Source organism: Muricoccus roseus, assembly GCF_900141905.1.
In the GTDB taxonomy this organism is placed as follows: Bacteria; Pseudomonadota; Alphaproteobacteria; order Acetobacterales; family Acetobacteraceae; genus Roseomonas; species Roseomonas rosea.
The window spans coordinates 113,219-155,607 of record NZ_FQZF01000012.1 but is presented as its reverse complement, the minus strand read 5'-3'; the positions used below and the strand labels follow the sequence as shown (position 1 = coordinate 155,607).

At 71.1% G+C, this 42,389-nt stretch carries 41 protein-coding genes (1 of these 41 cut by a window edge); 25 read left to right on the top strand and 16 right to left on the bottom strand.

From position 1 onward, the window contains the following. The first annotated feature begins 332 nt into the window (after window positions 1–332). The 3 genes from pdxY (at window position 333) to BUB97_RS12080 (ending at window position 4,173) form a co-directional block, all read left to right on the top strand. A complete protein-coding gene (gene pdxY, locus BUB97_RS12090) occupies window positions 333–1,181 on the top strand; it encodes a pyridoxal kinase PdxY (protein ID WP_073135008.1) in 849 nt (282 codons plus the stop codon). A 114-nt stretch (window positions 1,182–1,295) separates the two neighbouring features. Further along, entirely contained in the window at window positions 1,296–2,279 is a 984-nt protein-coding gene (locus BUB97_RS12085; RefSeq protein WP_073135006.1) for a TAXI family TRAP transporter solute-binding subunit, read from the top strand. A 10-nt stretch (window positions 2,280–2,289) separates the two neighbouring features. Beyond that, window positions 2,290–4,173, top strand: coding sequence for a TRAP transporter permease (locus tag BUB97_RS12080; RefSeq protein WP_086062140.1), 1,884 nt, complete (start codon window positions 2,290–2,292; stop codon window positions 4,171–4,173). Window positions 4,174–4,208: 35 nt separating this feature from the next. Here BUB97_RS12080 and BUB97_RS12075 read toward each other — a convergent pair whose 3' ends face one another. Genes BUB97_RS12075 through BUB97_RS12060 form a run of 4 tightly spaced genes read right to left on the bottom strand, consistent with a single transcriptional unit; the run spans window position 4,209 to window position 6,670 of the window. Next, window positions 4,209–4,610: a DUF3574 domain-containing protein gene (locus BUB97_RS12075; RefSeq protein ID WP_073135002.1), complete on the bottom strand. Its 402-nt coding sequence runs from the start codon at window positions 4,608–4,610 to the stop codon at window positions 4,209–4,211. Further along, on the bottom strand, window positions 4,607–4,942 hold the full coding sequence (locus BUB97_RS12070; protein ID WP_073135000.1) for a DMT family transporter: 336 nt from the start codon (window positions 4,940–4,942) through the stop codon (window positions 4,607–4,609). Before BUB97_RS12070 ends, BUB97_RS12075 begins: the two co-directional genes overlap by 4 nt. Further along, window positions 4,939–5,931 (bottom strand): glycosyltransferase family 2 protein, encoded by a 993-nt coding sequence (locus BUB97_RS12065; RefSeq protein ID WP_073134998.1) that lies wholly within the window; start codon window positions 5,929–5,931, stop codon window positions 4,939–4,941. The genes BUB97_RS12070 and BUB97_RS12065 overlap by 4 nt, the downstream gene beginning before the upstream one ends. Window positions 5,932–5,944: 13 nt before the next feature. Further along, entirely contained in the window at window positions 5,945–6,670 is a 726-nt protein-coding gene (locus tag BUB97_RS12060) for a class I SAM-dependent methyltransferase (RefSeq protein WP_073134996.1), read from the bottom strand. Between the two features lie 292 nt (window positions 6,671–6,962). Here BUB97_RS12060 and BUB97_RS12055 point away from each other — a divergent pair, with 292 nt between their 5' ends. The 7 genes from BUB97_RS12055 to BUB97_RS12025 all read left to right on the top strand — a co-directional run bounded on the left by BUB97_RS12055 (window position 6,963) and on the right by BUB97_RS12025 (window position 14,441). Further along, a complete protein-coding gene (locus BUB97_RS12055; RefSeq protein ID WP_073134994.1) occupies window positions 6,963–8,609 on the top strand; it encodes a hypothetical protein in 1,647 nt (548 codons plus the stop codon). Between the two features lie 124 nt (window positions 8,610–8,733). Further along, window positions 8,734–9,579 carry an HTD2 family dehydratase gene (locus tag BUB97_RS12050; protein WP_073134992.1) on the top strand — a complete coding sequence of 282 codons (846 nt, stop codon included), beginning with the start codon at window positions 8,734–8,736 and terminating at the stop codon, window positions 9,577–9,579. Next, complete coding sequence (locus BUB97_RS12045; RefSeq protein WP_245818281.1) at window positions 9,572–10,534, top strand: DMT family transporter; 963 nt, start codon at window positions 9,572–9,574, stop codon at window positions 10,532–10,534. The genes BUB97_RS12050 and BUB97_RS12045 overlap by 8 nt, the downstream gene beginning before the upstream one ends. Next, complete coding sequence (locus tag BUB97_RS12040) at window positions 10,534–11,418, top strand: DMT family transporter (protein ID WP_086062139.1); 885 nt, start codon at window positions 10,534–10,536, stop codon at window positions 11,416–11,418. Before BUB97_RS12045 ends, BUB97_RS12040 begins: the two co-directional genes overlap by 1 nt. Continuing rightward, window positions 11,415–12,308, top strand: coding sequence for an MBL fold metallo-hydrolase (locus BUB97_RS27260; RefSeq protein ID WP_073134990.1), 894 nt, complete (start codon window positions 11,415–11,417; stop codon window positions 12,306–12,308). Before BUB97_RS12040 ends, BUB97_RS27260 begins: the two co-directional genes overlap by 4 nt. A gap of 115 nt (window positions 12,309–12,423) precedes the next feature. After that, window positions 12,424–13,476 (top strand): DUF305 domain-containing protein, encoded by a 1,053-nt coding sequence (locus BUB97_RS12030; RefSeq protein WP_073134988.1) that lies wholly within the window; start codon window positions 12,424–12,426, stop codon window positions 13,474–13,476. Window positions 13,477–13,577: 101 nt separating this feature from the next. Further along, window positions 13,578–14,441 carry an oxygenase MpaB family protein gene (locus BUB97_RS12025; RefSeq protein ID WP_073135055.1) on the top strand — a complete coding sequence of 288 codons (864 nt, stop codon included), beginning with the start codon at window positions 13,578–13,580 and terminating at the stop codon, window positions 14,439–14,441. Between the two features lie 11 nt (window positions 14,442–14,452). On the opposite strand, the gene BUB97_RS12020 is transcribed toward BUB97_RS12025, so the two are convergent. Next, a complete protein-coding gene (locus tag BUB97_RS12020; protein ID WP_245818280.1) occupies window positions 14,453–15,130 on the bottom strand; it encodes an NUDIX hydrolase in 678 nt (225 codons plus the stop codon). A 253-nt stretch (window positions 15,131–15,383) separates the two neighbouring features. Between BUB97_RS12020 and BUB97_RS12015 the strand changes: the two genes are divergently transcribed. The 8 genes from BUB97_RS12015 to BUB97_RS11980 are packed head-to-tail and all read left to right on the top strand — an operon-like array spanning window position 15,384 to window position 21,900. Then, window positions 15,384–15,866: an SUF system Fe-S cluster assembly regulator gene (locus BUB97_RS12015; protein ID WP_086062138.1), complete on the top strand. Its 483-nt coding sequence runs from the start codon at window positions 15,384–15,386 to the stop codon at window positions 15,864–15,866. A gap of 10 nt (window positions 15,867–15,876) precedes the next feature. Further along, a complete protein-coding gene (sufB, locus tag BUB97_RS12010) occupies window positions 15,877–17,376 on the top strand; it encodes a Fe-S cluster assembly protein SufB (RefSeq protein ID WP_073134986.1) in 1,500 nt (499 codons plus the stop codon). A gap of 1 nt (window position 17,377) precedes the next feature. Further along, window positions 17,378–18,127, top strand: coding sequence for a Fe-S cluster assembly ATPase SufC (gene sufC, locus BUB97_RS12005; protein WP_073134984.1), 750 nt, complete (start codon window positions 17,378–17,380; stop codon window positions 18,125–18,127). A gap of 10 nt (window positions 18,128–18,137) precedes the next feature. After that, window positions 18,138–19,427 carry a Fe-S cluster assembly protein SufD gene (gene sufD / locus BUB97_RS12000; RefSeq protein ID WP_073135049.1) on the top strand — a complete coding sequence of 430 codons (1,290 nt, stop codon included), beginning with the start codon at window positions 18,138–18,140 and terminating at the stop codon, window positions 19,425–19,427. After that, window positions 19,427–20,668: an aminotransferase class V-fold PLP-dependent enzyme gene (locus tag BUB97_RS11995; RefSeq protein WP_073134982.1), complete on the top strand. Its 1,242-nt coding sequence runs from the start codon at window positions 19,427–19,429 to the stop codon at window positions 20,666–20,668. Before sufD ends, BUB97_RS11995 begins: the two co-directional genes overlap by 1 nt. Continuing rightward, a complete protein-coding gene (gene sufU / locus BUB97_RS11990; protein WP_073134980.1) occupies window positions 20,668–21,129 on the top strand; it encodes a Fe-S cluster assembly sulfur transfer protein SufU in 462 nt (153 codons plus the stop codon). The genes BUB97_RS11995 and sufU overlap by 1 nt, the downstream gene beginning before the upstream one ends. 4 nt (window positions 21,130–21,133) lie before the next feature. Then, window positions 21,134–21,520: an SUF system Fe-S cluster assembly protein gene (locus BUB97_RS11985; RefSeq protein WP_073134979.1), complete on the top strand. Its 387-nt coding sequence runs from the start codon at window positions 21,134–21,136 to the stop codon at window positions 21,518–21,520. Between the two features lie 11 nt (window positions 21,521–21,531). Continuing rightward, complete coding sequence (locus BUB97_RS11980; protein ID WP_073134977.1) at window positions 21,532–21,900, top strand: HesB/IscA family protein; 369 nt, start codon at window positions 21,532–21,534, stop codon at window positions 21,898–21,900. 43 nt (window positions 21,901–21,943) lie between these two features. Here the strand turns inward: BUB97_RS11980 and BUB97_RS11975 are convergent, their stop codons facing one another. The 4 genes from BUB97_RS11975 to BUB97_RS11960 form a co-directional block, all read right to left on the bottom strand. Beyond that, window positions 21,944–22,930, bottom strand: a complete 987-nt coding sequence (locus tag BUB97_RS11975; protein WP_073134975.1) for an MBL fold metallo-hydrolase — start codon at window positions 22,928–22,930, stop codon at window positions 21,944–21,946. A 52-nt stretch (window positions 22,931–22,982) separates the two neighbouring features. Beyond that, complete coding sequence (locus BUB97_RS11970; RefSeq protein WP_073134973.1) at window positions 22,983–24,260, bottom strand: class I SAM-dependent RNA methyltransferase; 1,278 nt, start codon at window positions 24,258–24,260, stop codon at window positions 22,983–22,985. A 64-nt stretch (window positions 24,261–24,324) separates the two neighbouring features. After that, window positions 24,325–25,533, bottom strand: coding sequence for an acyl-CoA dehydrogenase (locus BUB97_RS11965; protein ID WP_086062137.1), 1,209 nt, complete (start codon window positions 25,531–25,533; stop codon window positions 24,325–24,327). A 185-nt stretch (window positions 25,534–25,718) separates the two neighbouring features. Continuing rightward, entirely contained in the window at window positions 25,719–27,392 is a 1,674-nt protein-coding gene (locus BUB97_RS11960; protein WP_408906133.1) for a DEAD/DEAH box helicase, read from the bottom strand. Between the two features lie 719 nt (window positions 27,393–28,111). Here BUB97_RS11960 and BUB97_RS11955 point away from each other — a divergent pair. The 3 genes from BUB97_RS11955 to BUB97_RS11945 all read left to right on the top strand — a co-directional run bounded on the left by BUB97_RS11955 (window position 28,112) and on the right by BUB97_RS11945 (window position 30,449). Beyond that, window positions 28,112–28,816 carry an alpha/beta fold hydrolase gene (locus BUB97_RS11955; RefSeq protein WP_073134971.1) on the top strand — a complete coding sequence of 235 codons (705 nt, stop codon included), beginning with the start codon at window positions 28,112–28,114 and terminating at the stop codon, window positions 28,814–28,816. A 39-nt stretch (window positions 28,817–28,855) separates the two neighbouring features. Continuing rightward, window positions 28,856–29,212 (top strand): hypothetical protein, encoded by a 357-nt coding sequence (locus tag BUB97_RS11950; protein WP_073134969.1) that lies wholly within the window; start codon window positions 28,856–28,858, stop codon window positions 29,210–29,212. Between the two features lie 67 nt (window positions 29,213–29,279). After that, on the top strand, window positions 29,280–30,449 hold the full coding sequence (locus tag BUB97_RS11945) for a DNA topoisomerase IB (RefSeq protein ID WP_073134967.1): 1,170 nt from the start codon (window positions 29,280–29,282) through the stop codon (window positions 30,447–30,449). Between the two features lie 16 nt (window positions 30,450–30,465). On the opposite strand, the gene BUB97_RS11940 is transcribed toward BUB97_RS11945, so the two are convergent. Further along, the gene (locus BUB97_RS11940; RefSeq protein ID WP_073134965.1) at window positions 30,466–32,832 is read right to left on the bottom strand and encodes a M10 family metallopeptidase C-terminal domain-containing protein; all 2,367 of its coding nucleotides are present in this window, start codon (window positions 32,830–32,832) and stop codon (window positions 30,466–30,468) included. 263 nt (window positions 32,833–33,095) lie between these two features. After that, window positions 33,096–34,097, bottom strand: a complete 1,002-nt coding sequence (locus BUB97_RS11935; protein WP_073134963.1) for an aldo/keto reductase — start codon at window positions 34,095–34,097, stop codon at window positions 33,096–33,098. Window positions 34,098–34,194: 97 nt separating this feature from the next. On the opposite strand from BUB97_RS11935, the gene BUB97_RS11930 reads away from it, so the two are divergent. Both BUB97_RS11930 and BUB97_RS11925 read left to right on the top strand, forming a co-directional pair. Then, window positions 34,195–35,097: a LysR family transcriptional regulator gene (locus BUB97_RS11930; protein ID WP_073134962.1), complete on the top strand. Its 903-nt coding sequence runs from the start codon at window positions 34,195–34,197 to the stop codon at window positions 35,095–35,097. Between the two features lie 343 nt (window positions 35,098–35,440). Then, entirely contained in the window at window positions 35,441–36,505 is a 1,065-nt protein-coding gene (locus BUB97_RS11925) for a threonine aldolase family protein (RefSeq protein WP_073134960.1), read from the top strand. Here the strand turns inward: BUB97_RS11925 and BUB97_RS11920 are convergent. The 5 genes from BUB97_RS11920 to BUB97_RS11900 all read right to left on the bottom strand — a co-directional run bounded on the left by BUB97_RS11920 (window position 36,480) and on the right by BUB97_RS11900 (window position 40,988). After that, window positions 36,480–37,004, bottom strand: a complete 525-nt coding sequence (locus tag BUB97_RS11920) for a GNAT family N-acetyltransferase (protein ID WP_073134958.1) — start codon at window positions 37,002–37,004, stop codon at window positions 36,480–36,482. The two genes, BUB97_RS11925 and BUB97_RS11920, sit on opposite strands and share 26 nt — an antisense overlap. A 213-nt stretch (window positions 37,005–37,217) precedes the next feature. Next, window positions 37,218–37,718 (bottom strand): CinA family protein, encoded by a 501-nt coding sequence (locus tag BUB97_RS11915; protein WP_073134956.1) that lies wholly within the window; start codon window positions 37,716–37,718, stop codon window positions 37,218–37,220. Next, window positions 37,718–38,158, bottom strand: coding sequence for a phosphatidylglycerophosphatase A family protein (locus BUB97_RS11910; protein ID WP_073134954.1), 441 nt, complete (start codon window positions 38,156–38,158; stop codon window positions 37,718–37,720). The genes BUB97_RS11915 and BUB97_RS11910 overlap by 1 nt, the downstream gene beginning before the upstream one ends. Continuing rightward, window positions 38,158–39,003, bottom strand: coding sequence for an alpha/beta fold hydrolase (locus tag BUB97_RS11905; protein WP_073134952.1), 846 nt, complete (start codon window positions 39,001–39,003; stop codon window positions 38,158–38,160). The genes BUB97_RS11910 and BUB97_RS11905 overlap by 1 nt, the downstream gene beginning before the upstream one ends. Beyond that, the gene (locus tag BUB97_RS11900) at window positions 39,000–40,988 is read right to left on the bottom strand and encodes a lytic transglycosylase domain-containing protein (RefSeq protein ID WP_086062134.1); all 1,989 of its coding nucleotides are present in this window, start codon (window positions 40,986–40,988) and stop codon (window positions 39,000–39,002) included. Before BUB97_RS11900 ends, BUB97_RS11905 begins: the two co-directional genes overlap by 4 nt. Window positions 40,989–41,169: 181 nt before the next feature. Between BUB97_RS11900 and dapA the strand changes: the two genes are divergently transcribed. Together dapA and smpB are read left to right on the top strand one after the other, a co-directional pair. Then, a complete protein-coding gene (gene dapA / locus BUB97_RS11895; RefSeq protein WP_073134950.1) occupies window positions 41,170–42,048 on the top strand; it encodes a 4-hydroxy-tetrahydrodipicolinate synthase in 879 nt (292 codons plus the stop codon). A 7-nt stretch (window positions 42,049–42,055) separates the two neighbouring features. Next, a protein-coding gene (smpB, locus tag BUB97_RS11890) for an SsrA-binding protein SmpB (protein ID WP_073134948.1) crosses the window boundary here: on the top strand, window positions 42,056–42,389 show its 5' portion. 152 nt of this gene lie beyond the right edge of the window; 334 of the gene's 486 nt are visible here — the first part of the coding sequence; its start codon is at window positions 42,056–42,058; the stop codon falls past the right edge of the window.

Below are 42,389 nucleotides of genomic sequence, written 5' to 3'. Positions count from 1 at the left end.
TCTGACTGCCGTGGATACCCTGATCGAAGGGATCTCTGGTTGTGAGGGTGCCCGTCCTGCCTTTGCAGCCGCCTGAGGTCTTAGACCTCAGGCGCACCGTCAGCCGAGTGATTCCAAACTTCTAAAAGAAGATGATGGTGAGGGGTCCGGGGAGAGGAAGAATTCTTTCTTCCTCTCCCCGGGACAGACCGACACCCCAGAATCGAAGCCCGCCGGTATCGCTCCGAGGCCACGGCGTGACAGCCCCCGGCCCCGGGGTCTAGGGAAGGTCGCCCCTCGTCGCCCCGCGGGCGGGCGGGCGAGTCGTGATCCCGCGCGGGGTGGGTGGTGCGATGAACATCCTCTCGATCCAGTCCTGGGTGGCCTATGGCCATGTGGGCAATGCCAGCGCCGTCTTTCCGCTGCAGCGGCTGGGGGCGGAGGTCTGGGCGGTCAACACCGTGCAGTTTTCCAACCACACGGGCTACGGCGCCTGGCGCGGGCAGGTCTTCGGGGCGGAGCTGATCGGCGACCTGGTGCAGGGGATCGAGGAGCGCGGCGCGCTGCCGCGCTGCGATGCCGTGCTCTCCGGCTATATGGGCGATGCCGCGATCGGCGAGGCGATCCTCGGCGCGGTGGCCAGGGTGCGCGCCGCCAATCCCGCGGCGATCTGGTGCTGTGACCCGGTGATCGGGGATGTGGGGCGCGGGATCTTCGTGCGGCCGGGCATCCCGGAGTTCATGCGGGACCGGGCCGTGCCGCTGGCCGCGATCGTGACGCCGAACCAGTTCGAGCTGGAATGGCTGACGGGACGGCAGGTGGTCTCACTGGAGGATGCCAAGGCGGCCGTGGCGGCGTTGCAGGCGAAGGGGCCGCGCACCGTGCTGGTGACGAGCCTTCAGGTGGAGGACACGCCGGAGGATTCCGTCGATCTCCTCGCCGGAGAAGAGGGGCGGTTCTGGCGGGTGCGGACGCCGAAGCTGCCGATCTCGGTGAACGGGGCGGGCGACGCGATGGCGGCGCTGTTCCTGTTCCACCGGCTGCGCTGGGATGATTCCCGGCTGGCGCTCTCGGCGGCCACTTCCTCCATTTACGGGCTGCTGCGGCGCACGGCGGAGGAGAAGTCCCGCGAGATCCTGACCGTCGCGGCGCAGGAGGAGTTCGTCACGCCCTCCCGCGTGTTCATGGCCCAGTCCTGCTGAGCGGGGCCTGCTGAGGGGGCCTCCAGGGCGCCGGGAGCGGCACGGGCATTGCAGGCCCGGCACGGGAACGCTCAAGATGCGCGCCCGCTACACGCTGCCCCTGGAGGCTTCCCGATGCTCCCGATCCTTCCCCGCCGCCTCCTGCTCGGCGGCGCCCTGGCGATGCCCTTCATCCGCATGGCGAGCGCGCAGCAGACCTTTGAGTTCGTCGCCGGCTCCCTCGGCGGCGGCTGGTACACGATGGGGGCGGGCGTCGCCGCCTTGGCGAAGGACGAGGCGGACCTGCAGATCCGCGTGGTGCCCGGCGGCGGGCTGGCGAACCCGACGCGCATCAACAATGGCCAGTCCCAGATGGGCTGGGGAATCGACGCCTTCACCGCCGCGGCGGTGCGGGGCGAGGAGCCGTATCGCGCCAAGCACGACAAGATCCGCACCCTCGGCACCGGCTATTCGCCGACCGAGCACAACTTCCTCCGCGCCGCCGACAAGCCGCTGGAGGACATGCGCGCCATCCTGACGCAGCGCGGGCTGCGGATCGGCACGCCGCAGCGTTCCTCGACGGATGAGATGACGCTGCAGCGCATCATGAAGTTCATCGGCACCTCGCCGGAGAAGATCCGGGCGGAGGGCGGCACCTATCTCAACGGCTCCTACAACGACATCGCCGCCGCCTTCGCGGATGGGCAGGTGGACTACATGTACTGCGCCCTCGCCAAGCCCGCCGCGATCCTGACCGAGATCGGGCAGGGCCGGCGCACGGCGCGGCTGGTGGCCTTCCCGGACGACATCCGCAAGCACCTGATCAATGCCTATGCCTACAACCAGGGCATCCTGCCGGCCGCGACCTATCCGGCGCTGCAGACCGCCGACCTGCCCGTGACCACGATGGACAGCGTGATCGTGGTGCATGAGAGCGTGCCGGAGGAGGTGGCCTACAAGCTGACCAAGGTGCTGATCGCGGCCAAGGGCGCGCGGCTGACGCAGATCCATGCCTCCATGGCGGCCTATGACCCGGCGGTGGCCTGGAAGTATGAGGGCGCGCCGCTGCATGCCGGCGCGGCCAAGGCCTATCGTGAAGCCGGCGTGATGCCGGGCTGAGCCGCATCCCTTGCGCGCATTGAAGGGGCCGCTCGGCCCGGTTCTGTCGGGGTGGCTGGCGCTTGCGGCGGCCGCCCATTTGTATTTCGGCGGCTTCGGCTTTCCCGAGCCGATCGCCATGCGGGCCTTCCACCTGCTGGCCTTCGTGCCGCCGATCTTCCTGCTCTGGCCGGCACGGGCCGAAAGCCCGAAGGACCGGCCGAGCCCCCTGGACTGGGCCTGGTTCCTCGCCGCCGCCGCGCCGCATCTCTGGGTCTGGGTGAATGCCGGCGCGGTGTCGGACCGCATGGAGTATGTGGACGACTTCACCCCAGTGATGTCGGCCATGGCCGTGCTGGCCATCGTCACGCTGCTGGAGGCCACGCGGCGCGCAGTGGAGCCGGGTTTGGCCTGGATGGTGATCATCAGCATCGCCTACATGGCCTTCGGCCACTTCCTGCCGGGGGTGCTGAACACGCGGCCCTTCTCCGTGGCCGAGATCCTCGAGGCCTCCTGGCTCGTGCCCACGGCGGGCGGCGTCTACGGGCCGCTGACCGGGATCGTGGCGACGACCATCGCGGTGTTCATCATCTTCGGCGCCTTCATGGCAGGCAGCGGCACGGGCCGGCTGTTCAGCAATCTCGGCGCGGCGGCGGCGGGGCGGTTCACGGGTGGGCCGGCGAAGGTGGCGGTCATCACCTCCGGCCTGTTCGGCACGATGAGCGGCTCCTCCGTCTCCAACGTCATCACGACAGGGGCAATGACGATCCCGCTGATGAAGCGCATCGGCTACCGGCCCGCCGTCGCGGGCGGGATCGAGAGCGCGGCGAGCGTGGGCGGCGCCATCATGCCGCCCGTGATGGGCGCGGCGGCCTTCGTCATGGCCGAGATCACCAACATCGCCTATGGCGAGATCGTCGTCGCGGCCGCGATGGGTGCCGTGCTGTACTATTTCGCCATCCTCTCCGCCGTGCATTTCGAGGCGAAGCGCGCGGGCATGGCGCCCATGCCGCGCGCCGAGATCCCGCCCTGGCGGGAGGTGCTGGCGGATGCGCATCTCGTCATCCCCATGGGCGTGCTCGTCTACCTGATGATGCAGCGCTGGTCCGGGAACTACGCGGCCTTCTGCGCGACCCTCGCGATGATCGTGGTCGCGATGCTGCGGCGGCGGACGCGGATGACGCCGCGCGCGATCTTCGAAAGCCTGCTGAATGCGGGGCTGACCATGGCGCCGCTGGCGGTGGCGATCGCCGGGGCAGGGATCGTGGTATCGGCGCTCACCGCCACGGGCATGGTCGTGGCCTTCGGCGGCATCATCAAGGACCTGGCCGGCGGGTCGCTGCCGCTGCTGATGATCCTGCTGGCGATCACGGTGCTGGTGCTGGGGATGGGGCTGCCGACCACGCCCTCCTACATCATCGCCGCGGCCATCGGCGTGCCGCAGCTGGTCGCCATGGGCGTGGACCTGCTGCCGGCCCATCTGTTCCTGTTCTACTTCGCGGTCCTGGCCGACGTGTCGCCCCCGGTGGCGGCGGCCGCCTTCGCGGCGGCTTCCATCGCGGGGGCCAAGCCGACCATCACCAGCCTGCACGCCACGCGCTTCGGCATCGCAGGCTTCACCGTGGGCTTCGCCTTCATCTACGACCCCGGGATCATGATGCGGGGCAGCTTGCTGGAGATCCTGCTCGCGGCCGGCATCCAAGTGGCGGCGCTGGTCGCGATCACGGCCTCCTATGCTGGGTATTTCCTCGCGCCGATCGGTCCGGTTGCCCGGGTGCTGCTCGGCGGGGCCGGGCTGGCGGCGGCCTTCGTGCCCGTGATCCCGGCGCCGGGCCGGCTGGCCCTGGCGCTGGCCGCGATGGCGCTGGCCTGGGTGCTCGGGCGGCTGGCGGCGCCGGCGAGGCGGGTGGCTTAGCCGCCCGTCCCCCGCTCGTCCCCCACCCGGCCGGTTCAGAAGCCGGCACAGCCGGAACGGAGGCTTCGGAGCACGCTCTCCTGGCCGAAGCGCGCCTTGTACGCGGCCGCCAGCGGCTCGGTGCGGCGGGATGCCTCCTCCAGCGTCGCGCCGGGCAGGACCAGCCAGAGGAGCTTCGCGGGCTCCCGGGCGATCCGCCCGTCCGGGGCGCGCCACTGGCCCTGGGCATCGAGGGAGGAGAGGCCGTCCGGGAAGCGCGGCGTGGCCTCCTCCGCAAGGAAGGCGGACCAGTCGGCCTCGCCCACGCGCAGCACGCCATCCGCGTTGCGGCCGAAGGCCAGCTCCGCGACCACGGCCGGGGCCGTGCCGGCGGGGCAGGACGGAGGGGCCGTGCAGGCGGCGAGGAGGAGCGGCAGCAGGGCCGCCGCGGCCCTCATGCGCCGGCGAGCACCACCACGCCGAGGCTGATCAGCGCGATGGCGACGATCTTCTGCGTGCCCAGCCCCTCGCCGAAGAAGAAATGGCCGATGAGGACGGCGACCACGTAGGAGACGGCGGTGAAGGGAAGGGCGACCGACATCGGGATCTTCCGCAGCGCCACGATGTAGAGCAGCGCCGCCCCGCCATAGAGGCCGAGGCCGATGATGGTGTGCGGACGGAAGAGCTGGGCGAGGAAGCCGCCTTCGCCCGTCGCGCCGGACTTCAGGAGGATCTGGCCGACCATCGAGGTGATGATGGCGGCCGTCAGGGTGAGCCAGTAGGCGGTCATGCCGCATCCTCGATACGCGTCTCGGCCACGGGGCGGGCCTGGATGATCTCGCGCACCACGCCCTGGGGCGTGCCGTTGGCTGAGAGGAAGGCGCGGCCGACATATTCGCCGAGCACGCCGAGGATGAGGAACTGCACGCCGGAGATGAGGAGCGTGACGGTCATGGTGGAGGCCCAGCCGGAGGGGGTCTCGCCGGTCATTGCCTCGATGATGACGAAGAGGGCGGCGAAGACGCCGAGCACGCCCATGGCCACGCCGGCGAAGACGGCCAGGCGCACGGGCAGGAGCGAGAAGTTGGTGGCGAGGTTCAGCCAGAGGCGGACCAGGCGGCGCAGCGTGTAGTTGCTGCGGCCCTCCACCCGCTTGAGGTGGAGCACCTCGATGGAGTCGATGCGCTGCGTGACCTGCATGATCAGGCCGTCGATATAGGGATAGGGCCCGGCGTAGCGGGTGATCTCGCGCACCACGAGGGCCGACATGCAGCGGAAGGAGGAGAGGTAGAGCCCGCGCGGCTTGTCGATCAGCAGGTCCGCCACCCCGTTGGCGAAGCGGCTGCCCAGGTTGCGCCAGCCCTCATGCTCCTTCACGGCGTAGCGCGTGTAGACGACGTCGAACCCGCCGAGCCGCGCATGGTCGTAGAGCTTCAGCACCTCTTCCGGCGGGTTCTGCAGGTCGTCATCCATGGTGATGACGTAGCTGCCGCGGGCGACGCGGAGGCCGGACATGACCGCGTTGTGCTCGCCGAAGTTGCGGGCGTGCTCGACATAGGTCAGCGGCACCGTGGCCTCGGCGGCCAGCCGGCGGCAGACTTCCCCGGAATTGTCGGGGGAGCCGTCGTTCACCAGCACGATCTCGATGCCGCCGGCGGGCTTGAGCGCCGAGAGGGCGGCGACGAGCGTGCCGACGGTGGCCGCGCCGCGATAGACGGGCACGACGATGGAGAGGCCGACGGTTTCCGTCGCGGGCGCCGGGGCGGTCTCGGGGCGCATAGGGCGGGGTCCTCTAGGGTCTGGTCGCGACCAGCAGCACGGAGCCGCCGGCGGGAAGGGGAAGGCGGGCCCGGCGCTCGATCTCGGTGACGCCGTGCAGGAGGTTGTCGAGCCAGGGCGGGAAGTCCCCCACATCGCTCGCATGGTCCTCGCGCCGGGCCAGGACCTTGCGCTGGAGGATCATGAGGGGAAGGAGGAATCCGTTCCAGTACCGGGCCGAGATATCGGCGAAGCCGGCGGCGCGGAGGAGGGAGGTGGCGCCGGCGGCCGTGTAGCGGCGGGCGTTGTGCACCCGCACGTCATGGGCCGAGAACATCCAGGCGAAGGCCGGCAGGTTCAGGACGAGGGTGCCGCCGGGGGCGATCACGCGCCGCAGCTCGGCCAGGGCGGCATCCTGGTCCACGGCCGCATGGCAGAGGACATCCACGGAGACCGCGGCGCCGAAGGCGGCATCGGGGAAGGGCAGGGCGTTGATGGTGCCGGCGGTGGTGGGCTGGCCGGACTTGGCGGCGGCCCGGGCGGCGGCGCGGGGGTTGTAGTCCAGCCCCAGGGCCGGGCGGGGCGAGGAATGGGCCAGGCGCGCGAGGAAGCCGCCCGTGCCGCAGCCGGCATCGAGCAGCGGCAGGGCCGGGAGGCCGGGCCGGGCTTCGATCGCGGCGAGGAGCCGGGCATGGATGGCGCGGTACCACCACATGCCTTCCTCGGCGGCGTCCATCAGGCTGTATTCGGCGTCTTCCAAGGCGGGCTCTGGGCGGAGTCGGTGGCGGGCCCGGGCCGTTCCGCCGGGTCCGGGGCCGGGACTAGCACGGGGCGGGTCGGCTTGTCGGCGCCTCGCTTCTGGCAGGGGGCTGCGGCAGGGACAAGGCAGCTCCGCCAAGGGGACGCCTCAATCGGGGGCTAGAATGGTGTTCAAGCCAGGGCCGGGCCTCGGCTGGGGGCCTCGGCTGTGGCCCCCGGTTGAGCCCCTGGCCGGGCCAAGGATTGCGCGGACGGGCCGCGCCACCCAGGATGCGACCGCAGAAACGCCACGCATGAACGCTTCCCTTCCTCCCTCTCCCGCGGCCGAGCCGGCGGGGCTGTCCGCCGCTGGGCGGGCGCCGCTGGGCACGCTGCTCAGGCCGGGATGGCGCGCGCGCTTCTGGCGGGCGGCGGCGTTGCTGCCGGCAGCCCTGTTCCTGCTGACCGTGCTCTCTCCCCCGCTGAACCACGACGTGGCGGCGGTGCTGAACTTCACGGAGCGCTGGATCGCGGGGGAACGGCTGTATTCGCAGCTGATCGACGTCAACCCGCCGCTGATCTTCGTCCTCAACCTCATCCCCGGCTATCTGGCGGAATTCACCCCGCTGGACGGGGTGAACGCGCTGCTGTTCTGCCTGGTGGCCCTTGCGGGGCTGTGCTGGTGGCTTTCCCTGCGCCTGCGGGACGGCATGGCCGAGGGGCCGGTCGAGACGGCGGCGCTGGCGGCGCTGGTGCCGCTGGTCCTGGTTCTGCCGGGCTATGATTTCGGCCAGCGCGAGGTGCTGATGGCGACGGTGGCCATCCCCTATGCCGTGCTGGCCGCGCGGCGGATGCTCGAGCTGCCCACCTCGCGCGGGATGACCTTCGGGGTCACGCTGCTGGCCGCGCTCGGCTTCGCGCTGAAGCCGCATTTCCTCGGCGTGCCGCTGCTGGTGGAGGCCGCGGTGCTGCTGCGGCCTCTGGCCCTGGGCGGCTTCGCGCGTGGCGCCTGGCGGCGCGCGGCGGCGGGGCTGAAGGACCCCGTGCCCTGGACCATGGCGGCGATCTGGCTGCTCTATCTAGCCTCCATTCCCCTCTTCTTCCCGGATTTCTTCGGCCATGTCGTGCCGCTGGTCTGGGATTATTACGTCGATCTTGGCGGGCTTTCGGCCTTCAGCACCTTGCTGACGGACCAGATGGGCCCGGCGACGCTGCTGCTGGCGATGGTCTCCTCGCTTTGCCTGATGCTGCGCTTCGGACCGCTGGTCCTCGCGCTCTGGGCGGCGATGGCGGGGGCGTTCCTCTCGGCCTGGGTGCAGCACAAGGGCTGGACCTACCATGTGGCGCCGGTCTTCATGCTGGGCGGGCTGACGGCGGGGGTGATGGCGGCGCGGTGGCTGGATGGTGCCCTGCCGGCCGGCCGCGCGCGGGCCGCGGCGCCCGCGATCGCGGCGGCGATGAGCGCGGCGCTGTTCCTGGTGATGGTGCGGGGCGGCGAGGCCCCGCTGCGCGAGATCAACTTCGAGGACGCCAAGGGCGGGCGGCTGACCGCCTGGCTGCGCGAGCATGCATGGAACGAGCGGCTGCTCGTCCTCACGCCCGATATCTGGCCGATCTACCCCGCGCTGAACTACGCCCACAGCCAGTCCACGCTGCGCTTCATGAACCTGTGGCTGCTGCAGGGCGTGAACCGCGTCTGCCCCGAGAACGGGGAGCGGTATCGCCAGCCCTGGGAGATGTCGCGGGCCGAGTTCTTCGTCTATCGCACGGTGGCCGAGGATTTCGCGGCGGCGCCGCCCTCGGCGGTGCTGGTGACGCGGCATGTGGGCATTCCCTGGTGCGGCAAGGAATTTGACTTCATCGAGTATTTCAGCCGCCATCCGCTCTTCGCGGAGGCCTTCCGCAACTACCGCCAGCAGGGCGAGATCGAGGGCTACAAGCTCTATATCCGCGAGGATTGAGGCGGGCCGCGAACACGATGGCCGGACCGCATGGCTGAATCCGGCCCGGCGCCCTGTCGCGGGCGCGGGTTGGGGCTAAGCTGCCCCCGCAGGACGTGCAGGCGGCCGCGCGAGGGGGGAAGAGATGGCATTCGAGGCATATGTCGGTCGCGATGAGGTGCGGGAGGACCGTGCCGATGCGCGCCTGGCGGAGGGGATGGCCGCCACGCTCGGGCGCTCCCTGGAGGGCGAGGCCTGGCCGGAGCTTTGGCACTGGATGCTGTTCCAGGACTGGCGCATGCCCGACGGGCTGGGGCCGGACGGGCATCCGCGCCGCGGCGGCTTCCTTCCGCCGGTGCACGACCTGCCGCGCCGGATGTGGGCGGGCGGGCGCGTGACCTTCCACGCCCCGGTGCGGACCGGGGATGCGCTGCGCCGCGTCAGCACCATCCTCTCGGTGAAGGAGAAGGCGGGCGGCTCCGGGCGGCTGGTTTTCGTCACGGTCGGGCATGTGCTGCACGGGCCGGGCGGCGTGCTGCTCGAGGAGGAGCAGGACATCGTCTATCGCGGCACCGAGGGCGCGGCGGTGAAAGATGCCCCGGCTGCGCCGGCCTGGGATGGCGCGCTGGAGGCATCGCTGGTGCCGGACCCCGTGATGCTGTTCCGCTATTCCGCGCTGACCGGCAACGGGCACCGCATCCATTACGACCACCCCTATGTGACGCGCGAGGAGGGCTATCCGGGCCTGGTCGTGCATGGACCGCTGCAGGCGACGCTGCTGGCGCGCCATGCGCTCGACCTCGCCGGGGGCGCAGGCCGGGGCATGCCGGGCGCGCGGCTGGCGCGCTTCGCCTATCGCGGCCGGCGGCCCTGCTTCGATGGGCGGCGGCTGGCGCTGCTGGGGCGGCGGGACGAGGCTGGCGTGATCCGGCTGGAGACGCGCGACGAGGCGGGCGCGACCTGCCAGGAGGCCGAGGCTTTTCTTGTCTGACCACCAAACCAGGGGGTCCGCGGCGAAGCCGCTGGCCCCGGATTCCTCCGCCGAGCGGCCCGACGAGGCGCTGCGCGGCATCGGACTGATCGCCCTCGGCTTCGGCATCGTCACGGTCTCGGACGCGGCGGTGAAATGGGTGCTGCCCGAGATCGGCGTCGCCATGGCGATGATCCTGCGGGGCTCGCTCGGGGCGCTGACCGTCCTGGTGCTCTCGGGCGGCTTCCGCGTGCGGGCCGTCAACCGGCGGCTGGTGGTGTCGCGCAGCCTGCTGCACTGCGCCGTGACGGTCACCTTCTACTTTGCCTGGTTCCGCGGCATGCCGTTGGCCGACAGCTATGCCGTGGCCGCCGTGGCGCCGCTGGCGATGACCGTGCTGGCCATCCCGCTGCTGGGCGAGACGGTGGGCTGGCGCCGCTGGCTTTCCACCGTGGCGGGGTTCCTCGGCGTATTGGTGATGGTGCGGCCGGGCGGCGACCTCTGGCGCTGGGAGGCTGCGGTGCTGCTGGGCGGCGTCGGCTTCATGGCGGTCACGCGGATCTGGACGCGGGTGCTGGCGCGGACTGACCGGCCGGCGACGGTCGCCTTCTGGCTGATGGTCGCCCATGTGCCCTTCGGCATCGCCATGCTGCCCTTCTTCCCCCCGGTCGGCTGGCCCTCCTGGGGTGGGGTGGTGGCGATCATCCTGCTCGGCCTCGGCAATGGCGCGGCGCATCTCCTCTTCGCCCGTGCCTTCGCGCTCGCGCCCGTGGGGCTGCTGGCGCCATTCGAATACTCGACGCTGGTGACGGGAACGCTGGTGGGCGTGCTCGTCTGGGGCGACGTGCCGGCCTGGACCACGCTGCTCGGCGCCTCGATCGTGGTCGCGGCGGGGCTCTACAACCTCTACCGAGCGCAGAAGCGGGCGAGGGAGGCCCAGGCCCTTCGGCAGGCCGCCGCAAGGGAGGCCCGCTGATGCCCCTGCGCCACGACATGCGCCGCGGGGCGCTGCTGATGGTGGGGGCCACGGCGGCCTTTGCGCTGATGGGCGTTTTCGTGAAGACGCTGAGCGCCCGCTACAACTTCCTCGAGCTGATGTTCTTCCGGAACGCCTTCTCCCTGCCCATCGTGCTGGCGGCGGGGCTGCGCGCGGGCGCGCTGCTGCGCACGCGGCGCTTCGGCGGGCATGTGGTGCGCGCCACCTCCGGGCTGCTGGGCATGGGCTGCGCCTTCTTTGCGCTGACGCTCCTTCCGCTGGCCGAGCAGACGGCGCTGAACTACACGCAGCCGCTCTTCATCATCCTGCTGGCCATCCCCTGGCTGGGGGAGCGGCCCGGCCCGGCGCGCTGGGCGGCGGTGATGGTCGGCTTCGCCGGCGTGGTGGTGATCGCGGCGGGGCAGGGTGCGGGCGGCGCGGGGTTGAGCAGCGCCGTCATCCTGGGTTGCGCGGTGGGTGCGCTGGGCGGCTTCTTCGGGGCGCTGTCCACCATGCTGGTGCGCCAGCTCTCGGCCACCGAGGCGAGCACGACCATCGTGTTGTGGCAGGCGTTGCTGATGGCGGCGATGACCGGGCTGTTCCTGCCCTTCGTCTGGGTGACGCCGAGCTGGGGCGACCTGGGCCTGCTGGTGGTGATGGGGCTGATCGGCGGCGTGGGGCAGGTGCTGAACACCGAGGCCTTCGCCAGCGCGCAGGTCTCCTCCCTCGGGCCCTACACCTACACTGGCTTGCTCTGGGCCGGGCTGCTCGGCTGGATCGTCTGGGACGAGGCGCCAGGCTTTGCGATGCTGCTGGGCAGCGCGCTGATCATCGGTGCGGGCATCCTCGTCCTGCGCAGCGAGTTCCGGGGGAGGACGAAATGAGCCCAGAGTTCCGGCGGGACGACCCCCTGGCGCCAGGAGCCGTGGAATGGATCGCGCCGGGGATCCGGCGCATCCTCTGCGGCAATCCCGGTCCTTTCACCTGGCGAGGGACGAACACCTACCTCATCGGTCGCGGGGAGGTCGCCGTGCTCGATCCCGGGCCGGTGGATGACGCGCATCGCGCCGCCATCCTCGCGGCCCTGGCCGGGGAGCGGGTGACGCGCATCCTCGTCTCCCACACGCATCGGGACCATTCGCCCGGCGCGGCCCCGCTCGCGGCGGCCACGGGGGCGGAGACGCTCGGCTTCGGGCCGCATCTCACCCCGGCGGCGGAGGGCGAGGGTGGGGACCACACCTTCTCCCCCGATACGCGGTTGCGGGATGGCGAGACGGTGGAAGGCGACGGGTGGCGGCTGACGGCCCTTCACACGCCCGGTCATTGCGCCAATCACCTGTGCTTCGCCCTGGAGGCGGAGCGGGAGCTGGCGCCGGAGGGCGTGCTGTTCAGCGCCGACCATGTGATGGCCTGGTCCACCAGCGTGGTGTCCCCGCCGGATGGGGACATGGCGGACTACATGCGTTCGCTGGAACGGGTGGCGGCGCGCGGCGACCGCCTTCTGCTGCCCGGGCATGGGCCGGCGCATGATGCCCCCGGCCCTTTCATCGCCGCGCTGATCGGGCATCGGCGGGAGAGGGAGGCGCGGGTGCTGGAGGTGCTGCGCGCGGCCGGCGGGCCGGCTTCGGCCCTGGCGCTGGTGCCTGCCGTCTATGGGCCGGTGCTGGAGGAGCGTTTGGTGCCGGCGGCGGCGCGGAGCCTGCTGGCGCATCTGGTGAAGCTGGAAGGCGAGGGGCTGGCCAGGCGGGAGGGCGAGCGCTTTCTCGCCGCTTGACCTTGCCATAGGGGGAAGCCCCAGCTTCGGGAGGCGAGGTGGGGCGGGGCGCCGTCGAGAGAGGCCATCGAGGGCCTGCCCTGGCCCGGCGGAAGCACCGACAGGACCACAGCCCATGATCTTCATCCCTCCCGCCACGGGAACCTCCGTGGCCAAGACCCGGTCGCGCCGTCCCCTCCTTCTCCTGGCCGTCGCGGCTTCCGCGCTGCTGGCCGCCCGGCCTGCCCTGGCTGTGCTGGGAGAGGGGGACGGGGAGGGCGCCGCGCCGGTCGTCACCCGCTCCTACACCGTGGTCTCGCCGGAGCGGCTGGCGGCGGTGCGGAAGGCGGACCGGGATTATGTGACCGGGATGCGCGCGCATCATGCGGGGGCGCTGACCATGTCCCAGGAGTATCTGAAGGATCCGCAGGCGAGCAGCCCGATCCTGAAGGAGCTGGCGCATGCAATCATGCAGAACCAGCGCTACGAGATCGCGGTGCTTGACGAGGTGGCCCGGCAGCTCGACCAGGCACCGCGGATGGTGGATCTCGGCTTCCTGCGCTTCGCGGTGCAGCCGGCCGCCTCCGAGGGGCTGGCGCAGCAATACCGCTACGCCCGCTATCCCGTGCCCAGCCTTCTCACGCCGGTGTTCCGTGCCGATGCGCCGGTGACCATGCGGGACGTGCAGTTCGCCAAGGCCATGACCATTCATCACCAGGGCGCGCTGGACATGGCCCGCGCCTACCAGGCTGACCCGAATGCGCGGAACAGCTTTCTCGGCCTGATGAACGTGGACATCGTGACGGACCAGTCGCAGGAGATCGCGCTCATGCGGCGCGTGGTCGCGGCCTATGCGGGAGATGCCGAGGCGGTGCCGGTGCCCGCCTCGATGATCCATGGGATGGACGGCATGTCCCATGGCGGACATGGCGGCGCCTCCCCACCCGCCGATCGGCACGCGGGGCATGGGACGGGTGCGGCGGCGGAGCAGGGGGGCGGACATGCCGGGCGTGAGGCGGTGATGCCGCCGGCGCCGGCCCGTCCGCGCCGGGCCGCGACACCGCCCGCGCAGCGGCGCCCGCCGGCCTCGCGGGGTTCGGGGCAGGGCGGGGGCTCGGGGCATGGTGGCAGCGAGGGCGCGGCGCCGAGGGCCGGGGCCGGTGCGCCGGCCGGGCACCACCATCATTGAACGGGGGCAGGGAGCCGGAGGCGGGCGGAAACGCCGCGCTGGCGGCGCCGTTGTAGGGGGATGAACCCCTTTCCGGAGGCCGCCCCGGCCGGGTGCCGCTGATGCCGGCGCCCCGGGGCGGGCTGCGGCTGGCCCAGCCCATCAAGCAGGCCATCACCTCCCAGGTGGTGGCGTTGTTCAACGATCGCGAGCGCGGCGAGCGGCCGGTGACGCGGCGGCCGGATGGCCTGTTCGGGCCGGATTCCGTCGCTTGGCGCGTGCATGGCGACGTGACCTCGATGATGGTCGGCGGCGTCGCGGGGCTGCTGTTGCAAATGCTGCATCCCGCCGTGCTCGCGGGGGTGTGGGACCATTCGAACTTCCGCGCGGACATGCATGGGCGGCTGCGGCGCACCGCGCGCTTCATCGCGCTGACCACCTATGGCGGGCGGGAGGAAGCGGAGGCCGTGATCGCGCGCGTCAGGGGGATCCACGGGCGGGTGCGCGGCGCCTTGCCGGACGGGAGGCCCTATGCCGCCGACGATCCGGCGCTTCTGGCCTGGGTGCATGTGACGGAGGCGGAGAGCTTCCTGGAGGCCTGGATCCGCTATGCCGAGCCGCGGATGCGCGCCGCGGAGCAGGACCGCTACTTCGCCGAGATGGCGCAGGTCGGGCAGGCGCTGGGCGCCGACCCCGTGCCGCGCAGCCGGGCCGAGGCCCGGGCGCTGATCGCGCGGATGCGGCCGGCGCTGCGCTCGGATTCGCGCACGCGCGAGGTGGCGCGGCTGGTGCTGGGGCAGCGGGCCACCCACCCCATGGCGGAGCCGGTCCAGGCGCTGACGCTGCAGGCCGGGGTGGAGCTCTTGCCGGACTGGGCGCGGCGGATGCACGGCTTTCCCGCCCCGGTCTTCAGCCGCCCGCTGGTGCGGGCCGGCATGCTGGGCATCGCGCGCACGCTGCGCTGGGCGTTTTCGGCCGGGCGCTGACGGGGGCACCCCTATCGCATCCGTTCCAGCCGGCGCGTGTCCCGCCCCTGGTACCAGATCAGCGGCCGCGTCTCCCGCTCGGCTTCCGGCAGTTCCATGAGGTCGCGGAACTCGCCCAGCACCTTGGCGGTGATGGGGGCGAGTTCGTGGGGCGGGGTTTCGCCCAGCGCGTAGAAGGCCAGGTGCTCCAGCTCGCCCGAGCCGGCGAGGGTGCCGGTGGCGGCGTCGGCCGGGGCGTAGAGGAAGCGGGCGTTGAAGCGCACCGGGCTCATCGCGGGGGTCAGGGCGCGGCAGAGATAGCGGAGGGGCGCGAGATCGGCCTGAAGGCGGTCCGCCTTCATCTGGCCGAGGGTCAGGCCGGTCTCCTCCTGCAGCTCGCGGATGGCCGCGACAGCGATGGCATGGGCGAGGCGCGGCGCGGCGCGGAGTTCGAGCGACTTGCGGGTGTGCGGGTGCAGCTCGGAGGCGGCGGGGGCGGTGCGGTCCTCCCGGTCCACCCGGCCGCCGGGAAAAACGAGGCGGCTCGGCATGAAGCGGTGCCCGGCGCTGCGGACGCCCATGAGGACTTCGAGGCCGCGTGAACTCTGGCGCCAGAGAAGCAGGGTGGCGGCGTCGCGGGGCCGGACGATCCTTTCCGGCCGGGGCTCGCCCGCGGCGGTGAAATCGGTGGGTCGCATCGGTTCGGGCATAGCGCCTCCTCTCGTCGCCGCTTCGGGCGCTTCCTGGGCGCGCGGCCCGGCTGCCGTGATCTTGCGCCGGCGGGGGAGGCCCGGCCAGGGGGGCGGAGGCCGCATGCCAGACAAGCGAGAATCGCTCGCAACGTGTTGTTTTCAGCGGTCACGGAGGCGTGGGCGGCTTGACAGTCAGGGGATGAAGACGCATTTCCCCGCCATACCGGACCGCTGGGGTCTGGTATCCCCTTCAGCGGCCGGAACCCCCACCGTGTTGCGCTTGTCGAAACTGGCGGATTACGCCGTCGTCCTTCTCGCCCGGCTTGGGCGGGAGGGCGGGCTGCATACCGCACCCTCCCTCGCCGCCGCGACCGGCATCGCCGAACCGACGGTGGCGAAGGTGCTCCGCATCCTGTCTCAGGGCGGGCTGGTGGAAGCCCAGCGCGGTGCGCGCGGCGGCCACAGGCTGAGCCGGCCCATTTCGGACATCCCGCTTGCCGAGGTGATCGTGGTCATGGACGGCCCGATCGCGCTTACGGCCTGTGTGGATGGCGCGATGGGCGGCTGCGACGCCGAGCACCATTGCGCCGTGCGCGGCCGCTGGGACCCGGTGAACGAGGCCGTCCGCGCCGCGCTGTCCACCATCAGCATCGCCGATCTCTCGCGGCCCTCCTGCCCCGAGATGCACCGGCCCCCCGTCTTCTCCCCCGCCCATGTGGCGGCCCCATCATCCGCCCCTTGGGCCGCCGAGTAAGGGACCCGACATGCCCGCCGTCGAAGAGACCCTCGATACCGTCCGGGACGCCACGCAGGGCGCCTATAAGTGGGGGTTCGAGACCGATATCGAGATGGAGTTCGCCCCGAAGGGGCTGAACGAGGATATCGTCCGCTTCATCTCCGCCAAGAAGAACGAGCCGCAATGGCTGCTCGACTGGCGCCTGCGCGCCTTCGAGGTCTGGAAGGGCATGGAGGAGCCGCGCTGGCCCGCCGTGACCTATCCGCCGATCGACTACCAGGACGCCTATTACTACGCCGCGCCGAAGAAGAAGGACGGCCCGAAGTCGCTGGACGAGGTCGATCCCGAGTTGCTGAAGACCTATGCCAAGCTGGGCATCCCGCTGAAGGAGCAGGCGATCCTGGCCGGCGTCGAGGGCGCGGGCGAGGTGCCGGCCGACGGCGCCCGCATGCCCGTGGCGGTGGATGCGGTGTTCGACAGCGTCTCCGTCGCGACGACCTACCGGGAGCGGCTGGAGAAGGAAGGGATCATCTTCTGCGCGATCTCCGAGGCGGTGCAGAAGCACCCGGAGCTCGTGCGGAAGTATCTCGGCACGGTGGTGCCCCATACCGACAACTTCTTCGCGGCACTGAACAGCGCGGTCTTCACGGATGGCAGCTTCGTCTACATCCCCAAGGGCGTGCGCTGCCCGATGGAGCTGTCCACCTATTTCCGCATCAACGCCAAGAGCACGGGCCAGTTCGAGCGGACGCTGATCATCGCCGACGAGGGCGCGACGGTCTCCTACCTCGAGGGCTGCACCGCGCCGCAGCGGGACGAGAACCAGCTGCATGCGGCGGTGGTGGAGCTGGTCGCGCTCGATGACGCCTCGATCAAGTACAGCACGGTGCAGAACTGGTACCCGGGCGACGAGAACGGCGTGGGCGGCATCTACAACTTTGTCACCAAGCGCGCGGCCTGCCGCGGCAAGCGCAGCAAGGTGAGCTGGACGCAGGTGGAAACGGGTTCCGCCATCACCTGGAAGTACCCGTCCTGCATCCTGCAGGGCGAGGAATCGGTGGGCGAGTTCTACTCGGTCGCCATCACCAACAACCACCAGCAGGCCGATACCGGCACCAAGATGATCCATCTTGGGAAGAACACGCGCAGCACCATCGTCTCGAAGGGTATTTCGGCCGGCAAGGGCCAGAACACCTATCGTGGCCTGGTGCGGATCAGCCCGAAGGCCTCCGGCGCGCGCAACTTCACCCAGTGCGACAGCCTGCTCATCGGCGATCTCTGCGGCGCGCATACCGTGCCCTACATCGAGAACCGCTGCATGACGGCGAAGGTGGAGCATGAGGCGACCACCAGCCGTATCGCGGAGGACCAGCTCTTCTACTGCCGGCAGCGCGGGCTGTCGCAGGAGGATGCGGTGGGCCTGATCGTGAACGGCTTCTGCCGCGAGGTGCTGAAGGAACTACCGATGGAATTCGCGGTCGAAGCGCAGAAGCTGCTTCAGATCAGCCTGGAAGGGAGCGTCGGCTGACATGCTGCGCATCGAGAACCTCACCGCCGAAGTGGACGGCAAGCCGATCCTTAAGGGCGTCACCCTGGAGATCCCGGATGGCGAGGTGCATGCCATCATGGGGCCGAACGGCGCGGGCAAGTCCACGCTTTCCTACGCGCTCGCCGGGCGCGAGGGCTACGAGATCACGGGCGGTGCCGTGCTGCTGAACGGGCAGGACCTGTTGGAGATGGAGCCGGAGGAGCGCGCGGCCGCCGGGCTGTTCCTCGCCTTCCAGTATCCGGTGGAGCTGCCGGGCGTCGGCAACGCCAACTTCCTCCGCACCGCGCTGAACGCCATCCGCCGCACCCGCGGCGAGGCGGAGGTGGATGCGATGCAGTTCCTCAAGCTGGCGCGCGCCCGCATGAAGGAGCTCTCCATGCCCGAGGACATGCTGAAGCGCGGCGTGAATGTCGGCTTCTCCGGCGGCGAGAAGAAGCGGAACGAGATCCTGCAGATGGCGCTGCTGCAGCCGAAGATCGCCATCCTGGACGAGACCGACAGCGGGCTGGACATCGACGCGCTGAAGATCGTGGCCGATGGCGTGAACGCCATGCGCGGCCCCGCCTTCTCCGCCCTGGTGATCACCCATTACCAGCGGCTGCTGAACCATATCGTGCCGGACCGCGTGCATGTGCTGGCCGATGGCCGCATCGTCACGTCGGGCGGGCCCGAGCTGGCGCACCGGCTGGAGGCCGAGGGTTATGCGGGCGTCCTCCATGAGGCGGCCTGAGGACAGCGAGATGAACAGCGTGACCCCTTCCGGCAACGCGGCGGCGTTCCTGCACCGCTATGCCGGGCTGGCCGAGCGCCTGCCGGGGGCCTCCATCCCCGAGGTCCGCAAGCTGCGCGACGCCGCGGCCGAGACGCTGATGGCGGGCGGCCTGCCCAGCCGGCGCGTGGAGGCCTGGCGCTACACGGACCTCTCCCCGATGCTGCGCGGGGCGTTCCGCGAGGCCCTGACCGCCGTGGACGAGGCGGTGGTGCTGCCGGCGAAGCGCGCGGAGCGCCGCGCGGTCTTCGTGGATGGGCGGTTCCGGGCGGACCTGTCGGAGCTGGACGGGTTGGTGGCCGCCTCGCTGGCCGAGGTGATCGAGACCGTGGCGGGCCGGCTGAACACGGTGGCCTCGGCCTCGCAGCCCATGGTGACGCTGAACACCCTTCTCTTCGAGGACGGGCTGGTGCTCGAGGTGCCGGAGGGTGCCGATGCGGGGCGGCTGGAGCTGCTCTCCGTTGCCTCTGGCGAGACGGCGAGCACGGTGCATCCGCGCCATCTCATCCGGCTCGCGCGCGGTGCGAAGCTCGTGCTGCTGGAGACCGCGCTTTCGGCAGCTGGCGCGCGGCACCTGCACAACCCGGTCTTCGAGATCGAGGTGGCCGAGGGGGCGAAGATCACCCATGTCCGCGTGCAGCGGGAGGCGGAGAGTGCCTATCACCTCGCGCATCTCGGCGTGCGCGTGGCGGAGGGCGGCACCTATGACGGCTTCGTGCTGAATGCGGGCGGCAAGATCAGCCGCAGCGAGACGCATCTGGCCCTGACCGGCCCGAACGCCATCGCGCATCTGAACGGCGCGCAGCTGGTGGCCGAGGGGCAGCTGGCCGATACGACCACCGCGCTGGACCATGCGGCGCCGAACTGCGCCTCCCGCCAGACGGTGAAGACGGTGCTCGCCGGGCGTTCGCGCGGCGTGTTCCAGGGCAAGATCCTGGTGCGGCGCGAGGCGCAGAAGACCGACGGCTACCAGATGAACCAGGCGCTGCTGCTCTCCGAGGATGCCGAGATCGACAGCAAGCCGCAGCTGGAGATCTACGCCGACGACGTGAAGTGCAGCCACGGCGCGACCGCCGGCGCGCTGGACCCGGACAGCCTCTTCTATCTCCGCGCCCGCGGCATCCCGGCCGATACGGCCCGCGCCATGCTCGTGCGCGCCTTCCTGCAGGAGGCGGTGGAGATCGTTGCGGACGAGCCGGCGCGCGAGGCGCTGGAGGAGGCCGTGTCGGCCTGGTGGGCCCAGCATGGAGAGGCTGCGTGATGGACGGCACCCTGCGCCCGGCCCTGGATGTTCAGCGGATCCGGCAGGATTTCCCGATCCTGTCCACCAAGGTGCATGGCAAGCCGCTGGTGTTCCTGGATTCCGGGGCTTCGGCGCAGAAGCCACGCGCGGTGATCGATGCGATGCGGGCGATGTTCGAGACGAGCTACGCCAATGTGCATCGCGGCGCCTACCATCTGAGCGAGGCCTCCACCGCGGCCTATGAGGCGGCGCGGGAGGCCGTGGCGCGCTTCCTGAACGCGCGGGATGCGCGGGAGGTGGTGTTCACCTCCAACAGCACGGCCGCGATCAACCTCGTCGCGCATTCCTATGGGCGTGGGGTGATGAAGCCGGGGCAGGCGGTGGTGGTGTCCGAGATGGAGCACCACGCCAACTTCGTGCCCTGGCAGATGCTGGCCCAGTCGCATGGGATCGCGCTACGCATCGCGAATGTCACCGATGCCGGCGAGCTGGACATGGCGGACCTGGAAGCGAAGCTGGCCGATGGGAAGGTCGGGCTGGTGGCCGTCACGCATATGTCCAACGTGCTGGGCACCGTCACCCCGGCGGCCCGCATCGCGGCGCTGGCCCATGCCCATGGCGCGAAGGTGCTGTTCGACGGCTCCCAGGCGGCGGTGCACCGTCGCGTGGACATGCAGGCGCTGGACGCTGACTTCTATGTCTTCACCGGCCATAAGCTCTATGGCCCGACCGGCATCGGCGTGCTCTGGGGCCGGCTGGAGCTGCTGGACGCGATGCCGCCCTTCCTAGGCGGCGGCGACATGATTTCCGAGGTGACCCGCGAGGGCTTCCGCCCCGCCCCGGTGCCCGCGAAGTTCGAGGCCGGCACGCCGCCGATCGTGGAGGCGGTGGGGCTGCACGCAGCCATCGACTATGTCAGCGCGATCGGGATGGAGGCCATCGAGGCGCATGAGCGCGCGCTGGTCGATCATGCGATGACAAAGCTCTCGGCCATCGAGGATCTGACGGTGATCGGGCGGGCGCAGGACCGGGGCGGGGTCTTCTCCTTCGCGCTCGGCAACGCCCATGCGCATGATCTTTCCACGCTGCTGGACCGGGTGGGCATCGCGGTGCGCGCCGGGCGGCATTGCGCGGAGCCGCTGCATGTCCGGATCGGGCATGACAGCACCTGCCGGGCGTCCTTCGGCCTCTACACCACGCATGAGGAAGTCGATTTCCTGGCGGAGGCGCTGACCTCCGCGCGGAGGTTCTTCAGCTGATGTTCGATGACCTGCGCGACCTCTACCAGGAGGTCATCCTGGACCACGGGCGCAAGCCGCGGAACTTCCGCCGGCTGGAGGCCGCCGATCTGAACGCGCGCGGGGACAACCCGATGTGCGGCGACCGGATGGAGCTGTTCCTCGATATGGAGGGGGACCGCATCGCGGATGCGTCCTTCCAGGGCCGGGGTTGCGCCATCTCCATGGCGAGCGCCTCGCTGATGACCGAGACGGTCAAGGGCAAGACGGCCCTCGAGGCGCGAGAAATGGCCGCGAAGTTCCGCGAGATGGCCATGACCGGCGCCTGCCCGGAATGCGGCGGCGCGCTGGAGGAGGAGATGGAGCGGCTCCAGGTCCTCTCCGGCGTGCATGAGTTTCCCAGCCGCGTGAAATGCGCGACGTTGGCCTGGCACACCCTCAACACCGCCCTCGACGGCGGGAAGGAGGCTTCGAGTGAGTGAGCCCATGACCCATACGGGGGCCCATCCCGGGGCGAGCGAGGGTGCGACGCATGAGGCCTGGTCGCCAGACGGGCCCATCGCGCCCACGCGGGTGAGCGAGGTCGCGGTGCTGGATGCGCTGAAGACCGTGTTCGACCCCGAGATCCCTGTCGATATCTACGAGCTCGGCCTGATCTATGCCGTCGAGGTCGAGGATGACGGGGCGGTGAAGATCGACATGACCCTCACCACGCCCTCCTGCCCCTCGGCGCAGGAACTGCCGGGGCAGGTGGAGGAGGCGGTGAGGGGCGTGCCGAACGTCACCTCGGCCAAGGTCGAGATCGTGTGGGATCCGCCTTGGGATCCGTCGCGGATGAGCGAGGACGCGAAGCTCGCTCTGAACATGTACTAGAGGAGGGCGCCATGGGTACGACGACGACCGAAGCCCCGAAGACCCGCCGCGCATTGCCGCCGCTGATGTCGCTTTCCGACGCGGCGGCGGAGCGGCTGCGTGGGCTCTATGCCAAGGGGGAGGGGAAGCTGCTGCGTATCTCCGTCTCCACCAAGGGCTGCTCGGGAATGTCCTACCAGATCAACTGGGTGGATGAGGCGGGCCCGGCGGACGAGACGGTCACGGACAAGGGCGTGACCGTGCTGGTGGACCGCAAGGCGACCCTGTTCCTGATCGGGACGGTGATGGATTACGAGCGCAAGGCGATGTCCGCCGGCTTCACCTTCACCAATCCGAACGAGAAGGGCCGCTGCGGCTGTGGCGAGAGCTTCCACATCTGATGCGTGGTCCCGCGGCGCGATCGCGCCGCGGGACCGGTGAACCTCACACCACGCTCGACCATTCGGCCGGCACCAGCCGGTAGCCATTCCCCTCCTTGAGGACGGTGCCGTTCGCCGGGAAGGGCCAGTGATAGGCCACGCAGCGGATGCGGTCCGTCGCCACGCGGTCGAACACGCGGCGGCGCGTGGCCTCCGCCTGGGCCGGGTCCATGTCGAAGATGACGTGCCAACCGGGATTGGTGAGGTTGAATTCGGGGCGGCTGGTCAGGTCACCGAGGATCATCGCCTGCGCGTCGCCGTCGGAGAGATGGTAGGAGCTGTGGCCCGGCGTGTGGCCGGGCGTCTCGTTCAGGCGCAGGCCGGGCAGGATCTCCGCCCCTTCGGCCACGCGCTCGATGCGGCTCTCATAGGGCGCGAAGCGGCGGCGGACATTGGCGAAGGCAGGGCGCATCGCCTCCGGCGCGCGGCTGGCCTGGCCTTCATCCATCCAGAAGGCCCATTCCTTCTCCGGGACGATGATACGGGCGCGGGGGAAGGCGGCGTTACCCGAGCCATCCAGCAGGCCGCCGACATGGTCGCCGTGGAAATGGGTGAAGGCGACGATGTCGATCGAGGCGGGATCGATGCCGGCCGCCGAGAGATTCGCGGGCAGCTGGCCCACGCGGCTATCGGCCGCCGTCTGGGGCCCGTTGCCGGTGTCGAACATCACCGTGCCCCGGGGCGTGCGGACCACCGGCACGGTGAAGGGGTTCACGAGCTGGGCCGGGTTCAGCCCCTGGGCGCGCATGGAGGCGGTAACCTCCTCGGCCGAGGCGTTGCGGACGAAGCCCTGGGTCGGGTTGGGGCGGATCGCCTGGCCGTCATGCAGCATGGTCACGAGGTGCTGGCCGACGAGGAAGCGGTAGTAGCCGGGCGCCTGGGGCGGCACCGGCTGGGGCTGCGCCGGGGCTGGCGCCTGCGCCCGAGCCTCCCCGGCGGTCAGCAGGGCTGGGGCGGCCAGCCCGGCCGCCAGCATCGCACGTCGTTGCATCGGTCCGTTCCCTCAGGGGTAGGCCGAAGAGTTCTGGACTCCGGGCGAGAGTTCAAGGGCCGCGTGCGAGGGTGACCACCGCTTCGACCTGCGACGACCAGAGGAACTGGTCCACGCTCACGGCCGCTTCCACGCGCCAGCCCGGGGCACGGGCGAAGGCGGCGAGGTCCCGCGACAGGGCGGCGGGGTTGCAGGAGACGTAGATCACGCGGGGGATGGAGGAGCGCGCGAGGATGGCGGCCTGTTCCGCGGCGCCGGCGAAGGGCGGGTCCAGCACCAGGGCGGCGACGCCGTTCAGCTCGGCGGGCAGGAGGGGCTGGCGCACGAGGTCGCGCCGCGTGGCCTTCACCCGCGCGCCCGCCCGCCCGGCCGCTGCGGCGAGGGCCGAGACGGCCTCGGCCGCCCCCTCATAGGCTTCCACCCGGCCCCGGGCAGAGAGCGGGAAGGAGAGGGTGCCCAGGCCGGCATGCAGCTCCACGATGCGTGGCTTGCCGGGCATGCGCCGGGGCAGGCCGTGCAGGACGGCGGCGATGATGGCCGCCTCGCCCTGCGGCGTGGCCTGCAGGAAGGCGCCCGGCGCCGGCGAGACGGGGACGCCGGAGAGGCTGGTCATGACGGGGCCTTCCTGCGCCGCGACCTCGGGCGTATCGCGCGTGCCCTCCCGCGACCAGGCGATGCGCGGGATGCCCTGCGCCGCGGCGAAGGCGGCAAGGTTGGTCCGGTCCTTCGGGGCGAGGGGGGCGTCGGTCCGCAGCCAGAGGTCGGGCCCGGTCTCCAGCAGGTTCACCATGGCAGAGCCGGCGCGGTGCAGGGCTGGCAGGGTGGCGAAGAGGGCGCGCAGCGGCTCGACGAGGGCGAGGATGCGCGGCTCGACGACGAAGCAAACGGCCATGTCGAAGGGCTCGGAGGAGCCGCGGGCATGGAACCCGATGGTGATGCCGCCCGGCCCGCGGCGAACGGCGAAGTCGGCCCGGCGGCGGCTGTTGGGCGGGCTGGGCTTGGCCGCCTCGACGGGTACGTCCCGGAAGCCGGCGCGGGAGAGGGCCTCGGCGATGTGCGCCGCCTTCCAGGCCGCCACGGCGGAATCCGCCAGATGCTGCACGGCACAGCCGCCGCAGGTGCCGAAATGCGGGCAGGGCGGGGCGACGCGATCGGGGGAGGGGGTTTCGACGGCTTGGAGGACCGCCGTTCGGCCATCGCCGCGCGCCGCGCCGGGCTCGGCCTCCACCACCTCGCCCGGCAGGGCGAAGGGGATGAAGAGGGGGCGTCCCGCCTCGTCGCGGGCAATGCCGTCGCCGGCAGCGCCGAGGGCCTCGATGGTCACGCGCATGGTCTGATCCAAAAAAAAGGGCGGCCCCGAGGGACCGCCCCTTCAGAACACGATGAGGGACGGCTTAGCCGCCGAAGGCGTTCAGCCCGGTCTGGGCCCGGCCGAGGATGAGGGCGTGTACGTCATGCGTGCCCTCATAGGTGTTGACCGTCTCGAGGTTCACCGCGTGGCGGATCACATGGTACTCGTCAACGATCCCGTTGCCGCCATGCATGTCGCGCGCGACGCGGGCGATATCGAGCGCCTTGCCGCAGTTGTTGCGCTTCATCATGGAGATCATTTCCGGCGCCGCCTTGTGCTCGTCGAAGAGGCGGCCGAGGCGCAGCACGCCCTGCAGGCCGAGGGTGATCTCGGTCTGCATGTCGGCCAGCTTCTTCTGGATAAGCTGGGTCTGGGCCAGCGGGCGTCCGAACATCTTGCGCCCCATCGTGTATTCGCGGGCGCGGAACCAGCAATCCTCGGCGGCGCCCATCACGCCCCAGGCAATGCCGTAGCGGGCGCGGTTGAGGCAGGAGAAGGGGCCGGCGAGGGACTTCACGCCCGGCAGCCGGTTCTCCTCCGGCACGAAGACCTCGTCCATCATGATCATGCCCGTGACGGAGGCGCGCAGCGAGAGCTTGCCCTCGATCTTCGGCGCGGTGAGGCCCTTCATGCCCTTGTCGAGGATGAAGCCGCGCAGCACGCCTTCGTCGTCCTTCGCCCAGACGACGAAGACATCGGCGATGGGGGAGTTGGAGATCCAGGTCTTGGAGCCGGAGACGAGATAGCCGCCATCCACCTTCTTCGCCCGCGTCCGCATGGAGTTGGGGTCGGAGCCCGCATCCGGCTCGGTCAGGCCGAAGCAGCCGACATATTCGCCGGTGCGCAGCTTGGGCAGGTACTTGTCCTTCTGCTCCTCGGAGCCGAAGGCCCAGATCGGGTACATGACGAGGGAGGACTGCACGGAGAAGGCGGAGCGGTAGCCGCTGTCCACCCGCTCCACCTCACGCGAGATCAGGCCGTAGGAGACGTAGCCGACGCCGGCGCAGCCATGGCTGTCGAGCGTGGCGCCCAGGAAGCCCATCTCGCCAAACTCGTTCATGATCTCGCGGTCGAAATGCTCGCGGCGGGTCGCCTCGATGACGCGCGGGAGGAGCTTGGACTGGCAGAAGTCACGCGCGGCGTCGCGGATCATCCGCTCGTCCTCGGTGAGCTGCTCCTCCAGCAACAGGGGGTCGTCCCACACGAAGGCGCCCATCTTGGCGGCGGACTTGATCGGGGTGACGACATTCATCTCTGCGTTCCTCTTATGGGCAGTCCAGAAGGCGGCGCATCCTGCCCCAGAGGGCGCGGGACTGCCATGCCCGGGGCCCTGTTCCGGGCCATATGATGTCTATTCCTGCTTGGAGGAGGGCCGGGGTCCTCCTCCTGTCTTCGGCGGGGAGACGGTCCTGTCTCCCTGCACGATACGGGCGGCTGTCAGGCCGCCTCGGCCTCGTCGTCGCGGTGGCGCTTCGGCCGCGGCACGGGGATCAGCATGAAGGCCGGCACGGCATCGCCGAAGCCGACCACGGACGGGCCGAGGTCCTCCTGCCGATAGCGGCGCTCATCCCGGCGCGGGCGGTCGTCGCGGTCGCGGCGCGGGCGCTCGTCCCGGCTCCGGTCGTTGCGGTTCCACTCGCGAGCGGCGTCGCGGTTCACCTCCTCCAGCACCCGGTCGCCGGAGCGGCTCCCGTGCTCGCGGCGGGGCGTCTCGCGCTCCTCGCGGGGGGCACGCGCCTGGCGCTCCTCGCGCGGAGCCTCCTCGCGCGGCGCCTGCTCGCGCGGGGCCTGCTCGTCCCGGCGCCCACGGCTGCCGTCGCGGCCACCGCTGCGGGGCTCGCCGCCCCGTTCGCGGCGCGGCTCGCCACGGCCGCGCGGGCCCCGGCCCGAATCGCGGCCTGAATCGCGGCCGGCATCACGCCCGCGGGATTCGCCGCCCCGCCCCCGGCCGCGCCCACGGCCCGTGGCCTTGAGCGCCGCCTCGATATCGGCGGGATCGACAGGGTCGAGGCCCTCGATCGTCATGGGCGGGATCGGGCGGCCGGTCAGGGTCTCCACCGCCACCACGGCCTTCGCCTCATCGGCGGTCGCCAGGGTATAGGCATGGCCCTCGCGCCCGGCACGGCCGGTGCGGCCGATGCGGTGGACATAGTCCTCGGCATGGAAGGGCACGTCGAAGTTGAAGACGTGGGAGAGGCCGCCGATGTCAATGCCGCGCGCGGCGACATCCGAGCAGACGAGAAGCTGCAGCTCGTTCGCCTTGAACTTCTCCAGAGTCGCGAAGCGGACGGACTGGGCGAGGTCGCCATGCAGGGCGCCGACGCTGAAGCCGTGCTTCTTCAGGCTCTTGTAGAGGATGTCGACATCAACCTTGCGGTTGCAGAAGATCAGCGCGTTCTGCACCGACTGGCTCTTGATTAGCCGCCGCAGAGCCTCGCGCTTGTCGCGCTCCTGCACCCAGAACAGGCCGGCCGTGATGGTGGTCGCCACTGAGGCGGGGGCGGAGACGCTGATCTCGCGCGGGTTCTGCAGGAAGGCATCGGCCAGGCGCTTGATCTCGGGCGCCATGGTGGCGGAGAAGAACAGGGTCTGGCGCAGCTTCGGCAGCATCGAGACGATGCGCTCGACATCGGGGATGAAGCCCATGTCCAGCATGCGGTCCGCCTCGTCGATGACGAGGACCTTGCAGTCCGCCAGCAGGATGCGGCCGCGGTCGAACAGGTCGAGCAGCCGGCCCGGGGTGGCGATCAGCACGTCCACGCCCTTCTCGAGCACCTGCTTCTGCTCATCCATGCTTTCGCCGCCGATCAGCAGCGCGTGGGTGAGGTTCAGGTACTTGCCGTACTTCACGAAGTTCTCGGCCACCTGCAGCGCCAGCTCGCGCGTCGGCTCCAGGATGAGGCTGCGCGGCATGCGGGCCTTGGCGCGGGAGCCGGCCAGGATGTCCAGCATGGGCAGGGTGAAGCCGGCGGTCTTGCCCGTTCCGGTCTGGGCGCAGCCCAGCACGTCCCGGCCCATCAGCACGACGGGGATCGCGGCTTCCTGGATCGGGGTGGGGTGGACATAGCCGGATTCGGCCACGGCCCGGAGGATCGGATCGGAGAGGCCCAGATCCGAGAAGGTGGCGCGGGGGGCGGCCTCCTCCTCCTCGTCCTCTTCCTCCTCGTCGTCTTCCTCGTCCTCGTCGGCGCCCGCGGAGCCGGACTCGTCGAGATCGGCACCGGTCTCGCCGGTCTCCTCGCCGTCGGCGCCGGTCTCACCGGCGTCCTCGGCATCCGGGCCCGTCTCGCCCGCATCGGGGGCGTCCGAGGCGGCGAGCGCCTCGACCGGCTCGGCGGCCTCGAAGGCGGCCGGGGTTTCGGCGAAGCGGGGGGAGGTGCCCTCGCCCACGGGGTCGCCGTCGGCGGCGCCTTCGCTGATGCCGATGGGGCCGCCGTTCCCGCCCGTCTCGGGCAGGGCCTCGCGCGGGGCCTCCGGCAGGGTCGCCGGGGCCTGGGCCTCGGGGGTGGTCCCCTCGGCGTCGCTGTCGGCGGGGCGGGGCTGTTCGTGTTCGGTCAAGCGTGTGTTCCTGTGCCGCCGCCCGGCCGGTTCCGGCGGGGGCGGCGAAAGTCGGGCTGCGTCGTCAAAGGGGTCGGGCGCCGTGCGGCATGGCCGGAAGCGCCCGGCCTATGGTCCGGCGTGGCGCGGCCGCCCCTGCCTCGGGGCAGGAATCACGGCCGCGCGGCACGCAGCCGCGTGCGCGCGATATGCGCCCGCAACGTCCGGGATGCAAGGTTGAACGGCCATTCCGGGCGGTTGCGCCCGCGGTGCCGCCATGTTTGACACGCGGGATGACTGTCCTGCCCCTCCTCCTCCTGCCCGGCCTGCTCTGTGACGAGCGGCTCTGGCGGGACCAGGCGGCCGGGCTTGCCGATATCGCCGCCCCCGTGGTGGCAGACCTCACCCGGGATGACAACCTCGCCGCCATGGCGGCGCGGGCGGTGGCGGCCATGGATGGGGCGGGCGCGGCTCGCTTCGCCGTCGCCGGGCTTTCCATGGGCGGCTATGTGGCGCTGGAGGTGATGCGGCAGGTGCCCGGGCGGGTGGAACGCCTCGCGCTCTTCGATACCTCCGCCCGGCCGGACACGCCGGAGCAGTCACGCCAGCGGAAGGGGCTCATGTCGCTCACCCGCTCCGGCCAGTTCCGGGGGGTCACGCCGCGGCTGCTTCCCCGTCTCCTGCACCAGGATCATCAGTCCGGGCCGCTGGCCGCCGAGGTGATGGCCATGGCCGAGCGCGTCGGGCGCGACGCCTTCCTGCGGCAGCAGTCAGCCATCCTCGGGCGGCCCGATTCGCGCGGCGACCTCCGCTGCATCGCGGTGCCCACCCTGGTCGGGGTGGGGGAGGCGGATATCCTCACCCCGCCGGAGCTGGCGGAGGAGATGGCCGAGGCCATTCGGGGAGCCGTGCTGCGGCGTGTGCCGGGCTGCGCGCATCTCCAGCCCATGGAAGCGCCGGAGGTCGTGACCGCGATGATGCGGGACTGGCTGGGCTGAGGCCTTCCGGCCGCCGCCGGGCTTTCCCATCTCGGCGACATGACCGAGCTCAGACGCCTTTTCCTGGCGGCGGCGCTGGCGGCGTTGCCCTTCCTTTCCACCGCACCGGCCGAGGCACAGGTGACCTTTGGTTTCGGGTTCGGGCCAGCCTATCCGGTCTATCCCGCCTATCCCTACCCGTATCCCTACGCCTATCCCGTGCCACCGCCGGCCTGGACCGTGCCGCCCTATCCGGCCTATGCGCCGCCGCCGGTAGTAGTGGTGCCGCCCCGGCCTCCGGGGCAGACCTGCTATGCCGGCGCCTATATCTGCCCGCTCGACCGCACGCTCTCCGCCGGGGATGCCTGCGGCTGCCCGGCGCCGAATGGCGGACGGGCCTGGGGCCGGGTGGGCTGACGCCCCGGCCGCTGTTCTGAAACCAGGGGCCTGGCGGGCCGCTTCCCTCCCGGACAGGGACGACGCCATGCCACGTGATTCGAACAACGACCCGGATGCGGGCGAGATCATCGTCGACCCGCGCGAGGCCGCACGGGCGGCGGGACTACGCTATGTCAGCGATTCCAGGCCCGGCATCACCCGTGAGCCCCGGGGGGAGGGCTTCGTCTATCGCGACGCGTCGGGCGCGGAGATCAAGGACGAGGCGGTGCTGGAGCGAATCCGCTCGCTGGCCATCCCCCCGGCCTATGCGGATGTGTGGATCTGCCCTTTGGCGAACGGGCATATCCAGGCCACGGGGCGGGATGCGCGCGGGCGCAAGCAGTACCGCTACCACCCGCGCTGGCGCGAGACGCGGGACGCGACGAAATACGAGCATATGGCGGAGTTTGCGGCGGCCCTGCCGGCCATCCGCGCGCGGGTGGCGGCCGATCTCGGCCGCAAGGGGCTGCCGCGGGAGAAGGTGCTCGCCACCATCGTGCGCCTGCTGGAGACGACGCTGATCCGCGTGGGCAATGACGACTATGCGAAGGAGAACGGCTCCTTCGGCCTGACCACGCTGCGCAACCGGCATGTGAAGGTGGAGGGCGGCACCATGCGCTTCGCCTTCAAGGGCAAGAGCGGCAAGACCTGGAAGCTGGGGGTGCAGGACCGGCGCGTGGCCAAGGTGGTGCGGGACTGCCAGGACCTGCCGGGGCAGGAGCTCTTCGCCTATACGGATGAGGACGGAACACCGCATGACGTCACCTCCGGCGACGTGAACGAATACCTGCGGGAGATCACCGGGCGCGAGATCACGGCCAAGGACTTCCGCACCTGGGCCGGCACGGTGATGGCCGCTCTGGCGCTGCGGGAGTTCGAGACCTTCGACAGCCAGGCGGCGGCCAAGCGGAACATCCGGGCGGCGATCGAGCAGGTTTCCTCGCGCCTCGGGAACACGCCGACCGTCTGCCGCAAGTGCTATGTCCATCCCGACCTGCTGGAGGGCTACATGGCCGGGCAGCTCGCGCTGGAGATCGCCGAGGCGGCCGATGAGGAGCTCCGCGAGGAGATGGAGAGCCTGCGGCCGGAGGAGGCGGCGGTGCTGGCCCTGCTCGCCCGGCTGAAGACGGTGAAGGCGCCGCCCGCACCGAAGCGGGCGGCGGCGAAGGCCCGGCAGAAGAAGGCCGAGCGGGCCGGCGCGGAGGCCAGCCCCTAGCAGCCCCTAGCAGCGCCTACAGCACGAAGTCGGCGTGCTGGAGGGTGAGGTGGCCCTTGATGAGGATCTGGAAGTCGGCCCTGGCATCGCCGTTCACATCACCTTCGACGATGGTGTTCGAGCCCGCTGTGATCTGGTGCAACTGGCCCGCCTGCTTGGTGAAGCCGCCGGTGCCGAGGAAGGTGAAGGCCTGGTCCAGCTCGGCGCCCTCCACCGCCTGGAGGGCGGAGAGGTTGATCCGGTCCTCACCCGAGACGAAATCGCTGATGAGGTCGCGGGACGCGCTGGCGAGGCTGTCCGCGAGGCTCTGGAACAGGAAGCTGTCCTCGCCGGCGCCGCCGGTCAGGGTGTCCTGGCCAAGGCCGCCGACCAGGATGTCGATGCCATCCGCGCCGATGACGCGGTTGGCGAACTCGTTGCCCGTGAGCATCAGCCCCGCTGCTTCGGGATTCGCGCGCAGCACCTCGATCTCCTGGCCGCTGGCCAGGGCGTAGCTGACATAGGCGATGACCGTGTCCGTGCCGCCCCCCGCGGCCTCGATCACCTGGTCCCCCGCGTCATTCACGTGGAAGCTGTCATTGCCGAGACCCCCGGCGAGCACGTCCTCCCCGGCGCCGCTGACGAGCCAGTTGGCCAGCTCGTTCCCGGTGAGGGTGATGCCGGACGCCCCGGCATTGGCGCGGATGACCTCCACGGCCTGGCCGGCGCCCAGGGTCCAGCCCGTGCTCGCCCAGACCACGTCGCCGCCGGCGCCCGCCTCCTCGCGCAGCTCGTCGCCCGCATTGTCGACGAAATAGGTGTCGTTGCCCGCGCCGCCGAAAAGACGGTCCGCCCCGCCGGCGCCGTCCAGCGTGTCGTCGAAGGCGCCGCCGGCCAGGGTCTGGTCCGCGTTGGTGCCCGAGCGGTTCACCGCCGTGTCGGGCGCGCGGCCATAGATGATGTAGGCCGCGCCGCTGCCCGCGCCACCGAGGCTGGAGGCGTTCGCGCCGACGGCGAGATCGTCGAACCCGTCGCCGTTCACGTCCCCGGCCGAGGAGACGGACAGGCCGGCCATGTCGCCGGGCTGCTCGCCCCCGAGACGGAAGCCGTTCGTCCCGTCCAGCGTACCGAGATCCACGACCGGGAAGCTGAAGGCCTGGCCGAAGACCACATAGGTGCTGCCGAGCAGGAAACCGCCGCTCGGGCCTGGCGCACCGATCAGGAGGTCGTCGAAGCCATCACCGTTGACGTCCCCGGCGGAGGCGACCGAGGTGCCCGCCGCGTCGAAGGAGAAGGGCGCGCTGATGGAGAAGCCGTTGAGGCCCAAGAGGGTGGCCGGCGGCAGATCCGCGAGGAAGCTGCCCGCATGGCCGAGCACGACATAGGCGGCGGTGGGGTTTCCGCCTTGTGCGACCGGGCGGCCGACGATGATGTCGTCATATCCGTCGCCATTCACGTCGCCCGCCGAGGCGACGGAGGTGCCGAGCCGGTCCCCGGCCGCGGCACCGGGGATGCGGAAGCCGTTCGTGCCATCCAGCCCGCTGAACAGCATGTCGGACGTGAAGCCACTCGCGCGCCCGAAGAGCACATAGGCCGCGCCGCTGCCCGAATCGCTGCCGAGGCCATTGGGTGCGCCGATTAGGAGGTCGTCGAAACCGTCCCCGTTCACATCCCCCGCCGAGGAGACGGAGGCTCCGGTCCGGGAGAAGGGGGTGGCGCCGTTGATGCGGAACCCGTTCGTGCCATCCAGGCTGTCCAGGGACAGATCGGCCGGCATGCCGTCGGCCGTGCCGAAGACGACATGGACGGCGCCGAAGGGCAGGCCGATCCAGGTGGCATCCGGGGCGCCGATGATGAAGTCGTCGATCCCGTCGCCATTCACGTCCCCGGCGGAGGAGACGGACTGGCCGGCGCTCGAGGAGGGCTGGCCGAGGATGCGGACGCCGTTCGTGCCGTCGAGCGAGGCGAGGTTCACCGAGGGGTCGAAGGGGCCGGCCTGGCCGTAGATGACATAGGTCGCGCCCGTCTGCCCCAGCGTGCCCGGCGCGCCGATGAGGATGTCGTCGAAGCCGTCGCCGTTGATGTCGCCGGCCGAGGAGACGGAGCTGCCCGCGAGGAGGCTGCCCCCGCCGCCATCGACGCGGAAGCCGTTGGTGCCATCGAGCGTGGCCAGGGAGAGGTCGGCCGGCGGGCCGCCCTGGCGGCCGAAGACGATGTAGGCCGCGCCGGCCCCGCCATTCGCCCCGAGCGCACCGATCAGGATGTCCTCCAGCCCGTCGCCGTTCACGTCTCCGGCGGAGGCGACGGAGCTGCCGGCGCGGTCGCCGGCGAGGGCCCCGGCGAGCCGGAGGCCCGTCGTCCCGTCCAGCGCGCCGAGGGTGATGAGCGATGGATACTGAGCCATGCGCGTGTTCCTCCTCACCGCTGACCCGGCGCCGGCCGGTGCGGTGCTTGTGCGGGGCCAGGCTGACGGAGGCCGGGCGGATGCGGAGGGGGGGGCGCGCGGGCCGGCCGGGAGCCAGGTATCGCGATCGCCCCGGGCATCCTCCCTGGGCCGGGAGCCTGAAAAGCCAAGTCCATCGCTTTGCTGCGGGCGAAATTCTCCGTCAAGATACAACCTGGGCGCGAAACAATGATGTTTCGTGCCCAGATCGAAGGGCGGGCGGATCAGCCCCTCGGGCGCTCGCTGTCCATATGGGCCAGCTGGGCTTCGGGGTAGCGGGCGCCAGCCGCGGCGCCGGGCGGGATGGCGGCTTCGATGGCCGCCAGGGCCGCTTCGTCCAACGCAACGGAGAGGGCGCCCAGGGCTTCCTCCAGCCGGTCGCGACGGCGGGCGCCGACCAGCGGCACGATGTCGGACCCGCGCGAGGCCACCCAGGCGATGGCGATCTGCGCCGGGGTCACCCCGCGCGCTTCGGCGACCCGGCCCAGTGCCTCGGCCAGGGCCAGGTTGCGGTCCAGGTTCTCGCCCTGGAAACGCGGGGAGAAGGCGCGGAAGTCGCCGCCCGCATTCGGGTTCTTCGACCAATGCCCGCTGATGAGCCCGCGGGAGAGCACGCCATAGGCCGTGACGCCGATGCCCAGCTCGCGGCAGGTGGGGAGGATGTCCTCCTCGATCCCGCGGGAGAGGAGGGAGTACTCGATCTGCAAGTCGCTGATCGGGTGGACGGCATGGGCGCGGCGGATCGTCGCGGCGCCGACCTCGGAAAGGCCGATATGGCGGATATGGCCCTGCTTCACGAGCTCGGCCATCGCGCCGACGCTCTCCTCGATCGGCACGTCCGGGTCGAGCCGCGCGGGGCGGTAGATGTCGATGTAATCGGTGCCCAGGCGGCGGAGGGAATAGGCGACGAAGTTGCGGATGGCGGCGGGGCGGGAATCATAGCCGTTCCATTCCCCGTCCGGGCCGCGCAGGGCGCCGAACTTGACGCTGATGGCGAGGCTTTCGCGCGGGAGGCTGCGCAACGCCTCGCCGATCAGCATCTCGTTGTGGCCCATGCCGTAGAAGTCGCCGGTGTCGAGCAGGGTCATGCCGCGCTCCACCGCCATGGCGATGGTCGCGAGACCCTCCGCACGGTCGGCCGGGCCATAGAGGTCGGACATGCCCATGCAGCCGAGGCCGAGGGCGGACACGAGGGGGCCGGTGCTACCGAGGCGGCGCTGTTCCATGGGAGGGCTCCTTTCCAGAGGGGGTGGCCCGGATATGCGCTGACGCCGGCCCAGGCTTAATCCCGTATGATCTGCATGAGCTGTTCGGGACTCGCGAATGATCAGGGCGTCGCTGGAGGATCTGGAGCTGCTGGAGGCGGTGGCGCGGCATGGCAGCTTCCGCCGCGCCGCGACGGAACTGCGCATCTCCCCCTCCAGCGCCACGGAGCGCATTCGGGCTCTGGAAGACCGCGTGGGAGCGCGGCTCCTCAACCGCACCACGCGCAGCGTGAGGACAACCGAGGTCGGGGCCGGGCTCCTGGCACGGCTACGCCCGGCCCTGGGCGAGATCGCCGCCGCGCTGGACGCGGCCGGGGAGGGGGCGGCCGCCGTCTCTGGCCTCCTGCGGATCAATGCCCCGCCGCCAGCCACCCAGCTCGTCCTCGCCCCGCTGATCACCCGCTTCGTGCCTCTGCATCCGCGGGTGGTGATGGACGTCACCTCGGAGAGTGGCTTCGTGGATATCGTGAGCGCCGGCTACGATGCGGGCGTGCGCTACGGTGAAAGCCTGGCCCGCGACATGATCGCGGTGCCGCTGGGCGGCACGCAGCGCTACGTTGTCGTCGCCTCCCCCGCGCTGATCGCGAGGACGGGCCGGCCGGCCGAGCCGCAGGCCCTGCTGCGCCTTCCCTGCATCCGCACGCGCTTCGGCAACGGCACCATGCTGCCCTGGGAGTTCGAGCGGGACGGTGAGGTGGTGACGATCCGGCCGGAGGGACCGCTCATCACGACGGATGCGCAGCTCGGCATCGCGGCGGCCATCGAAGGCCTGGGTTTCTACGTCACCTTCGATGGCTGGGCCCGGCCGGCGCTGGAGGCCGGGCAGCTGGTGACGGTGCTGGACGACTGGCTGCCGCCCTTCGACGGGCCCTTCCTCTACTACCCGTCCCGCCGTCACATGCCGGCCGCGCTGCGGGCCTTCGTGGATTTCGTGAAGGGGAGCCCTGGCACTCCCCGGTAGGAAAGGCGGAGGTCTTGCCGTTGAGGGCTCCGCCCTCACGCGCCAAGGGCCTGAGGCCCTTGGAACCCCGTCTGACTGCCCTGGATGCTCCGGATCGGTAGGGTCTCTGGTGAGGGGGCTCTTGCAGTCGCCTCGGGTCCATGACCCGAGGCGCACCGTCAGCCCCGTGATTCCAAACTGATAGAAAAGATGATGGTGAGGGGCCCGGGGAGAGGAAGAATTCTTTCTTCCTCTCCCCGGGACAAACCAACAGATCAGAACAGAAGCCCCGCGGCATGAGCGCCACTTTCCGTCCGGGCCCGGGGCTGGCAGAAGCTTCCGCGACCCGTCGCGGAGAGCCTTCATGGTCCATGCCCCCGAGCGCCCGGCCCCCGGCGCGCCGCCTGTCCGCATCAACCTTTATTCGGACACGCAGACCCGCCCCACTACGGCGATGAAGGCGGCGATGATGGAGGCCGAGGTCGGGGATGAGCAGCATGGCGACGACCCCACTGTCCATCTGCTCTGCGACCGGATGGCGGCCTTGCTGGGCAAGGAGGCGGCGATGTTCCTGCCCTCCGGCACCATGTGCAACGTGGTCGCCATCAACACCCATTGCCGGCCGGGCGACGAGGTGCTGGCGCATGAGACCGCGCATATCCTGAGCAGCGAGGGCGGCAGCCACGCCGCGGTCGCGGGGGTGCAGATCCACCCGTTGCGCGGTGAGCGCGGGATGTTCGATGCGGCGGCGCTGCGGGCCGCCATCCGGGGGCACGGCCGTTATTCGCCGCCCCAGACGCTGCTCGAGATAGAGCAGACGGCCAATATCGGCGGCGGCGCCGTCTGGCCGCTGAACACCTTGACCGAGCTGACGGGCATCGCGCGGGAGCAGGGCTGGGCGACGCATATGGACGGCGCGCGGCTGATGAATGCCTGCGTCGCCTCCGGCATCCCGGCCGCGGAGATGTGCGCGGGCTTCGACACGGTGTGGCTGGACTTCACCAAGGGGCTTGGCGCGCCGCTGGGTGCCGTGCTGGCCGGCTCCAGTGAATTCATCGGCCGTGCCTGGCGCTGGAAGCAGCGCCTCGGCGGCTCGATGCGCCAGGCCGGCATCTGCGCGGCCGCCTGCCTCTACGCGCTGGACCACCATATCGACCGGCTGGCGGAGGACCATGCGAATGCCCGCAGCCTGGCGGCGGGGCTGGGCCAGATTCCCGGCATGACGGTGCAGGAGCCGGAAACGAACCTGGTCTATTTCGACCCGGCCGGCGCCGGGATGGGGGCAGGGGAGCTGCAGGCCGCGCTGCGCGCCGAGGGGATCGCCGTCAGCGCACTGGGTGGGCGCCTTCGCGCCTGCACCCATCTCGATGTCGAGGCGCCGATGATTGGGGCGACGCTGGAGGCTATCCGCCGCCTGCTGCGCGCCTGACGCCGGGCTCGGCGCCGTCCTCGCCCAGGAGGCCGCCGAGCGCGCCGGTCTCGATCCGGTAATAGGTCCGGCTCAGCACGCGTCCGCCGATGCCATCATAGAGGCGGCGTGCGGGCAGGTTCAGGGAGTCCGTGGTCCAGTCGAGGGCGCAGAATCCCCCCTCGCGCACCAGCTTCGCCGCACCGGTAACCAGGGCGCGGCCGGTGCCCCGGCGGCGTGCGCGCGCCGAGACGAAAAGGTCCCGGATATAGAGGGAGTGGCGCAGCTCGGCGGCCGGGAGCATTACGTTCAGCACGCAGGAGCCGATCGCAATGCCGTCCTCGAGGGCCAGCAGCGTGCGGGGGTTGAAGCCTTCCGGCGGTAAGGAGCAGAGGAGACGCGCTGCCTCCAGCGCGTCCGCCTCCGTCACCGGAGCGCCGTAATGGGCCTGCATCTCGCCGAGCAACGCCGCGAGGCCTTCCGCATCGGAAGGCCCGGCGGCACGGACGATGGAGGTCATGCCACTTGGGCTCGGAACTGCCGCGCTCGGCGCAGGCCATGATTCACCCTTGGGCACTTGTGCATCCCCATTCTCCAGCAGCCTCAATCGCGTGACCCGCCCGGCTACCTGATGCGACCGGTGCATCATCATAGCGGGCAGGATGGTGCGATAGATGCAACACATGCGGGCAAATGCGCCACACCTACACGGGTTGCCCTGTTTCGTGCTGCGCTACCTCGTGAGCGGTTCGGCCATTCTCATGGTAGACTGAACCGCTTCGGCAACGGTGGCGGCCCGCACCTCCGCCCGGTCGCCCGGAAAGAGGTGCCGGCGCACCTCCGTCGGCATGCCGCGCCGGGCCACGCCGATATAGACGAGGCCGACCGGCTTCTCGGCGCTGCCGCCTCCGGGGCCGGCGATGCCCGTGACGGCAACCGCGATGTCGGCGCCGGCCGCATGCAGCGCACCGGACGCCATCCGCTCGGCACAGGCTTCGGACACCGCGCCGACAGTGGAGAGGATCTCCTCCGGCACGCCGAGCAGGCGAGTTTTCATCCCGTTGGAATAGGTGACGAACCCGCCGAGCACGACATCCGAGGAGCCGGGCACGGCGGTCAGGGCGGCGGCGATCAGCCCGCCCGTGCAGGACTCCGCGGTCGCGACGGTCAGGCCGCGGGACCGGAGCAGGTCGAGGAGGGCGGCGGCGCTTTCGAGGGTGGCGGCGGGCAGCATCAGTGCGGCAGCCCCAGGGCCCGCAGGGCCAGAAGCGCCGCGGCCGCCAGCAGCCCGGCCAAGATGTCGTCCAGCATGACCCCGAGGCTCCCCTCCATCCGGTCGGCCCAGCCGATCGGGCCGGGCTTCACGATATCCAGCGCGCGGAACAGCGCGAAGCCCAGCAGGACCCACCAGCCCGAGGCATCCGGCGGCAGGGCGGCGAGCGCGAGGCACTGTCCGGCCGCTTCATCCACCACCACCCAGCCCGGATCCTCCTGCGCCTCCGGCAGGCGGGAAACGGCCCAGAGGCCGGCGACGGAGAAGCCGACGCCCAGGGCGAGGCACCACCAGGGACCGAGCAGGGCCGCCGGCAGGACCAGGGCGGAAGCCCAGGTGCCGGGTGCCGGCCTCAGCCGCCCGAGGCCGCCAAGGCTCAGCACCGCCGTCGGGAGGTTCATCAGGGAATGCGGTCCAGGAAGTCATCCACGGGCCGGACCAGCTCCGGCTCCTCCAGCGTGGGGGCATGGCCCGCGCCGGGCAGGGTGACCAGTTCCAGGTCGGGCTTGTCGCGCACCATCTCGCGGACCGTCTCGGCGGAGAGGAACTCGCTGGCCTCGGCCCAGATCAGCATGGCGGGGATCGGCCGCAGCCCGCGGAATGCATTGCCCAGATCGGGCGCGCCGCCTCCGGCTTCCATGGCCTGCTGGATCCGCGTGTCCCAGCGGGGATGGAGGAGCCCGTCCTCGCCTTGCTTGTAGGTCAGCGCGGCGAAGCGGCGCCAGGCGGCATCATCGGGCAGCGGCACGCGCGGCATGATGCCGCGGAGATAGGCGACCGCATCGTCGATCCCGGCGAAGCCCGGGTCGTGCCCGGCGAAGCCGCCGACCAGTTCCAGGCCGCGAGGGTCGATCCGCGGCCCGATGTCGTTGAGCACCGCCGCCCGCATCAGCGTCGGCCGGAGGATCGACAGCACCATCGCCATGAGGCCGCCGAAGGAGGTGCCGACCACCACGACCCGCGGCAGGTGCAGCGCCGTGCAGGCGTCGAGGATATCCCCCGCCGCCCGTTCCGGCCGGTAGCGCGACAGCTCCGCCGCGCGGGCGCTGTCGCCATGGCCCATGTAGTCGAGCGCGACGACGCGGCGCTTGCCGGCATGGCGCTCGGCCAGCAGCTCGTAGTCCCAGGCGGTGCGGCAGATGCCGGGCAGGCAGAGCAGGGGGGTGCGGCGCTCGTCCCCGGCCCAGTCCAGTGCATTCAGCAGCAGCCCGTCGCGGGCGGCGACGCGGCGCGTGATGGGCCTCAAGGCGTGGTCATCCAGGGCTTCAGGGGGTGGGTCATGCCGGCGGTCGCCGCGTCGCGCGCCCGGTACACCACCGCATTCTCCACCACCCGCTGCACGTAGTTGCGCGTTTCGGAGAAGGGGATCAGCTCGATCCAGTCGATCACGTCCACGCCGCCTTCGCCCGGCATGCCATAGGTGCCCAGCCATTCCTGCACCCGCCCGGGCCCGGCATTGTAGGCCGCCGCCGCCAGGGCGAGATTGCCGCCGAAGCGTGTCATCTGGTCCGCCAGGTATTGCGACCCCAGCCGCATGTTGTGCGTGGGGTCGCTGGTGAGCCAGCCGACCTGATGGGCCATGCCCAGCTTCCGCGCGACGCCCGCGGCCGTGCCCGGCAGGAGCTGCATCAGCCCGCGCGCATTGGCCGAGGAAACGGCCTCCGGGTCGAAGTTGCTCTCCTGGCGGGCGATGGCGTTGACGATGGCCGGTTCCAGCACGCCGGAAGGGGCGGCGTAGGGGGCGGGCCAGCCCTCCGGCAGCAGCATCACCCCATCGGCCCCCGCGCGCCGCGCGATCCAGACCGCGTGGTCCGGCCGGCCGAGCGCCATGCCGAGCCGGGCGATCAGGACACGGTCGGCCGAGTCGGGGGAGAGTTCCTCCATCCGCAGCAGGAAGATGCGCGCCCGGCGCTGGTCGCCGAGATCGGCCAGCGCCGCCGCCGCCGCGGCCAGCTCCCGGCCGAGGAAGAGGCGCTGGGCCTCCTCGCTCGGCTGGGGCGGGGCGATGGCTCGGATGCGGGCGGAAAGCCGGGCCTCGTCCTCGCCCAGGGCGAGTGCGGCGAGTTGGCCGTAGAAGGCCGTGCCCAGCAGGGCCGCCTCGCCATAGCGGGCGCGGGCGCGCGCGGCATCGGTGGGGGCAAGGGCGCGCCCTTGCCAATAGGCGGCGCGGGCGCGGGTGATCACGCTGGCGCTGTTGTCGCCCAGCAGGGCGAAATGCCGGGTGGCGAGGGCCGGCTCGTTCAGCCGGCGGAGTGCGATCCAGCCGGCCAGGAACTCCGCCTCCAGCCTCGGCTCACCCTCGGCCTGCCCGTGCTGCGCGGCGGTCTGGTAGGCGAGCCGGTCCTGGCCGAGGCGGATGAGCTTGCGGGCGAGGATCTGGCGTTCCGCCCAGATCGCCTTGGCGGCCTCGGCCGGCAGGTCTCGCTGCAGGGGCGCGGCGGTGGCCCAGACCGCGGCGGCTTCGGCATCCCTGTCCTGCCGGCGGAGCTGGCGCGCGCTGGCGGCCAGGAGGCCGAGGTCGTTGCCCTCGATCACCGGCCCCGCGCGTTCGCTGGCGACCGCAAGGCGGGTATCGGCCAGCGCGCGCTGGGAGGCATCCAGCCAGTTCGCGGCGCGGGCGGCGTCGCCCAGGTCCCGGGAGAGGAAGAAACGGTCGAAGCGGCGCCAGCGGTCCTCGGCGGTCAGGATGGCGGCGTTGCGCTCGGCGAAGCCCCCCTCGGCCGCGGCATCCCCGAAGCCGCCTGCCCAGGCGGCGCGCAGGATGGCGGTGGCGCGGGCGGCATCGCCGGTGCGCGACAGGGCGTCGGCGTGGCGCTGCGCCCCATCCAGGGTAATAGCCGGGTTGCGGGCGAAATGGGCCAGGGCGCGGGCATCGTCCGGGTCGCTGGCCAGCGCCTCCTCGGTCCGGCGGTTCAGGGTGAGCGGCAGGGGCCAGTCCGGGTTCTCGGCCACCCAGGCTGCCAACTCGGCTCCGGTCCCCTGGCCGCGTTGCTGGAGCCGCAACCAGAGCGCGATCTTCCGCACGAGGGGATCGGCCTGCATGGCCGCGGCCTCGGCGGCGACATGTCGGCCGCCATTGGCAAGGGCCAGCGCGGCCCGCCCGGCGGTGCGCTGCGTCTCGTTCGCCCAGGGCTGCGCCTGGGCCGGCGCGACAGTCTGGCCGGCCAGGCCGAGGCCGAGCAACAAGGCAAGGCGCGGCACGGTACGGATGGAGAGGGCCGTCAGGGGCATGGGCTGGCTCCGGCGGTGGCGCCGCAAACTCGGGCCGCGCCGCGATGCTGGCAAGCCCTTGCCTGCCCCCCATGCCGGCTTCGCCCTTGTTCCCGCTCGGCGCGGCGCGTAATCCCAGCTTCGGCTGGCGCGCGGGGCGCCGGCTTCCCATATCCGCCTCCCTCCCGCAGGAAACGCCTCCATGTTCAAGGGTTCGCTCGTCGCCCTCATCACGCCCATGACCCGCGACGGCAAACTGGATGAGCGTGCCTTCCAGGACTTCGTCGCCTGGCAGGTGGCCGAGGGCGCCCAGGGGCTGATCCCGGTCGGGACCACGGGCGAGAGCCCGACGCTGTCGCATCAGGAGCACCAGCGCGTGGTGGAGCTCTGCATCGAGGCGGCCGGAGGGAAGGCCCCCGTGATCGCGGGCGCGGGGTCCAACAGCACGGCCGAGGCGGTGGCGCTGACGCAGCACGCCAAGAAGGCGGGCGCGGATGCCGTGCTGGTCGTGACCCCTTATTACAACAAGCCGACCCAGGAGGGGATGTACCTCCACTTCAAGGCCGTGGCGGATTCCGCCGATATTCCCGTTATCATCTACAACATCCCGCCGCGCAGCGTGGTTGACATGAGCGTCGAGACCATGGCGCGGCTGGCGAAGCACCCGAACATCGTCGGCGTGAAGGACGCGACCGCGAACCTGACGCGCCCACTGCACACCAAGGCGGCCTGCGGCCCCGATTTCTGCCAGCTTTCGGGCGAGGACCACACGGCGCTCGCCTTCCTTGCCGCCGGTGGGGTGGGCTGCATCAGTGTGACCGCCAACATCGCCCCGCGCCTGTGCCGCGAGATGCATGACGCCTGGGCTGAAGGCCGGGTGAAGGATGCCATGGCCATCCAGGACCGGCTCGTGCCCGTGCATGACGCCATGTTCTGCGAAACCTCCCCGGGCCCCGTGAAGTTTGCGGCGAGCCTGCTCGGCCATGGCACCGACTTCTGCCGCCTGCCTATGGCGCCGATCGCCGATGCCTCGAAGGAGCGGGTGCGCGCCGCGCTGACAGGCGCGGGGCTGCTGAACTGAGGAACTGATGGCCGAACCCCGCAAAAAGGGCCTGATCAGCCACGGCGTCGCCGCGCAGAACCGCAAGGCGCGCTACGACTACAAGATCCTGGATACCTACGAGGCCGGCATCGTGCTCGTCGGGCCGGAGGTGAAGAGCCTCCGCGCCGGCCGCGCCACGCTGACCGAGGCCTGGGCCGGCGAGCGCGACGGTGAGATGTGGATCTTCAACCTCTACATCCCGGAATGGCAGGCGGGCTCGGTGGTCGCGAAGTTTGAGCCGCGCCGGCCGCGCAAGCTGCTGCTGCACCGCAAGCAGGCGGAAACCCTGGCCGGCGCCGTCTCACGCGAGGGCGCGACCC

Coding starts and splice junctions, on each gene's coding strand:
- pdxY (WP_073135008.1), top strand. CDS start 333: ATGAACATCCTCTCGATCCAGTCCTGGGTGGCCTATGGCCATGTGGGC.
- BUB97_RS12085 (WP_073135006.1), top strand. CDS start 1,296: ATGCTCCCGATCCTTCCCCGCCGCCTCCTGCTCGGCGGCGCCCTGGCG.
- BUB97_RS12075 (WP_073135002.1), bottom strand. CDS start 4,610: ATGAGGGCCGCGGCGGCCCTGCTGCCGCTCCTCCTCGCCGCCTGCACG.
- BUB97_RS12070 (WP_073135000.1), bottom strand. CDS start 4,942: ATGACCGCCTACTGGCTCACCCTGACGGCCGCCATCATCACCTCGATG.
- BUB97_RS12065 (WP_073134998.1), bottom strand. CDS start 5,931: ATGCGCCCCGAGACCGCCCCGGCGCCCGCGACGGAAACCGTCGGCCTC.
- BUB97_RS12055 (WP_073134994.1), top strand. CDS start 6,963: ATGAACGCTTCCCTTCCTCCCTCTCCCGCGGCCGAGCCGGCGGGGCTG.
- BUB97_RS12050 (WP_073134992.1), top strand. CDS start 8,734: ATGGCATTCGAGGCATATGTCGGTCGCGATGAGGTGCGGGAGGACCGT.
- BUB97_RS12040 (WP_086062139.1), top strand. CDS start 10,534: ATGCCCCTGCGCCACGACATGCGCCGCGGGGCGCTGCTGATGGTGGGG.
- BUB97_RS27260 (WP_073134990.1), top strand. CDS start 11,415: ATGAGCCCAGAGTTCCGGCGGGACGACCCCCTGGCGCCAGGAGCCGTG.
- BUB97_RS12030 (WP_073134988.1), top strand. CDS start 12,424: ATGATCTTCATCCCTCCCGCCACGGGAACCTCCGTGGCCAAGACCCGG.
- BUB97_RS12025 (WP_073135055.1), top strand. CDS start 13,578: ATGCCGGCGCCCCGGGGCGGGCTGCGGCTGGCCCAGCCCATCAAGCAG.
- BUB97_RS12020 (WP_245818280.1), bottom strand. CDS start 15,130: ATGCCCGAACCGATGCGACCCACCGATTTCACCGCCGCGGGCGAGCCC.
- sufB (WP_073134986.1), top strand. CDS start 15,877: ATGCCCGCCGTCGAAGAGACCCTCGATACCGTCCGGGACGCCACGCAG.
- sufC (WP_073134984.1), top strand. CDS start 17,378: ATGCTGCGCATCGAGAACCTCACCGCCGAAGTGGACGGCAAGCCGATC.
- sufD (WP_073135049.1), top strand. CDS start 18,138: ATGAACAGCGTGACCCCTTCCGGCAACGCGGCGGCGTTCCTGCACCGC.
- BUB97_RS11995 (WP_073134982.1), top strand. CDS start 19,427: ATGGACGGCACCCTGCGCCCGGCCCTGGATGTTCAGCGGATCCGGCAG.
- sufU (WP_073134980.1), top strand. CDS start 20,668: ATGTTCGATGACCTGCGCGACCTCTACCAGGAGGTCATCCTGGACCAC.
- BUB97_RS11985 (WP_073134979.1), top strand. CDS start 21,134: ATGACCCATACGGGGGCCCATCCCGGGGCGAGCGAGGGTGCGACGCAT.
- BUB97_RS11980 (WP_073134977.1), top strand. CDS start 21,532: ATGGGTACGACGACGACCGAAGCCCCGAAGACCCGCCGCGCATTGCCG.
- BUB97_RS11975 (WP_073134975.1), bottom strand. CDS start 22,930: ATGCAACGACGTGCGATGCTGGCGGCCGGGCTGGCCGCCCCAGCCCTG.
- BUB97_RS11970 (WP_073134973.1), bottom strand. CDS start 24,260: ATGCGCGTGACCATCGAGGCCCTCGGCGCTGCCGGCGACGGCATTGCC.
- BUB97_RS11965 (WP_086062137.1), bottom strand. CDS start 25,533: ATGAATGTCGTCACCCCGATCAAGTCCGCCGCCAAGATGGGCGCCTTC.
- BUB97_RS11955 (WP_073134971.1), top strand. CDS start 28,112: ATGACTGTCCTGCCCCTCCTCCTCCTGCCCGGCCTGCTCTGTGACGAG.
- BUB97_RS11950 (WP_073134969.1), top strand. CDS start 28,856: ATGACCGAGCTCAGACGCCTTTTCCTGGCGGCGGCGCTGGCGGCGTTG.
- BUB97_RS11945 (WP_073134967.1), top strand. CDS start 29,280: ATGCCACGTGATTCGAACAACGACCCGGATGCGGGCGAGATCATCGTC.
- BUB97_RS11940 (WP_073134965.1), bottom strand. CDS start 32,832: ATGGCTCAGTATCCATCGCTCATCACCCTCGGCGCGCTGGACGGGACG.
- BUB97_RS11935 (WP_073134963.1), bottom strand. CDS start 34,097: ATGGAACAGCGCCGCCTCGGTAGCACCGGCCCCCTCGTGTCCGCCCTC.
- BUB97_RS11930 (WP_073134962.1), top strand. CDS start 34,195: ATGATCAGGGCGTCGCTGGAGGATCTGGAGCTGCTGGAGGCGGTGGCG.
- BUB97_RS11925 (WP_073134960.1), top strand. CDS start 35,441: ATGGTCCATGCCCCCGAGCGCCCGGCCCCCGGCGCGCCGCCTGTCCGC.
- BUB97_RS11920 (WP_073134958.1), bottom strand. CDS start 37,004: ATGACCTCCATCGTCCGTGCCGCCGGGCCTTCCGATGCGGAAGGCCTC.
- BUB97_RS11915 (WP_073134956.1), bottom strand. CDS start 37,718: ATGCTGCCCGCCGCCACCCTCGAAAGCGCCGCCGCCCTCCTCGACCTG.
- BUB97_RS11910 (WP_073134954.1), bottom strand. CDS start 38,158: ATGAACCTCCCGACGGCGGTGCTGAGCCTTGGCGGCCTCGGGCGGCTG.
- BUB97_RS11900 (WP_086062134.1), bottom strand. CDS start 40,988: ATGCCCCTGACGGCCCTCTCCATCCGTACCGTGCCGCGCCTTGCCTTG.
- dapA (WP_073134950.1), top strand. CDS start 41,170: ATGTTCAAGGGTTCGCTCGTCGCCCTCATCACGCCCATGACCCGCGAC.